Here is a 57,033-nt window from a genome sequence, read left to right as displayed (position 1 = left end):
GAGGGAGTTTAAGTGCTTCACCGTGTTACAGCATTCTTGCTTAAACTTTCTGGAGCGCATAACAAAGTGCCTCAGCGTCCGCATCCAGCATTACTTCGGTAAAACCTTCCACTAAAACGTGGTCGCTCGTCCTTGAAAAGTCCTCGATAGAGGTTTTTTTTTTAATTGTCCATTTTAGAGCGAATCAGCCAACCAGCCCCGTATACGCCAGCATCATTTCCCAGCATGGCCGGAAGGATTTCCGTGGATTCTACGACATAGGAAAAAGGGATAAAGCGGGCAAAGGAGGCGCGTATGCGTGAAAACAGAATCTCCCCCGCTGCTGCGACTCCGCCGCCAATGACGAATTTGGCAGGATTGAGGACAATCGCTAAATGGGAGATCGCGAGCCCCAAATAAAAGCCGACTTGATCGACGATGGCGAGTGCTGCCTGGTCACCAGCATTGGCTGCATACAGCACATCCTTGGCCTTGATATTACCAGTGACAGCAAGAACTTTAGCCAACATCGGGCTGGTTCCGTTGGCAACTGCCAGCCGCCCCTCGCGAATGATTGCGGTGGCGGACGTATACGTCTCGAGGCACCCGGTTTTTCCACAGTTGCAGTCAGGGCCACTGCCTGGCGTCATGGTGATGTGGCCGATCTCCCCGCCGACACCGTTGATCCCGGAAATGACGTTTCCATGGAGAATGACGCCGCCCCCCACACCCGTTCCGACAGTAATCAGAACCAGATCCTGTGCGCCCTGCCCAGCGCCGCGCCACATTTCACCGAGTGCTGCTATATTCGCATCATTGTCTACGGCGACAGGCAGTCCTGTCAGTTCGCTTAGTTTTTCTATTAATGGGACGGGTTTTTTCCAATGCAGATTTACTGCTTGCAAGACGACTCCGCTTTTCGCATCAATGGGACCTGGAACACCTACGCCGATGCCCAGGACTTGTTCACGGGTGTAGTCATGCTTTTGGAGCAGCTGGTTCATCATAGAGGTGATTTTTTGCAAAATGCCGTCTTCACCCAAGGCGACAGGCGTAGGTTCCTGTGTTTTGGCCATCATCTCGCCACCCGGGGTAATCAGCGCCATCTTGATCGCTGTTCCCCCAACGTCAACACCTACGATGATTTGATCCACAACCGTCCCTCCGATCGTCTTCATTCCCATCTTTTTCTATCTTATCACGCTACCTACAGCATAGCGATTCCCAAAAATGGCTATAAAGGATATGATGGAAGAGAGTACACCCGTGAGCGAGGGAAGGAAGAAGGGATCTGCCTTGAAACGAGCCAGATTAATCTACAATCCAAGCTCCGGCCGGGAGATTGTGCGTCGGAGATTGCCGGATATTCTTGAGTTGATGGAATCGGCCGGATATGAGACGTCTTGCTATGCAACCAGAGGGGAAGATGACGCTACCGAGGAAGCAGCGCGCGCTGTTGCCCGCGGGTTTGATGTCATCGTGGCGGCAGGTGGAGATGGAACGATTTATGAAGTGGTGAACGGGATGGCGGAGCTAAAAGCGCGCCCGTCTCTAGGAATAATCCCCTGCGGAACAAGCAATGATTTTGCCCGTGCTGTCGGTATACCCAAGTCAATCAGTCGTGCTACCGAGATTATTACAAACGGGAAGAAGCGTCGTGTAGACTTGGGGCGGATCAACAACAGGTATTTCATCAATATAGCCGGGGGCGGCTCATTGACTAATCTTACTTATGAGGTCCCGAGTAAGCTGAAAACGCTGATCGGACAAATGGCGTATTACGTCAAAGGATTGGAAAAATTGCCTTCGCTGCATCCGATCCGTGTCCGTCTGGAAAACCGCAAAGAGGTGCTTTTAGACGAAGAAATCATGATCTTTTTGATTGCCAACAGCCACTCGGTAGGCGGCTTCGACAAGCTGGCCCCGGATGCCAACCTGTCCGACGGCAAGCTGGACGTGATCGTAGTGAAAAAGACCAACATCGCGGAGTTTATTCGCTTGGCGACGCAGGCGGTGCGTGGGGAGCATTTGAAAGACCCGAATATCTTGTATTTCCAAGCGGACTACATCAAGGCCACCTCACCTGGAGGCGAGACTGTTCAGCTCAATCTGGACGGTGAGCTGGGCGGACAGTTGCCTTGTGTAGTAGAAGCGCTGCCCGGGCATATCGAGTTGTTCGTGCCGTAGGAAGGTAGTAAAATGAATAGAAGTAGCCGTGGGGATGCTGATGGGCATCCCTTACGTTCATGTTGTACGGAAGTAAAGTTGCAGGATAAAAGGAGCAAAGAATGGTGGCAAAAACAACAAAGAAGCGGCGCGGACCGCACCCGGCAGCAAAAGCGGAGCTGAATGTACCAGTACGTGTCGGACAAACCGTGGAAGTGGAGATTACCGGACTGAATCACGAGGGAGCTGGTGTTGGCCGGGTTGAAGGATATACGCTCTTCGTGAATGGAGCACTCGCAGGTGAGCGGGTTCTTGCTCGAGTCGACCATGTGAAAAAGAACTTCGGCTTTGCTAAGCTGTCCGAGGTAGTTGAGGAGAGCGCGCATCGCTTTTTGCCACCCTGTCCACTGTACGACCGGTGCGGCGGTTGTTCCTTGCAGCATCTCGCCTATGAAGAGCAGCTGCGGCACAAGCAGCAGATCGTACGGGATAACCTGAGGCGTATCGGCGGCTTTTTGGTGGAGGGAGAAGGGGCGATTACAGTCCACCCGACACTCGGGATGAGCGAGCCATGGCGGTATCGCAACAAGGCGCAGGTGCCGATCGGTGAGGAAAACGGAGCCTTGGTCGGCGGCTTCTACGCGGAGAAATCGCACTCCATCATTGATATGGCAGAGTGCCTGATACAGCATCAGGCGAGTGACGAGGCTGTAGCGGTTGTGAAGCAGGCGGCGACCAAGCTGAACATCGCGGCGTATGATGAAGAGCGTGGCACTGGGCTGCTGCGTCATGTCGTTGTCAAGGTAGGCGTGAAAACAGGCGAGGTCATGGTCGTGCTCGTGACGACCGAAGAGATGATTCCACAGCGCGATCAGCTCGTGGAAGCAATCCGTTCCCGGGTAGCGGGTGTGACCAGCATCGTGCAGAACATCAACCCGGACAAGACCAACGTCATTTTCGGGAAAAAGACGGTAACGCTATGGGGCAGCGATGTCATTTACGATTATATCGGACCGATTAAATTCGCGATTTCGGCACGTTCGTTCTATCAGGTGAATCCTGCTCAGACGGAAGTGCTGTATAACAAGACGCTGGAGTATGTAGGGGCGACCGGCACGGAAACGGTCATCGATGCGTACTGCGGAATCGGGACGATCTCGCTCTTTTTGGCGCAAAAGTCCAAGCATGTGTACGGGGTGGAGATTGTGCCTGAGGCGATTGCCGATGCGAATCGTAATGCCGAGTTGAACGGAGTAAAGAACGCAACGTTTGAGACGGGGCCTGCCGAGGTGGTCATTCCGGCGTGGAAAGAGCAAGGAATTCGCCCGGATGTAATCGTGGTCGATCCGCCGCGCAAGGGCTGCGATGAGGCGTTGTTGACGACGATTTTGGAGATGAAGCCGGAGCGGGTGGTTTATGTGTCCTGTAATCCATCGACGCTGGCGAGGGATTTGAAGGTGTTGGCGGGGATGTATGAGGTGAAGGAAGTGCAGCCGGTGGATATGTTCCCGCATACGGGGCATGTGGAGTGTGTGGCGTTGATGGTGAGGAATTGTAGCCAAGGAATAAACCTTTGATATTCATAATAAACACCTGACAAAATCAATATAAACATTTGATTTCAGCCCGGGGAAAAGATCGAGGTAAAATGGAAAATCCAGCAACCTCAACTCTTTTCCCTGTTTTTGTATCAAGCCTTTATTCTCACGAAAATAATGTTTTGGTTGAAAAAATGGAGTCAAAAATGGAGAAAAAGCGGGAGTCGAACCAGGACTTTATTTTGACGGCCAACGGCAGAATGCGGGGTGAGACGGGGTAAAATGTCAGAGGTTTATTTTGTCTGTACATAGTTAGGACGAAAAAAGAGGAAAAATCATTTCTCTTTTTCTTTTAAGTGGTTAGGATTTTGAGGGTGATAACGAAAAGATATCATATTCATGGACTATCAAGAGGCGGAAGACAAAATACATTCTGATCACCTGTTTTTCACAATGACTGGGTGAATAATTGAGTTTTATCCAACCCCAGTTTTACGTTTCTAAAACAAAAGCATAATTTAAAAGAGAGGGTGGTACGATGAGCAGTAGATTGAATCAAGCCGACCTATGGCTTATTGAGGAGATTACCTTCGAACTACAAAAAGAATTTAATATCTCTATCGAGAAAGCCAAGGATTGCATTCGAAATTCTAATCTAATGCCAATGTTGTATTCGAATCCGGTATTTGTTCATCATGAAGACCCTACCTCTTGGGTTCGAATCATTGCAAATCAAAATAAGTTGAAGAAGCTTATTGTCTAATAAGTTTTGGAATCTGTAGGACCGGGCATTTCGCCCTGGTCTTTTTGTTACTCTGAATTAAGCCTCCGTACAATTGATTGTTCTCTTACTCCTTTTCCCATTCCCTTTAAGCATCTTCAAACACCAAATAGGTAGTGAACCAATTAATTTCTACATAAAATCTATTGCATCGATAATAAGGCAAATAACGCTATTCACGTATACCAAAATCAAGAGCCAATTGCAAAATGTGAAATTGTCCATCCGCAGAACAATTGGACGACAACTTATTCTTTGTATGAATGGCACGGGCACAGAGAATCTTATGAGTCTTGCCATACGAATTCAAATGGAGAAGAGAGCTGTCGGACTGTCACCTATTGTGTAACGGATTGGGACAACGAGTGGGAAGAAACGAAATCTCACTATGAGCGTTACGAAATTAAGAATGTATTCTTCCGAAGCAAACTCACCGATGATACACAAGGTGGATGGGTAGATATACTGAAACAACCAGGTAAAGTGAAGGCTGGATATGGCTTTGAAATAAAATTTGTTGTTCAGTATACAACGAATAGTTACTCAGCTGCTCCGAAACCATGGAGATCTGGATGTAGTGGTAAAACAGTGAGTCCAGGATGGAGTTCAGTAGAAACGCCTCAAAGCATCACAGTGACAATGCCTTACTCTGATCAAAGCGGTAAACCGGTAGTCTATAATTTGACACCAACTTCCACATCGGGAACATGGGATAATAAGACTGAGGTGTATGAAATGCCAATGCGAAATGCGTTCAACATGAAATCCACGAGAGAAATTTTCGTGAATGAATGGGCAAGAGACGCAAAATATAGCATTCGCATAGATACCTTCCCATTCTATGGTTCATATGACAAACCACCGACTGACGATATCCTTTATGATAGTAGGCAAATTGTCCTGCAGATTCTCGGAGCCAATAGCGATGACATAAAAAGTCATGTGACCCAATGATTTATTGATACATGTAATAAAGGGATTAGGCGTAAAATGCTCCTAATCCTTTTTTTATGCTAAGCAGCAAGAACATTTGTATTGTTGCCTTGAAAACTCTATCATCTTATTTCCAACTGTCTGTTTTTCCGTTATCAGAACATCAATACCAAACTATAATATGGCAAACATAAATGAAAAGGCGAATGAAAGATTCAAATTTGTAGCAAGGCAGGGTTTTGTTCAGGAAATAAAAATTAAGAAGGGAATTGATATCATGATCAAGAAGATGGTTTCTTATTTTATAGGTTTGTTGATTCTTTCCTTTTTGTTGGGAGGCGCTATATCTTTTGCTTTGGATTATGTGCCATATTTAATTCTGTTTATTTTGTCGATTTCTCCGATTTATGGAGCGTTTAGAATTCAAAGAAATTGGTCAAAAGGAATGTTTTCTCTTTTTAAGGTCTTCCGTTTACGTAAAGTGTCGCTAACTTTATTATTGATCGGTAGTATCGTAATTTTGATGGTCTACAAGGTCATTCTTATAACTCTTGCAGTTAGTTTGTTGATTAGCTTGGGGGGAGCGTCAGTAATCTATCTGCTATGGGAAAGCAACCGATTTATACTTAAAAGATGGAAATCAATACAGATTGTATCATTCTTTCAGGCATTTAAAAGTGCTTGGTGAAACGAAAAAAGACAGCTGAGAAAGCTGTCTTTTTTGCATGGTTACGATACGTAGTTATCTAATACTTGATCCATTATTTCAATCGAAATCGACCATTTGCGATTCATTATATCCATAATCTCTACTGCAGAAAGTTCAAGTTGATTAGCCTGTTCGACTGGAAGATTAAACTCGTAAGCAAATTTCATTGTTGCTTCTTCCTTGTGCGCTTCGATTTCAAGCCAATTCATGAACTTTGCTCACATGAGAAGAGATTAGCTTCCTCTTTGATACCGTAAATCGTACTTCCAATTAGTTCGCCACCCAAGCTGTAAATTTCAAATTCCATGTCGCACTTATCAAAGTTTACGGGGTGGAGAAAGAAAAAATTGTTATTGTACATTACTAACTTAGCCATAGTTTCAGCCTCCTGAATTTACTTGGTTAAACGACAAGCGTCCACCTTATCTCTACATCTGCTGATATCATAGGCAATTGCCGACGACTACATAACAGATTCTTCTATTTTTATTCAAACACTTGTTCTTATTTTATGGAATTTGAGCATCGGATTCAAGAAATTTGTTCTATTTTGGAAAAAAATTCCAATGTGGTTATTAAGTAAACTCCATTGAATAGATAGAACTAATAAAGCGGCAGTTTTTCCACTGTGTGATAAACAAAAAAAGACTCACGCCACTATCTAACTCATCAATAAGATATGTGATATTCTTGTCTGCGTTTTGGAGTAACTTCTTGAAAAGCTTTTCTACACATACACGGCTGTAAAGCATCGTTATGGTAGATTGACCTTCATTCTGGAAAAGCAAGTTCTACAATTTGTTGTTTTGTTGAATCACAAGTGTTTATTGATCATCGCTGAATGGACTCCAATCTTTTTTTTACAATTTTGTATCCATATTTGGGTCAGCGATTTCCTTACAACCCAGTACCGAATTTTCACCTCTTCGATCCAATTAATGATTCATCTGTTTCAACAATGATGAATCAAACACCGTTTTAATCATAAGTTCCATTTCAGGGTTGAGATTATTAGAGATATCAAACATTTCGAACTCTAAGAGACTATAATACCAAAAAAAGTATTTTTAGTAAATTATTGCATTTGCCAAAATCTTCTATTAAGATTGAATCGTAAAACAAAATCTTGATTGGAGGTTGGATGATGAAAAGGTTGTATGCCCTGTTGTTTAGCATTTGCATGTTGGTAGTTTTCAGTGTTCCTCTTGGCGCTTCCGCAGCAGTCGAAGAAAATACCCCTGTGGTCAACGAAAGAATTGTGAACATCTTGAAGAAGAACAATATTGGTTACACAGTGGAAAAAGGCAATGTGAAGTTAGTGAACACATCACCTGAAGCTATTTCTAAAGTCAATCAGTTACTTGCTTCAGAATTTAATCCAAGCCTTCTGAAAGCCGCTGCTTCGTATCCTACTGCATATGTACACATGAAAGCGCATGATATTCAAAAAAACAAAAAATTTACAGCAGCACTAAAAACAGCCTTAGGAGCAGCCGTTATTGAATGGGCAAAAAATGGTGGACTACCAGACCCACGGAAAATTAGTGTAGCGGCTGTTGGTGGATTCGGTGTCTATTACTTTGTGCAAACTGATACAGAAAACTTGTATTTCTCGATTAAATACTACTACAGAGAATTGTCTGCTGGTAAGTTCGATATGAACGGAAACTTCGTTGGTGACTATGAAATCAAGAAGGAAATCAGAGTGACTAAAAACTCTGATTATACTGGTGGCAATATTGGATTAGATGTGAGAAAATCATCTATATTAGATCCTTTCTTTTAAGGTGAGGTGGGACAATTAGAGTTTTTGGATACTTACTTACTTTCGTGCTTAACTTCATTCTTGCATACTTTATATACGATCAATCCGGCTATGTTAAACCTTTCATTCAGTCTGTTTTCATAGTGGTTTTGATTGTAGTGATGGATTTAATTTCGAAAAACAAAAAGAAAGATCTAAAGTAAAGACACAATAACTAAACAGCCTTAGTCAGTTAAGTAGTTCTGACTAAGGCTGTTTAAGTAAATATGTCCTCTAATAATGTTGTAAATCCGCTTTTTTGCTTCTGGTTTCAATTAGTAAATTATTTTGCCGATCCTCTTAGTGTACGAGATTTTAAGTTTCGTTAAATGCCCCTTAATCAACGTTCCATTTTTTTAATATGCACTGAGGAACGCTAAGGTAAAAATGGCTATCAGTAAATGATTCATATTTACCAGAGTTCAAAAATTGGGGGCGGATAAAGAGCTGCATAGATAATACTATGAAGGTTGTTGGGGGAATGACGGGATGAGGCTTTATTTTCATGAGGGGGATCATTAAAGTGAACAGAGGAATCTCCTTTCTAATCCCCAATGAATATGGAAGATTTATCAGTGATATCTTGGAGTTAATGGACTGTAAATTGTACGATTGGCTGATCGGCAGTGGCCACATATTGAATGTGGTTAATGATCAGTTAGTAGACGAAGAACTTTTTTATGGGAGTGAAGCGATCGTGAGCGGGTCGGAATTGAGTTCCCGAATAAATTGTAACTTGTACTACACAATCTTTGCTGATCTAAAAGGATTTCCAAAAGGTAAAAGGATTTCTATCATTGAGACATATGAGGACTATTTTCAGAGCGATTGTGAAATTGTATTGCTTATAACCGACTCAATTTATGTCTCCGTTTACTCCAAGGACTTATTACTTTTAGATCTCCTTCATTCTAATGCGATAAGCAAAGGATTCCAGTCTGTGAGATATATAACGGATGAAAATGACACACGAACTGAAATGGTTGCATGGTGATATAGTGATAGGAGTGTTTGTGTGCAAATCGATGAATATCTGGACAGCAATTTTTCTAATCTAAAGTTAAGACCACCTCTCTTTTACAACTGGAAGTTTGGAATCCGTTTCGAATTGCGCGACCCGAATGAAGAAGATACGAAAATCTATATGGAACGTGTCTATTTTCGTGCAATAACACTTTTTCAGGAGCTTCATTCAACAAATGATGAGATCATAATAGTGGCAAACGTTCATCACGCTGGTGAAGAAAACATATTTAGAAGACGGAAAGTAAAGATATTTCAGCACTACATTAAAGCGAAAGATGTATTACGTAAGTTGCAACATCAAGTCATTCCCTATATTTTTGAAGATGTTTACGATATTAATGATTTTGAAACGCATAGATATGCCTTGAACTGTAAAGTTTCTGATGTGAAATACATTCACTTGATTAGAGCAATTTGTAATCAAGACATGGGGATCAAGCCTAAAATTATTCATGATGTATTCTTTGTTAACCTATCGAAAAATACAATTTTTCACATTTATGATGATCGTGGTTGTGATGTACTTGCTTCATCTAAAGAATCTATTAGATTTTTGTACGAACGATATAATGATTGGATTTTAGATTATGACAAAGAGGCAATTGACATGGTATTTCAATAGTTTGCTAAAGGAATTGTCCTACCAAAAAATCGAGTGACAATAGCTAATAATCAAGCAGTTTATCCAAGAGCGATTATTTTCTTGAATAATCCTGGAGAAAAAAATCCGTTAGCGGTTTAAACTCCCATCTATTGACTATGCACCTAATCTTTTTCAAGCTCTTCAATTGCTTTCAAAGATTGCATATCGTAATACTCTTCACCGCATTCCATACACTTTGCCCCATCAACCTTGACACTAATGATGAATTGAGATTTTACTGGAATATCCAGTTCGGCAGGAGGAACATTCGTACAGCCGCACATAACATATTGTTTTATATCCATCAAAACAGGCCACTCGCGAGTTTGCTTCAGATTTATCGTTGGTTGAGAGCAAAATAAATTTTGGATTTTCCATAATCACTTCATTTCCAGTGAAAATGGGAGCAGGAGACTTCCAGAGATGACGAAAGAGGCTTATAAGATATTAGATCCTGTCTGTGAAAAGCATGGAGTTGATTTTTCAATCGTGGAATCGCATAAATGCGAGGCTTATTGTGGTGATATTTTGGAAGCAGATGCAGATCTCTTTGTGAATGGGTGGTTTTATTGCTACTCTTGCAAGGAAAATGGTTATTGCATCCGCGATCGCTGTAGCTCGCCAAACAAAAAGGGTAGCAGCTTAAAAAATGGGATCATGAAAATTTTGCAGGTCTGCCCATTTTTACAAAACTTCTGTAGTCCCATAAGATTTACAGTAGCTACCAGGGTATCTCTTTTGCTGGTTGAGGAAAAACGGAATTATGCAAAATGCTCATAATACGAAAACGGATACCCCATGATTGAGGTATCCGTTTTTGTAATCAATCCTTCTTGGCCACGTTGTATAGTCGAAGCATGGTCACAATCGCCTGCTCTGTTGTGTACGGATCGTTAGGGGCAAATTGACCCTCGCCCATACCATTCATGACGCGGCTACCCGTTTTTTCATCCCTCATGGCGGAAATTACGGAGATCGCGGCCTTTCCTTCCGCCATTATTGTGGATATATCGGCAAAATTCAAAACATCGGCATTGGGAGAGATGTTAAGCAATGCCGCCAGCCGTGACAGCATAATTGCAGCTTCCTGCCGGGTAATGTCGGCGAAAGGGTCGAAAATGCCATTGCCACGCCCTTTGATAATGCCCAACTGATAAGCCCTGAGTATTTCTATGCTATTGGTATCCGAAAACGTGTCTCTGTCATCCACAACAGGCGGCGCGTCCGGCCCTCTCATTGCGATGTATAGGTTCAATGCCAGTTCGCAGAATTGCTGACGTGTGATGTTCCAAGTGTAGTTGACAGACATGGAAGACTGCGGCCCCACGACCAACCCGAGTTCAACGGCGCGAGCGGCCTCGGGTCGTGCCCAGACACTGGGACGCAGGCTATTCGTGTCGTAGCAGTCATACGGCAGGGTCTGGCCGCGTACGCCAATGACGCGCCATTGCCAGTTCCCGGCTGCATTTCTGGTAAGCGCCTCGAAACGGCCGTATCCGAGATAATTGATCTGGTCGAACCGGGGTGGGATTACAAACGCCCCTGTGCGGTCGATGACGCCGTATTTCCCGTTGCCGGAAGGGCTTTTCATGTACCGGCTAAAGCTGTCGGTCGCCCTCCAAGTCATGCCCTTCGTCTGCACGACTGCCATATTGTCAAAGAAGGTGATGGATTTTGGCCACAGCGCCTCAACGGAAAAATCCAATATCATCTTCAAGTTACTATCGTAAAGTCCCAATTGGTAAATTGTCATAGACTCCAAGTCCTGATGACCTGGGTGGTAATCCTCGAGTTGCACCGTTTTTTCCCTGACAACAGTAATATATCCCTCTCTGTCAATTCCTGTAATATAGCTACCTTCGGGGAGCAGGCGCGCGTACTTCTTGTTTTCGGACGCGTATGCGTTCTTTACATCTACTTGCACAGACGGCAGGTCGCGCAATTGGTAGCAGTTGAAAAACGCATCTTTCTCGATGCTTACAACACTCTTCGGGATAACGATGTCTTCAAAGCTGGAGTAGGTGAAAGCGTTGTTGCCGATTCGCTTCACACTGTTTGGGATTTCCACACTTTCGATTCCCAGTGGCGTTGCCCGCATCTCCATCCATCCACTGGGATAGAACGCAAAGTCACCGATTTCGATTACTCCATCGGGGATGACAACGTGTAGTCCGGAGCCGCGGTATTCCTCCAATACGCCGTTGCGGATCAAAAAATCGTCCTGATTGGCAAACGATGCCGCAAATGCGCCGCCATACGGGCCCAGCAAGAAGAGCGCCAACAGTAGAGCAAGTAGTTTTTTCATGGTTGTACCCTCTCAATATAGGGGATTGCGACAATTTGAGGCAATCCCCCCTAATTTTATGACAGATGCCGGCCATGATGCGCTTTCCGCCATCCATATCCTACATGTCCGTAATGGCGCAGACGGCGATCTTCGCCTCTTCCATCATGCCTCTTTGTCTGTGAAATGCAGCGGCGGCTTCCTGCAGGGTAATGTTCGTGAAAGGATCGAAATTCCGCAATCCACAGCCTTTTGTTATTGAGGTTGATTTTCCCATTCAGAGTATTTACTTCGAATATGCCGCTCTGCTGTCAATGCTGATTGCTTTTGTGTTGCTGTCATAGCCCACATGGAAATCGAACACCTGCGCCAGCTCACGCAGCTTAAAATAGTTGTTGCCGTCGATGGTATAAGCCGTAAACTCTACTTCCTTACCGTCCATTAGAATCTTGGATTTGTTCAACACAGGTGTTTTATTTCCACTGCCTTTCGTTTTCATTTCCGAACCGTCGGGCGTGTATGCCTTGTTTCTCGTCAGGCTTATCATCTTGATCGTACCGTCCCACGCGGCGTCAAACTGCACACGAGTGCCGTTGAGCACATAGGCCACGTCGCGCAGCTTGAAGTAGTTTTCCTGATTGATCGTGTAAGCATCAAACGAGACACTGGCACCATTGACATAGGCTGTGGATGCGGTGGGCATGGCGACAAGCGGCGGAACCACGGCTACGGTAAATGCACCCGGTTCCCCGGGAACTGAAGTCAGGTTGATCTTTGAAAGGTCTATATAAAGGGCAGGCCTGACGCTTACCGAAAAGAAATCTTCAGGATCGACGAAGTTAATGCTACCATCGTCAGAAAAAGAAAGGCCTTGTGTCTTTGTCGAATCCCGTAGCATGTAACCTGGAAGATTTTGTGTGTTATCTACGCTGTTTTTGGAGAAATATGCGCGCACTTCCTCTTGAGAAAGCAGAAAAATCTTGTCTGCGGTATCTCGGCTAATCTTTGTTCTAACGATTGTTTGTTGAATGACACTCCTTTCTATCTCGGAAAAACCAAATGTCATTAAACTATAGGCTGAGTAGTCTTTCCCACTGGCATTCTCGCTAGGACCATACCCGTTGAGCCAGCTTCTTACAGTACTCTCCGCCCAATCCAACTTGCCTTGTTGTACGGGAAATGAAGCCCGCTGTAAACCCTTTTCAGCAAGAAGAAGTGCCGCCTTATCGCTAACTGATAATACGCGCCACTTTACAGGAGAAAGCCCATAATAATCAGGCCCCGGTCTGCCATCCCGCCTTAAATAATAGGTTTCTCCGACCTTTGCGAATGTAAAAATCTCCTCCGGCGTCCCATATATACCAACGTCCATGTGAACCGCGTCCGTAATCCCAATCGGGTAGGATTTAAATGGCAGGGGCGAAAAAAAGTAATTTCCAAAATACAGGGTGTTACCAGTCGAAAGGCGGACATTTTCTCCGGCGGCGTTACCGACAGCACCGCTGTTTAGGAGAATCAAACATAGGACGAACATCATACCGACTGTTTTTGTAAATGGTCTCATGGCTCTCCCCCCTTTAAAACCAATGTGCGTTATATTTATGTTAAGATGGAAGCGTCTTGATGAAAGCGCCACCACCTTAACATAATTAGTCAGATGATACAATGATGCAACTAGACAAAACTGATTTCGAAATTCCCATGGTTACCGCTCGGCAGAGCCACATCAACCGTAGCTGTAGTGGACGAACCCAAATAGATACCAAAAAATTCTGAGATTGGTTTATAACTATAATCCCAGCTTCCATTATTAAGCCTAAAAACTATGGACGCATGGGTTCGAGTACCAGCGGGGACTGGAACCGGTGTAATTCGCATTGTTTTACCGTTAGCACCTGAGATCTTGAATGTAAATGTAGGGGCAAATCTTATGTAACATTTCATAATTATCTCAGAATGATATTTAAGGAATTTTTAAGCCGTAAAAGCGTATTCACAATTTGAAGTACGGTAACTAAGCGTTAGAAGATTAATAAATTTCGTGGAGGTGTAGGTATGCAGTTTAAATTTAAAAAAATAGTTTCTGGTCTTGTCTGTGCGGTTTTATCGTTATCAGTTACATGTGTGCAAGCTCAAACCTCTTCTTATACGCAGATAGTAAACTTCTCGTATGATAGAATCAGGGAGGTTTCTACAAATGCTTTTGTTGGAGAAATTCACGGAAAATACGGAGTTACATCTTTTGATACGAAAATCATTATACCTTACAATTTCGTAGAAATACACGTCTCCTACGATAAGAAAAACAATACATACTGGTATGTCGTAAGAGATGACAACAATAAAGTCGGCGTCTATTCATCAGAGGGTAATGTGGTGCTGCCTTGCAAATATGACGGAATAACGGTAACGGGCAGCATGGCCCGTGTTGGTTTATATGAAAACAAAGCAGGGAAAACGGTTATGTTAGCGGGCGTGTATGATTTAAACAAAAAAGCATTGATAGTTCCCATACAATACGATTCCGAAATTCAGTACGATGAAGATGCAAATATAATAATCGCCTCACACATGGATGCCCATGATGATTTCCAGATAAGCGCTTTTAAAGAAGATGGCACACTTCTGATGGATACTGCCGCCATAAAAGCTGGGGCGATCCCTGTTCGATATGTCGGAAAGGGTTTATTCATTGCGCAGGATAAAAAGAAAAATACCTATGGGGTACTAGATATAAAATTAAAACCGATCATTCCTCCTGTTTACACGGAAATTGTTTCGCTAGCTAATGGAAGTTTTGCCGTACGCAAAAATAATCTTTGGGGACTTTATGCAAGTAATGGTACTTTGAAATTGCCGATTGAATTTAATTCTTTTGAAGCCCACGGTACATATGGCAAGGCTGGAATTCAGAACAAAAATGTATTCGTGAAATTGCATGGTACAGACAAGGCTTTTTATGATGAAAAGGGAGTGTTCATTGCGTACGCTGACGATTTAATCCTGCATTCGGGCAATATTTCATTGTTGCTGAAAAATGGGAAAATTGGCGGCGTTTCGAATGGCGCTAAAGTGCTACCTTATGAGTACGAATACGTTGTATCCTCTGATCTTTCCGGAAATTTCATCATACTGTACAACGTAAAAGGCAAGTCCTACAAAGATTTTACCGTGTTGAACAACAAGGGAGAAGTTATCATACCTAAAGCCCAATGCGGTTTTGTATCGTTGTTATACTCCGACCTTGATGTCTTGGGGTGCTACAAAGGCGGCAACATTGAGGCGAGAACAACAGTGTCAGGCATACAGCTTACGGACTACTCCGACAGCATAGTGGCGTTATATACACTACAGGGACAAAAAATAAACATACCTAACCCTCTGAAAAGAACTGTCGTATATCCATCGGTCGAAAATGGCTATACCATTTTGTCCCCATTGAAAGAAAAGACTGTGACAGTCATTGCATTAGACGGAAAGACCTTAATCCCTCGGGGCACGATAGACAGCTTGCGACCTCTTGAAAAAATAAGCGAAGTCAATCAACCTCCCGGATACTTTATAGCCGAAAAGAATGGGAAAGAAGGTATTGTCCGGATTGACAAACTTCCAAGTAAACCTTTGCCTGGGCAATAAAAGAAGTGTCGGCTGCCATTGAAAATGAACTTGTTCCAAACGAGCTTAATATCGCTTACAATGCTCCATGTACCTGGGAGGATTTTCAATGGGATTGAGAAAACCCTTATACATCAAGGCTTTATCCCACCTCGACATACAGCAACCAAATAGGCAATGTTCCGCATACGGGGCATGTGGAGTGTGTGGCGTTGTTGGTGATGAATGATACAGTTGCACGATACCCTTAAATATCAAGGACATTTGATTAGGACAGCTCATCGAGGTGATTGGGACAGTTGTCTTATCCATCAAAACAAAAAACCCGAGCGATTGCATATAAGAGAAAAATACACGGCAATTTACTGCCATATATAGAACACCAAATAAACCCTTTGGAAGGCATAATAAACATCTGACAAAATTAAAATAAACATTTGATTTCAGCCAGGGGAAAAAATCGAGGTAAACTGGAAAATCCAGCAGCCTCAACTCTTTTCCCCTATTTGTGTATCAAGCCTTTATTTTAACGGGGAACGGAAAAATGCGGGGGAGTGGCGGAGACGCTGGCAACTCTATTCTTGTTCTCGCGTCTTGTGTTTTAATGAGAGAAGAATTTTTAGTCGAGCATTACGGAAGAGGGATAACATGAAGCGTCTAACGATCGGCTTGTTTGCCCATGTGGATGCGGGCAAGACGACTTTCGCAGAACAGCTGCTATACCATACGAACAGCATCCGGTCGCGAGGCAGGGTGGATCATCAAGATGCCTTTCTGGACAACCACGACATCGAGCGAGCAAGGGGTATTACAGTATTCGCCGATCAGGCGGTTATGCACTATAATGGCGACGTTTATTATTTGATCGACACGCCTGGACACGTCGATTTTTCCTCCGAGATGGAGCGGGCGATTGGGGTAATGGACTACGCTATCGTGATTGTCAGTGCGGTAGAAGGCGTCCAAGGTCATACCGAGACAGTCTGGCAGCTGCTGCGTAAACATCGGATTCCGACGTTCTTCTTCATCAACAAAACGGATCGAACTGGCGCGGATGCAGACAGAACGATGGAGGAGATTCGGCTTCAGTTGACCGGGGATGTCTGTTCCATCAAGGGCAACTTCGCCGATGGTATCGTCGGTGAAGAGTTACGGGAGATGATGGCGGAGCGGGATGAGTCTTTGCTAGAAGCGTTCCTGGAGGAGAAGGATGATCAGATTTTTTGGCTGGGTGCCTTGCAGGAGAATATACGAGAGGGGCGTCTCTTTCCCTGCGCCTATGGCTCGGCGCTGCAGGATGAGGGCGTTGTTGAATTCCTGAATCAACTGCACCTGTTGACGACAGCGTCTTATGACGAAACGGCTCCGTTCGGGGGCCGCATTTATAAAATTCGGTACGCCGCAAACGAGTTGAGGCTAACGTTCGTCAAAGCGCTGAGCGGCACGCTGAAGGTCCGGGAGCTGCTCAGCTATGAGAGCGGCGGAATTCGATACGAAGAGAAGATTACACAGATCTTATTGTTTAACGGCAGCAAAACGCAGTCAGTTGAACAGGTGGCAGCCGGCGATATGTTCGCAGTCGCCGGCTTGTCTGAGGCCGAGGCTGGGCAAGGGGTGGGGCAATACGCAGACAAGTTTGCTTACGAGACCGAGCCGACGCTACAGTCGAAAGTACAATTCGACGGTTCGCTTCACGTGCAGCAAGTGCTCGGCGCATTTCGCATTCTGAATGCGGAGGATCCGTCTCTGAATGTGGTTTGGGAAGAGAATCTGCAGGAGATTCACATTCGCGTCATGGGTCTGATCCAGTTAGAAGTGCTGGAGCAGCTAGTGAAGGAGCGCTTCGGTTTCGTTGTCTCTTTCGGCCAACCGGAAATCTTGTATAAAGAAACGATACAGTCCGCTGTGACGGGATATGGACACTTCGAACCACTCAGGCATTATGCGGAAGTGCACCTCCTACTTGAACCGGGGGAGCGAGGCAGCGGAATCCACTTCGCTAGCTTATGTCATCCTGATGACCTAGGTTTTAACTTTCAGAATCTGATCCGGTCTCATCTCTACGAGCGGGAGCATCATGGGCTATTGACAGGCATGCCGGTCACCGATATGAAGATCACGCTGCTAAAAGGTGGTGCGCATAAAGAACATACCCATGGGGGCGACTTCCGTGAGGCCGCCTTCCGCGCGCTGCGGCAGGGGCTGGAGAAAGCGGATAACATGCTGTTGGAACCCTACTATGACTTCAAAATCAAGGTGGGAATCGAGCAGATCGGGAGGGTGCTGTCTGATATTCAGCGCTTCTCAGGCACATTTGAGCCACCGCAGACGTCGGATACCCATGCGGTCATTACTGGAAGGGTGCCCGTGTCGACATTCATGAACTACAGCACCGAGTTCGCTTCCTTCACACATGGACGAGGCAGCATCCGCTGCGTGTTTGGCGGCTACGACCGCTGCCATAATGCGGAGGAAGTGATCGAAAGGAAAGGTTACATCAAGGAAGCAGATCCTCTCTATACCTCTTCCTCGATCTTTTGTACCAAGGGGGCTGGCTATTCGGTGCCGTGGGACGAGGCGGAAGCCAAGATGCATCTGCTCTGAGCGGAACCAGAGGTGTTTATTTATTACGGAAAGAAAAGCTGACGTCGGTACTCAACTGGCGTCAGCTTCTTCCATTTTCGCTGTGGACGACCTTCGTTGTAAAATTGGATATATTCCTCGATTCGCCTTTGTGCCTCGTCTAGATTTCGGTATCAAAAGGGTAGAGCCCCTCCGTTTTGAGATGGCCGAGTTGGATGCATATGCTAAAGGAACATGTAACAAATTCAAAAAAGCCAATTAAGCTGACGCCCGTGAGAAGCAGAACGCCGTAGTAAGGCAAAGCAAGTCTGGCCATGTCCGGCAGTTTTTATCTGATCGCCTGTGCCATCGTCTCTTCAATCATATACGCCGAAGAGAAATTTATTGATTCACTGTTCAAATAATAAGCGCTGTCGTCTTATATACAAAATAAAATAACCGTCCGTCTGCTATGATGGGAGTAACAACAAAAAGCGGTTCAGACTGTATTGTTCACGGTCTTTGGCCGCTTTTTTTTATTCAACTATCGTATTCCGTAAGTGAATCTTTCAGTTTTGATAAATGTAAGCCTTTGTTATAATAACCTTCCATTATTCCCCTTGGAACCAAGCTTCCGCCCGTTGCCCAAACAATATGTGTACTATTTTCCAACCTTTCATCTAATGCGTTAACGGATAAATACTCCTGACCGACTCTTGTATTATGTAGTTTGACGGTTCCTAGCATTCCAGCTAATGCAGAAGGTTCAAGGTCAATATTTTCGTTGTTACTTAGAGCATGTAGCAAAATATATAATTCATCATCATTAATTGTAAAAATTCCACTCAATAAGCTCTCAATTACTTTACCTACAAATCGAGAAGGTCTCCCTACTGCAAGGCCGTCTGCGTCTGTTTTGTTATCTATCCCAAAATCCTGAACAGATACTTGATCATGTAACTCAGTTAACAACCCAAGCATCATGCATGGAGAGTGGGTTGGTTCGGCAAAGAAGCAGTGTACATGTTCCCTGTAAATCAATTTTAAGCCAAAAGCAACGCCTCCCGGACCACCACCAACACCGCACGGAAGATATACAAATAAAGGGTGGTCTTTATCTACAATAACGCCTGCGTCATCTAATTGAATTTTTAATCGATTAGCTGCTACAGCGTACCCTAAAAATAGGTGCTTTGAATTTTCGTCATCAATAAAGTAACAGTCTGGATCTGTATCTGCTTGTTTTCTTCCCTCCTCAACTGCTTTACTATAGTCAGAACTATGTTCGATTACAGTAACGCCTTTGGTTCTGAGCAAATCCTTTTTCCAATGTTTTGCGTCTGCTGACATATGAACAGTAACTTTAAATCCCATTTTTGCACTCATTACACCAATACTTAGTCCAAGATTACCCGTAGATCCTACAGCGATCGAATATTGCGAAAAAAAATCCTTGAACTGCTTAGAATCTAAAATGGAGTAATCATCCTGAGCTGTTAACAGTTTATGCTTAAACAAAAGATCCTCTGCATGCTTGAGAACTTCATAAATCCCACCTCTTGCTTTAATCGATCCCGATATAGGGAGGTGGCTATCGCATTTCAACCATAGTTTCCCAGAAAGTGCTTGATGATACTTTTTTTCAAGATAACGATGCATGTGGGGAATAGGTACGAAAGGAGATTCGATTATACCGTTCATGCTTTGGGTTTCTTCAAATACCTTAGCAAGATAAGGTGCAAATCGTTTCCATCTTTCCTCAGCATCATTCACATCTTTTTCATCGATGGAAAGCGTATCAATGCTTGATGCCTTATACTTGGCATTTGTCCAAAAAACTTCTTTTAATGACACTACATCTTGTAATATCGGATACTCTAGTTGCCATTGTAAAATTGATTTCCCTGCTACTATATGATCCGTTGACATCGCTAACTTCCTCTCTTCTTTGAATGTGCCCTGGAGTACGCTTACATACAATTCTACAAAAAGATAGTACATTACATGATTTCCTTTATGTTAAAATGTATTTAATAAAAGTCAATACAATTTATTTAAATTGCAACTGAAATGTAACTGGAGGAGCAGCGTATTTATTATGAACGACATTAATGTAGGGCAAAAAATACAAGAATACAGGAAGAAGAAAGGATTAAACATTCGCCAACTAGCAGAGTTGGTAGTAGTGACTCCTTCGTTGCTAAGTCAAATTGAACGAGGGATAGCAAACCCTTCTATTCATACACTAAAGTTAATTGCTAAAGTATTAGAGGTTCCGGTTTTTAATTTTTTTCTGGGGCAGGAAAGCACAAAAAATTTGATTGTGCGATCCAATCATCGAAAGAAAATGACTCTTCCGGAAAGTGGACATATTTCATATGAACTTTTATCCCCTGATCTAAACGGGGCTATCGAGTATGCTTTAATGAAATTGACACCTGGATCTCAATCTTCTGAGGCATTGATGGAACATTCAGGAGAGGAAGCAGCTTTTATTCTAGAAGGGGAAGTAAAGCTGTATCTAAATGATGAAATTCATATTTTGAGTACGGGAGATAGTGTAAGAATACCGCCTCATATGAAACACAAGTGGAAAAATACGTTTGATCAGAACGTAGTTGTTATATTTGCAGTTACACCACCTTCATTCTAACCGATGAGATTACAGCGGATGAAGTTGGGGCAGAGTTGGATATTCCTCATATCACTTTGTCACAGGGAGCATCGTTTCGGAGTACATAAGAGGGCGGAGATTGGAACACAGAGAGTATGACGACGGCGACCTTCTTTATATACATAGGTTGAATAAAGCCGAGGAGTGGTGGGTAGGCCGGTTTCCCCACAGACTAGACTTGTTCGTTCCGGATAGTGACGAGCTTTATTTTTTTGATACGTCTTCCAGAGATGAACAGGGTGAATTCCCCATTATTTGTTATGATCTCATGAATGGATTGATCGACACGTATGCTTCGACGTTTGCGGAGTTTTTAGAACGGTTGATCGACGAGCGTTCTTAAATAAGAATACATCCTTGAATCGTAGCTTGAAAGTAAGCTGAATCGTACCACAAATAGTGGGAAAGCGGAGAATTGAATTGAACGCTGGATGTGACTAGGAGGGAGTGCTAAAGTTAGTTGAGAAAAGTTAAGGTTAGTTTACGGCCCATTGTAAGTAAGATAAATATGCCCACTGTTTTGAAAACAACTGTACTTCCGGGTGATTCAATTGAAAGTTTATTTGTTGCAACCCAGGTAGGAGAGATCTTTTACATACGAGACGGAGTGATAAGAACTTTTTTCGATATTAGCCCGCGAATCATAAAACTAGGTGTCTCTAGTGGTGGATATGATGAACGGGGGTTGCTAGGGCTAGCGTTTCATCCCAATTTTTATTATAACGGTCTTTTCTATCTTCATTTTTCAGTAGCTGGAACACAAGGTCCAGGTGCCCTTCCAGGTGCTTTTGAATCTTTTAAGCCGAATCCGTGCGATCCTAGAACCTTAAACCTAAAGTGGATAAATAGAGAAATTCAATACGATCATATTGATACAGTTGAAGAATGGATTCTACAATCGAATGGTCAACTTCAAAAACGACGGACATTACTTAACGTAAGAAGACCATTTTTAAATCATAATGGTGTCAATAGCTTAAACTTTTCACCTGAAACAGGAAAACTTGTTTTAACAACCGGAGATGGTGGATCAGGCTACGATCCATTTCATTTAAGTCAGGATGATATGGAAATCGCCGGCAAAATTATTGAAATGGATGTCGTTACGAATACATTTATTTATAATCCACCCGTAGTCACACGTTTTGATGAACTTCCCGTACCTATTCAGGAGACGCTTACGGTAATTGCCAAAGGGGTTCGCAATATTCCAGGAATTTCATTTCAATGGTTCAGTAATCAGTATGTCAAATATGTGGGGATTGTTGGACAGGATTTGGTAGAGTCGATTTTTTCATTCGTTCATCATAAACCAATACCGGTTACCCAGCTTGTTCAAGCTTCTGTAATGAATTCCGAACCTGACCAAGAAGGATTCATTAACTTTGGCTGGCGAGGGTGGGAAGGCGCTTTTCCTACTTCGATAATTAAGGGCTGCTCTGCAAATCCAACTTTGGATGAGAAAACAATTGCTTATTACGATGAAGCGGTAAAAACTTCAGTAAGGCGTCTTCTGCCTTTAACGAGTTATTTTCATAAAGATCCAAGGCCCGATAAATTTGGTGGAACTGCACTTACAGGAGTCCAGCCCTATATGGGGAATGAAATCCCCGATTTAACGGGAAGCGTTGTGTTTACCGACCTTGCCAGGGATGAAGGATCTCACCCTCCAGTTAGAGGGGTTTTAGCTTACACCAGGGTACAAGCAGATTGTAAACTAAATGATTTTAGTGTTATTGAAACCGATTATAATTTTGGATCTCGATCAGCTTATTATGTTAGTTTGGGAACGAATCTGGATCAAACCAGACTATATTTAGGAGTTTATGGATCTATGAAGGTGGCTGATTTTAACCAAGGTACCGTTTTTGAAGTTGTTCCATAATTCATAACTAACATGCCATGCAATAGCGATAATATAGCAAGGAGATTTTGAACATTAGCGAAGCGGACGGTAGCGATCGGGGAGCGGCGAAATAAGAATAGTGTTTACATTAATTGGATTTCCAGGAGCTGTCACGCCGTGACAAGCTCCTTCTTATTTTTCGCCGATAGCCCCGTTAACCTGAGCCGTACCACAAGTAACGGCGAAATGTTCACTGAAAATAATGTTTTAGACTCATAAAATACAAAGTGGCAGCCTAAGTGGGGGGCTCTCCACGATTATTTTGTATGGGGCACGGTGAAAAAGATCGGCAAAGCGTTGTCCCGGCTTATCGAGGAACCAGTGATGACGGCCGGATATATCAATGAGGAAATATTCGAGTTGTCGATTTTCGAGAATGGAGACATTCAAGCCGAAAGAATCTTTTGTGAACAATGGATGAGGAATGAATATGGACTCAAAGAAGAGCGTCTTAATGATGACTACCTGCGAGAAGCGTTGGATATCCGTACGGAGGATCTTGACGACTTCATAAGGATTACAAATCCGGAACAAGCCGTAGATCAGCTGTCGGAACTCGTAAGAATGTCTATATGGAGCATATCACAACCGATTTTTTCTACGGTTAATCCCCCTGCCACAGAGGAAGAAATAACCCTCTTGGAAAGCACATTAAATCCCCCTTTTGATTTTCCTGTCTATTTATTTTTTGATAATTTATTCAAAAATGAATAATTCATGTGATACACTGATTTCATTAAACGATTAGGAATATTACCATTTTAATTATTTAAGAATGAATAATTAGGCGTTTTATTGTTTTCACTCTAATGCCCCTGGAGGTGTACAAATGTCAGTTCAAGACGTGTGGAATAAAAATGAAGCCATTCTTCAATCTCTCATAGAAGACATTATTGTGACGAACGCCCAAGGCATTGTACAAAGCGTAAGTGCGGCGACTGAAGAGGTTTATGGTGTCTGTGCAGACAAAATGGTCGGAAGATCTGTTTACGAACTTGAAGAGGAAGGATTGTTTACACCGCTTGCAACTTCACTGGTTCTTGAGAAAAAGGAGAAGGTAACCTTTATACAAACGACCGGGGAAGGGAAAAAGCTGTTGATCACCGGTATACCGGTCTACGGCCAAGGAGAACTGATTCATATTGTTAGTTACTCCCATGATGTCACGGAACTGATTGAAATGAAAAAGTATTTAGCTCAAATGGAAGATGAAATGGCGCGTGCCAAATCCGAACTGGAAATGCTTCGTGATCAACATCTTGATCATGAAGGATTCATTGCGAATAGCAGTGGGATGAAAACTATCATCCGTACGGCGTTCCAGGTAGCAAAAGTAGATGTGAATGTTCTGTTGCTAGGTGAAACCGGTGTCGGGAAATCGCATGTAGCGAAACTGATTCACAAAAACAGTCCTCGAAAGAATGGTCCGTTTATTGAGGTGAACTGTGGTGCTATTCCTGAAAATCTTTTTGAAGCGGAGTTTTTTGGGTATGAGGAAGGTTCCTTTACCGGTGCAAAAAAAGGTGGGAAGCTAGGGCTGGCTGAACTTGCAGATGGAGGGACTCTTTTTCTGGATGAGTTAGGGGCACTTTCGCTTTCCAACCAAGTTAAGGTTCTTAAGTTGATTCAGGAGAAAAAGTTCTATAGAGTTGGCGGGACAAAATTAAGGAAAGTGGATTTCAGACTGATTGGCGCAACGAATGAAAACCTGGAAGAGGCGGTAGAAAGGAAAACATTTCGCGAGGATTTATACTTTCGTTTGAACGTGGTCCCGATTACGATTCCTCCGTTACGAAAACGCCAGGAAGACCTCATTCCACTCATTAAACATTTTGTCGGGGAATTTTCGTCGAAATATCAGCTTAAACGTATCCTTGATGAATCGGTCATCCAACAACTGCTGGCTCAGGATTGGAAGGGAAATGTGAGGGAACTCATCAATCTTATTGAGCGGTTGGTTGTGACTTCACCGTCCAGCATCGTGACAATGGATCATCTACCTGAGTCCTATCGGCGCGATTCTTATGTGTCGCTTCTCAACGATTCAGAGGAATCATTGTCGGAAATCCTCGAGCAAGTTGAAAAATACGTCTTAACAAAGTCAAAAAAGAAGCACAAAACCACTGTGAAAATGGCACAATCCTTAGGCATCAGCCAACCCTCCGTTGTTCGAAAGCTAAAAAAGTACGGAATCGAATAATGTTGGTATGAGAATTGCTTTATTGTTTTGTATAAAAGGATTAGGAGGCAAAATAGATGAGAACAAGAAAGATGTGGGAAATGACATGGGCGGAGGTGAATCATGCAATAAAAGACGATATGGGAATTATGCTTCCTGTAGGTTCTGTGGAACAACACGGTCTACATTTACCTTTATCAACAGATTTTCTAATTCCTACTGAGTTGTGTCTTGAAATGGCAGATCAAGTGAATATGATCGTTGCACCTCCAATTACCTATGGAACACATTCACGGCCGTTAAGTGGCGGCGGGCAGACCTTTGTTGGGACCACTTCAATTAGAGCAATCACTTTCATCAATCAGGTAGAAGACATCATAAGGGAATTTATAAGACAAGGCTTTAAAAAGATCGTATTGTTCAATTGGCATATGGAAAATTCGCATTTTTTATATGAAGCTGCTTTTACTGCTACAGACAGAGGCACCAACAAAGATGTAAAGGTGTTAGTTATGGAGACTCCTTTCAGTAGCTTTGACGAGGATACAATGAATTTTCTATATCCTGACGGCTTCCCAGGTTGGGGCCTTGAACATGCGGCAATGTTTGAAACCTCAATTATGATGCATATTGCTCCTGAGTTAGTTCAATTTGATTTGGCAGTAGACGATGGTCCTGCAGAAAATCCATTTTATGACGTTATTCCTATAGACGAAAGATTCGTAGCCAAGAGCGGAAGCTTGTGGAAAGCATCATTGGCTACAAAAGAAAAAGGTGAAAGGATTTGGAGGGAATTATTAAAAGAATTGGTTCCTATAGTGAAAAACGAATTTCGGTAGTGTCAAAAATTTACCACCGCAATCGCTCATGACAAACCCGCCAATGGTTTAGTTTATGGATATCAAGGGCGAAGGGATGTTCAGTTTGGTTTGTCATGAGCTCGCTTCGCCGACTGCTGATTCAGGGCTAAGCTAAACAAAATAGTTTTGATAATTCGTAATTTTCTTCAGGGAGGATGACATGAGTAAAAATGATAAGACGATGAGCGCTCAAGAGCGACTAGAACAATTAGGTTACAAACAAGAACTGAACAGAAGCCTTTCCGTAACAGGTAATGTTACGATGACAACTGCAAACGCATCGCCTATAATGGCCATCTTTGTATTAGCGATTGCTCCTTTGGTTGTCACAGGTACAGCCACGGCCGGAGCAGCGTTATTTCAAGGTATTTTAGTGCTTCTAATTGGACTTACCTTAGCAGAATTAGGTTCTATTTATCCAGTATCAGGAGGGACCTATTCTATTATCAGATATGTCTTGCCTAAACCACTATCTTATATGGGAATAGCATCTTTTGTATTGATCTCACTTATATTTCCCCCGTCTACAGCGCTTGGTGTTGCAACGTATATGCAACTGCTATTTCCACAATTACCTCAAACAGCTTTTGCAACCAGCTGTATTGCAGCAGTTTGTCTAATTTTCGCATTAATAGTCGGTCTCTCAAGTATTGCAACTAGTGATAAAATGACAAAAATTTTAATGGCAATGCAAGCTGTTCTAATTGCTGTTCTATTTTATACATTTTTAACAAATCCACAGAGAGATGTTACAGAGGTGGTGTTTTCACCACAGGTTCTTAATGAATTAGGTACAGCATTAATACCAGGATCAATCTCTGTAATGCTTGCATCTATAGGAATGCTATTTGGAGTAATAGGAGGATATGACTCAGCTCTTGGTTTTTCAGAAGAGACGAAGGGAAGCTGCAGAAACATTGCAAAGGCTGTCATCATTTCAACAGTAGTGACAGTTATCTTTATGGTTACCCCCATCATTCTCTCCATGATGGCTGCACCAGATCTTTTAGCATATCTGCAGGCAAAATCACCATTGCTTTATACTGTTCAATCCTATCTTGGCAGCACGGGAACTATGCTTGTAAATATCGGTGTATTAATTGCAACATTTAATGCGACGGTAATGCTCATCGTTTGGCAGGCACGTATCTTGTACACAGGAGCAAGAGACAGGACTTTTCCTGATTTTATTGCAAAACAGATGATGAAAGTGTCTGGAAAAACACAGGTACCTTGGGTGGCAACGGCATTTATTTGTATAGCATCCATTATTTTAGTATTTGCCTCTAGTTTAGTAGCACTTGTAACATTTGGAGCGATTTTGTTTTCAGTGATGTTCCTGCTAGTAGCAGTTGGGTCAATTATCAGCAGAATAAAAGAACCGAATATAGAAAGACCTTTTAAAATGCCATTGTTTCCTCTCATTCCAATTGTGGTAATAATTGGGTTAACAATTGCGATATTTGCTCAACCACTTCATGATATTCTTACAGCCGCTGGGTTTTACGGGCTAGCATTACTTTACTATTTTGTATATATCAGACCAAGAGATAAACGAGAGAACCAATCGTAAAACCGCAAAACTAATCAAATGAAGTGAAAGGAATTGTTATATCAATGAAAAAGCTAGAAGGAAGAGTAGCAGTTGTAACCGGTGGAGAAACAGGTATAGGCAAAGGTATTTGTCTTCGATTTGCAAAAGAAGGTGCAAATATTGCATTTACGTATTACAACAGTGAAGAAAAGGCTAAAGCTACCTTGGAAGAAATAGAAGCTTTAGGAGTAAAAGCGATTGCTGTAAAAGTTGATGTTAGAAATGAAGAAGAGATTATTCAAATGCGAGATATAGTTGTGAATGAGTTTGGGAGAATAAATATATTAGTAAATAACGCAGGAATATATCTTGCCGAAGTACCAGTTGTGGATATGCCAGTAGAAGATTGGGATAACACCATTAATACAGATCTTAGAGGGGTTTTTCTGATGGTTAAGCATTTTGGAAAACTTATCGAAAAAGAGCCTACTAGAGGAAAAATCATTAACATTTCTTCTGAACTATCTCTTATAGGAAGAGCAGGCGGAGCGCATTATTGTGCAGCAAAATCTGCCGTCAATGGATTCACGAAAAGTATAGCTTTAGAATTCGCTCCGGAGATTTTGGTTAATGCAATTGCCCCAGGACCTGTGGAGACTGATATGATTATGGCGTATGATGATCCAGAGTGGATTGAGAATGAAAAAAATCAAATCCCGCTGAAAAGATTTGGAACAGTGGGAGAGATTGCAGCATTGGCAGCATTTTTAGCTTCAGATGAAGGGGATTTTTTCTGTGGGCAATTAATAAGTCCAAACGGTGGAGCAGTATTCCATTAAGGGGTACCGCTAGCAAAACGCGGATTTACAACGTTAAGGAGTTTCGATCATAGAATTAGGGTCTGTCAAGAATTTCGTGTAAACTCAATCAACCGATATATGAAAAGGTTTCATCCCCCTAACAGGGACATCTTTTTCAGAGCCAACAAAGTCAAGGGCGTACGGCGAAGCGAACCCTTGACACGTTGGTGGAGAAAAAGATAATCCTTTCGAGGATGAAGCCTTTCATTTGTTAGCGGATGTACGGCTGTACTCAATCCTCAAAGAAAACAGATAGCTGCAAGAGAATCTAGCCCCCAGGAGGGTTAGTCACCCCCTCCTACTCGATTCGCATTATTAAAAGGAGATTCTGCTAAAGCTATCTTCTGAAGGTTTGTATGTGCTATTCTTCCCAAACGCTCATAGGGTCCCATTTTTTGATCCGACTTCCGTATTTTTCGGCCAAAAAAACGCGCATGTCTTCCAGATTCTTGGGTATCTCGTTCCAATTTGCAACAGTTGGCAAGCCTCTTTTGCTTTTTAACAGGATATCCACAGTCATAAACAATCGTTCTGGTTGAATCCAATGAAGAAAACGGGAAATATCCATTTTCTTTGTCAGGGACAAGGGATCGATCTCGTCATCGTAATGCTTATGAAACTCACTGATAAGGTTCATGAGATAATCTCTTTGTTCCTGCACGAAAGCCAAGCTGCAGATAGCACCATGCCCTGGGATGACAACTTCGGGTTTGATTTCATTGATAATACGATCAAGCACTTTGACCCAGTTGAGGGTGCCCTCTTCACTGTATGCCGTACAACCGTTAAACACGATATCTCCGGCAAAAAGAATCTTTTCTTTAGGCATCCACAACAGCAAATCACTGTCAGAATGAGCCGGAGCAACGTTGTATATAACCACCTCGGTTTCGCCAAGTCGGATGTTGATATCATCTTTAATCTCAATATTTGGTGATATCCATTCCACACCCTCCAAATCGAATCCTTCAAACTCTGCAGCAAAAAAGCGCTCGCCTGGGGTCGAGTCAGAGGAATCCTTTCCTCTTTTTATTACCCCGTCCATCCAAGTGATGTTTTCGGTCAGGCGCTCTCTTTCTGCTTCTTTATGCATAATAATGCAGGCATCTTTAAAGACCTTGTTTCCCCAAGTGTGGTCGCTATTATAGTGTGAGTTCACCACATATGCAGGAGAGCCACCGTTGCTTACTTCCTTGAACACCTCCCGCATTTCCTTCGCATGGAATAGATCGAAGAACGTGTCAAATACAAGGCCCTTGCCCTTGTTTATGAACCCGGCATTAGACCAGCTGATTCCACGATACGGTGATACACCGGCAAAAACATCATCTGCTACTTCAAAAAATTTAACACGAGGTTTTTGTATAATGCGGCCGTATTTCATAGCAATTCTCCCTTGCAAATAATTATTTTGTATGTGTTTGAACGCAATTATCAGGCTTTTTGGAAATAAACAGGGAATATTAGAAGCTATAATTGAAAAGCATTCTTATATCCCGCAATTTGAGAAGCTGTTAAAAGAGGAAGCTAAGGATAAACCAGAGATAGATTTACTGAACGTATGTAAACATTACCAATTATTTTTCCAAAAGAATACGGACATCATTCTTATTGGTATCCGTGACAGTGGGCTTTTTCCTGAATTGGACAGGAAACTGGCTGAGCTGCCTACTAAGCTTCATTCCCTGTTGGTTGAATATTTTGAGCGCCTTCAAATGAAAAAAATCATACCCGAACAAGACGCACACTTAACAGCAATGTCCTTTCTCTCAATGTGCTACGGCTTCCAGATGGGGCATCTCATACATAATCAGACTCAACTCGTAACAGAGGAGAAGTTCTACAAATACAGTGTCGAGTTGTTTGTTAAAGGGCTTATGCCTAAGTCATAAGCTTGGTTGTATTATGTCGTTTTAGCGATACAAGGAACAGAGTATGGTTCCCGCGCAGGGAACCATGGCTTGTTCGCTTTTTTCAGGAGAGTCCTACAGTAGTGATTGAGTGTGCACACTACCCTCTTACCCTAAGATGACTGGACCACCCGATTACGCAGGACACCGATCTTTTCAATTTCCAGTTCCACGACATCGCCAGCATTCAGTTTGCGGTCATGTTCAAGACCGCAACCGCGCAATACGGTGCCCGAGCCTATAATCTCTCCAGGATACAGTGTCTGAGACCGGCTCAAATGGGCAATGGCATCCTCAAACTTATGATGCATGGTGTCCGTGTTCCCACGTGTCAATTCTTCGCCATTGACACGAGCGATCATCATCAAATTGTAGGGATCTCCAATCTCGTCAGCGGTTACGATGCAGGGGCCGAAACCATTCGAACCGTCAAAGTCCTTGCCTTTTCCGAGACCTGCGCCTGCAGCCATTACAAGCATCTGTTCGTCCCGAGCACTCCAGTCATTAAAGATGGTATAGCCAAAGATGTAATCGGTTGCACAATCGCGAGAAATGTTCTTGCCCCGTTTTCCAATCACTGCAGAAAACTCCAATTCAAAGTCCAGCCACTCGGTGTAATTTGGAATCTCGATATCTTCTTCTGGTCCACTAATGGTTGTTCGGGAAGAATTGTAGTACATGACCTTTTCGTAATAAATGCTGGGGACGCGAAAACGGTCTAAAGTCAAGAGTTCCTCCAAGGACACATCAGGGTTCTGCTCCGCCTCTTTTTGGGCGCTCAATTTTTTAACGTTCTCTAAGTGCTCGATAATGAGAGCACAATCCCGTAGGGACACCGGGGTGGGCAGGGGAGCTAGTAGCCGGATTTCATCTCTGTTCCGGATGGATGAATTGGGAGCGTTGGAGACAACTTCACGCGCGAGCTCCAGTCCCGTCGCACCACTCTCGATTAGAGTCAGCATACTGGACAGGTTATTGGCCTTTTCCATTTTGAGGGCCATTGCCCCCTCCAATAGGTCAACGGCTTGGTTACCTTCCTCGATTAACGCGCCAATCCGCTGGGAACCACGATATTCAAAGGTAATGAGTTTCATCTGACCGCCTCCGCTTCGACTAAACTTGTCAGAAATCAAAATTCGTTGCTGCAACCATATATTCTTATAGACAGAGAAAAATTGGGTCACTGACTGCGGTTTGTAATTCTGATTATTCTAAATAACTTTCAGGATGTCAATGATTTTTGTGAGGGAATTTGATTATACTTAAGTCAGTGACTTTATTTTGTTTTTTAATTGACAAATATACTTCCTAGAGAATATATTAATTCCAAGCATTTATCGGAAAAAGGCGAAAATTTATATTACTTCTTCAGTAATCATAAAAAGGTGATTAAAAAACTGAATTTTCGGATTTAATTTCGCAGATTCTCCATAGGGCCTCCCTATCTCAGACCTGAAGGAATAGTAAAAGGATCTGACTGATTCTTTCAAAAGGACGGAGAAGTCTTGAAACAGAAAAAAAGGAAAGGATGATGAGTTTTGCTAGAGACTACAGTTGGACAGTTGTTCGATAAAGCGGTCCGTCAATACCCGGACAAGGTGGCTATAAAAGACCTGCAAAGAAGTATTACATATGCGGAATTAGAAAAAGAGGTTAACGGTTTTGCAAACGCTTTAATCCAACTTGGGATTTGCCATGGCGACAGAGTTGCCATCTGGCTTTACAACAGCATTGAGTATGTTGTGGCGGATTTTGCCATAGCTAAAATCGGTGCTGTCAGGGTTCCTTTAAATCAATTTCTGAGTGTGAATGAAGTACAATATCGGATGCAAGATTCCGGTACGAAAGCAATTATCAGCAGTCCGGAATGGATATCATCTGTACAAACCATCGTGAAGAATTTGCCTTACGATGTCCTTGTTATCAACACAGGAAAGGAACCTGTCGACCAGGAGTCAATGATGCATCAGTTGATCGAAAATAGTTCCTTTGAAAATCCTGCGATATCCATTGGAATGGAAGATCTTGTGGCCATTATGTACACCGGAGGGACAACTGGGCGTTCAAAAGGGGTTATGCACACCCATAAATCCACCATCGCCTTAATGTACAGTCAAATCGTCGAGCAAGAACTGGAACGAGGGGTAGTGCTGTTACATGTAGCCCCGCTTGCCCATGCAACCGGATTTTTCATCCTGTCGGGTTTCCTCCGAGGTGGAACTCATATTCTGCTCCAAAGCTACAGTCCCCGTTCATTTTGTGAGACGGTTGAACGTGAAAAAGTGAGTTTTGTCTTTCTCGTTCCCACAATGATCTATCATTTACTCGATTTCCCGGAGCGAACGAAATACGATTTAAGCACCCTTAAAACCATACAGTATGGGGCGTCACCGATGGCGCCGACACGAATTAAGCAGGCATTGGAAGAGTTCGGACCTATATTGATGCAGAGTTATTCCCAGATGGAGGTGGCCAATCAAACTACAGTATTAACGAAAAAGGATCATCAAACCGCACAAGGTGAAGAGAATCGGTTGGCATCCTGCGGACGAGAGGTTATTCTTTCACAAGTTCGGATTGTCAATGTAATCGGGGAAGATGTGGGCCATGGAGAAGTAGGAGAGATTATGACGCGTGGTCCGCATATGATGAAAGGATATTGGCAGCTGGAAGAAGAGACAGCCAAGGTTATTAAAGACGGCTGGCTTCACACGGGTGACATGGCATATCGGGATGAGCACGGATATATATATTTGGTGGACCGCAAAAAGGATATGGTCATTTCTGGCGGATTTAATGTTTATAGTACTGTAGTGGAAAGTGTTTTGTTCCAGCATCCTGCGGTAAAACAGGCAGCGGTGATAGGTGTCCCAGATGATCATTGGGGGGAAGCGATCAAAGCAATTGTCGTTGTTCATCCAGAAACCGGGATAAATGAAGAAGAAATAATTGCTTTCTGTAAATCGAGATTAGCTAAATATGAAGTGCCCAAGACAATCCATTTTGTAGATTCGATTCCTGTAACCGCTTACGGGAAGGTTGATAAAAAAGCGTTACGTGCACCTTATTGGTCCGATCAAGGACGGCAAGTAAACTAATAAACAAGGGAGAGACGATTATGCAGAAGGTGGTAGTGTTAGGAGTAGGAATGACTAAATTCGGCAAACATTCGGACAAGAGCTTGAAGGATCTGGGAAAAGAAGCGTTAACGCATGCCGTTCAAGATGCCAACATTGAACTCTCGCAGATCGAAGCGGCTTATGTTGGCAATGCGGGTGCGGGATTGATTACGGGTCAGGAATGCATTAGAGGGCAAGTGATACTCAGCTCGGCGGGATTGAGCGGAATCCCGATCATTAATACCGAAAATGCCTGTGCTAGCGGATCAACGGCCTTTCATTTGGCTTGGATGGCGGTTGCCTCCGGTTTATATGATATCGTTCTAGCTTTAGGAGCCGAAAAGATGTTTCATCCTGAAAAAAACCGCGTGTTTTCCGTGTTGGAAAGCAGTACAGATATCGAACAGTTGTCAAGTTTTCCCGGGTATGGGGAACACAAAGAGGGACAGAGCATTTTCATGGATTTATATGCGTGGACAATAAAAAATTATATGACAAAGTATGACATAGATGAGAGGGTCTTAGCAAAAATTGCGGTAAAAAATAGTTACAACGGCAGTTTAAATCCATATGCACAATATCAGAAAGCGCAAAGCTTGGAGGAAGTTCTAGAATCAAGAATCATTAGTGACCCGCTGCGCCTGAAGATGTGTTCACCGATCAGTGATGGTGCTGCAGCAGCGATTATTTGTAGTGAAAAAGCAGCCCGTTTGTATACAAACAAACCAGTTTATGTCGCGGCTTCCGTACTTACATCCGGTAGTCAAAAACAAGAGGAAATGCAAACCGTAGAGAGAGCTTCGAGAAAAGCCTTTGAGCTTGCAAATATTGGCCCCAAAGATTTGCGAGTGGTAGAAGTTCACGACGCTGCCGCATCGGGAGAATTACTGATGTACGATCAGTTAGGGCTTTGTTCCCCCGGTGAAGGTGCGAGGTTAATCGAATCGGGGGCCACTAAGATCGGCGGGAAAATCCCGGTCAATCCGAGCGGTGGCTTAATTTCCCGCGGACATCCAATCGGGGCTACAGGAATCGCGCAAATCGCTGAGATCACTTGGCAGCTTCGCGGGCAGGCAGGCGCTCGTCAGATTCCAAATCAACCCAAAGTGGGATTGACAGAAAACGCAGGTGGCTATCTTAACGGAGACAATGGTGCGACGTGTATTCATATCTTTAAGCTCTAACACCATTAATGCTTCGTTGCAGCGTCCATTAGAGTGACAGACTAAATGACCCGTCTCTGTTTTAAAGAGACGGGTTTTGCATTTAAAGGACAAATGCAAATAAATATCATTTTGTCCTGTGCAACCGATAGCTAATAACGGTCAGCAGCGATGCAACTAATGCCAACACACCGCCTACCCATCCGGTATGAAGCAAACCAATATTGGTCGCAACCAGTCCTCCAATTGCTGCTCCAACAGCAATGCCCAAATTAACAGATACGGGAAATAAGGAAGCGGCGAATATTTTGGCTGAAGGAGAGTACTCGCCAGCTAAATCCATTAAATACAGTTGGAATGTTACGTTAAATAAGTAAACGGTAAGACCGATAAATAAAATACTTATCAATCCTGAAATGGCAGAATGTAAGGTGAAATACATTGAGGAAAGAATTACGGCTTGTATAACGAAAACATACCTTAATTTCCCCAATCCGTTGCGAATAGCTATTTTACCCGCAAACAAGGTACTAAATATAGAGGCGACTCCATATAACAGCAAAATAAGGCTTGTATATCTGACTGGGATCATGAGTACATCTTCCAATATAGGCGCTATGTATGTGTAAACTGCATAAGTGGCCGCAATGCTTAGTGTTGGGACAAAAAAAGCTAAAATAATTCGGGGATGTGTCAATAAACTGAATTGGCTTATTAAAGAGGTTTTGGCACCCTTCAGGTTTCTCGGAAGTGTAATCGCCAACATGACCAAGGAAATGATGCCTAAAAAAGCTGTGAACCAAAAAGCCATGTTCCAACCGCCTGCTTGCCCAATCAAGGTTCCAATCGGAACACCTAGAACACTTGCGATAGTAAAGCCGGCAAATACGAGTGAAACGACAGTGCCTCTCTTCTCGGCAGGCATCGTCTCACTTGCAACTGTCATAGCTATAGTCAGAGTTACACCGCATACAACAGCGGTAACCACCCTTGCTCCCATAAGCAAAGGATAAACAGAAGCAAACGCACTAATTATATTACCTGCAATAAAAATCAGGATGCATACTAGCATCAGCGGATAGGTGGGATAGCGGCTGACCAAAGCGGTCACGATAGGTGTGCCAATGGCAACCGCTACGGCAAACCCTGATACAAGCGTCCCTGCCGTCGAGATCGTTATTTCCAAATCAGATGCAACCTCGGACAACAACCCAACAATAACAAATTCGCTTGTACCGGTGACGAAGGTCAGTAAAACTAAAGAAAAAACCAAGAGCTTCTGCTGTATACTCAAGGACACTCCAATTGAATTTGCATTACCCATGACTCTATTTCCTCCTGTTTGTGATTCATCTGTAGACGAATCTGTTCGTATCGCCTTGTGGATGCTATTATGAATTAAAAGTGTTAATAAAAGAAGTACACACTTTTTAGTCATATAGTCACCAAAAAGTAATAATTGCACAAACAAAGGGGTGTTGAGGGAATGAGAACGTACTACTGTACGCTTGAAGTTGCGATGAGTATTATTGGCGGCAAATGGAAATCACTAATTGTTTATCATTTAACAAAAGGGCCCAGGCGAACAAGTGAGTTAAAGCGAATGATTCAGGGGATTACACAGAAAATGCTAATCCAACAATTAAGAGAACTTGAAGAAGACGGAATCGTTATCCGAAAAGTATACAATCAAGTCCCGCCGAAAGTTGAATATTCAGTTACAGAACTAGGGATGACAATGGCACCGATCTTAAGTGCACTGTGTGAATGGGGAGAGAATTATTTAGAGGAAACCTTCGACAAAGGTGAATATCAAATTTTGAATTAAGATTAATAGAAGGGCGATTAGTTTCCTTTTACTTGCTCGGTGACAATAAACGTAGCAAGGTTCCTGATTCGTGAAACATGGCGCCATTCCGGGTATACAACGAATGGATAAATATCCTTCTTAACCAAATAGAAATCCAGAGGACCTTGCAACGGATCACCTTTAGACTTCCTTTGAGATCCCTTTGGCAGCTCTATCGATAGGGAGAAAGAGCCGTTATAGTAATGCCAGTCTTGTGAGAGTCAGGCGCGCGCTAAGGATTTGTTTATTCATGTTATCCTCCTTTGGAGACAGTAGCATTAGTCGACAGGGGTTCGTAATGGGGAGAAAATCAAAATTAATACGGCAGATGATTGGTTCTGCTTGGGAAGTAAAATTATGGTAGCATATAGGGGATTGGTAATTTACCGTAATGTGAGAGGAGTATTGATATGGGAGCCTGGGGATACAAAGCATTGGAAAGCGATGAAGGTTTGGATGTGGTTGATTTTTTACAGGACTATATCCAAAATCATTTGGACTCCGATCATTTAAAGCTGTCTGAAGTTGTTACTGCGATGAAAAATCGTGGCTTTTTTGGAGAGTCCTTTGATGAAATTGATTTTTTCTACGATACCAGTGCTATGGCGCTTGCAGAGCTCTATTTCATGTATCTTGATACCGGAAAATTTTATGATGCTGAAAACGAATTTGGAAAAGTACGCTCATTTACTGCGGATGAAGAATCTTTGAAGTTTATTTTAAGATACGTAACGGACATCAGAGATGAAGTTACGGATGCTGATAGTATAAGAGAAATTGTTGAATTATGGCGTGATTCAAAAAGTTGGAGTGAATGGAAAGACAATCTGGAATTTCTTATTCATAGAGTGGAAAAAGAAATCACCAACTTCAAGTGACCCCCAATCGTTAGGTGCAATTGGGACGAAGTTCAGCCTTCTAGCGGACATAGATTCACCTATTTATTCATAACGAAACGCGGCCAATGGAATGATTCCGATTGGCCTTTTGTGATAAGGTTCTTTGCTTGTTCCGATAAAGGAAAATGTCGTAATCTCTACTGTTTCTACATCAGACAAGAAGATAGAATCGAGAGGTGAAGAGAGGTATATTCATATCCATTTGATAAGATTAGACTTTGTCTGTGATGTGTCTTCTTGCTAGGTGAATGCCTGAAAAGAATTATGTTTTAATAAATGTAAGCCAACCTTTTTATCTACTTGAATACCAATATAATCTAGATAATAGTGATATGATGAGGTAAAGATAAGAACTACTTAAACTTAAAGGTGAATGGGAGTTGAACGCTTCTATTGAAGCGGCAAGAGCGAGAGAACACGGCAAGGGCTTTGCCGTAGTGGCGAGTGAGATCAGGAAGCTGTCGGGGCAAAGCCGCAGCGCCGCGGAAGAAATACAGGCCATTATGACTACCATTCATCAGGAAAATGAAATGAATTTTGCCGAAGTAAAGCGAGGGCAAGAAGTGACCGGCAGTCCGCCTTGCATGTCGAGGAGTTCGCGGCCGACTTCGAACACGTTCGGCAGATGATCCGTCAAATGCTAGATTATATTCTGGCTATGAATCAAATGATGATGACGATTAGTCGATCACTGCAGGAGCAGTTTTCTTCAGTCATGACACGTGATTAAAGACATAGAAAAGGGGAAAAGGAATGGAGCACATTCATGGATCGCATGATACGCCACTCGTTGTATTTTCATATGTTGTTGCCGTTGTGGCATCATACACCGTTCTTGACTTGGTCGGAAGGATAAGTGAATCCAAAGGGAATAATCGATGGTTATGGCTTTTGTTCGGCGCGTTTGCAATGGGCATGGGGATCTGGTCGATGCACTTCGTCGGGATGCTCGCTTTTTCATTACCTGTTCCAGTTGCTTATAACCTGATTACGGTTTTGCTGTCAGTCGTAGTGGCCATCATTGCATCCTTTATTGCCCTAAATATTGTCGGTCGTAATCAGCTAACATTGCGTCAATTGCTTGGCGCCGGGATGCTGCTTGCCATTGGCATTGTTTCTATGCACTACATTGGAATGGCAGCCATGCTAATTGATATCTCTTATGATCCTTTCTATTTTTTCCTCTCCATTGTGATCGCGATAATCGCAGCCGTCACAGCATTATGGTTAGCGTTCTATTTTCGCAAAGGAGGAGAACGTGGAGAAAAATGGAAAAAACTGGGTAGTGGGTTCGTTATGGGTGCCGCAATCGTTGGCATGCATTATACGGGGATGATGGCCGCCCAATTTCATTCGGGAGAAAAATCGACGTTATCCTCGGGGATGGTACTGGATCAGAAATGGCTCGGCTATTTCATTTCAGGAGGTACTTTATTTACACTGGGTTTGTGTTTACTCGGGATTTTCATTTCCAAAAGGTTCTCTTATAAAGATTCGGAAATTCAAGAGAAAACAAATGAGATCTATTTGATGAACCAGGAGCTGCGGCAGTTAAACGAAAATTTGGAAGAGCTGGTAAGGGAACGCACCGCACAGCTCGAACAAGCTCATGACGAAGCAATCAAGGCGAATATGATCAAAAGCCAGTTTCTGGCCAATATGAGCCATGAATTGAGAACACCGCTTAATGCCATCATCGGGTACAGTGAAATGCTGGTTGAAGAAGCCGAGGAACTTGGTGAACCGACTTTTGTGGAAGATCTGGGGAAAATAAGAAATGCGGGCAAGCATTTATTATCGCTTATTAACGATATATTAGATATTTCGAAGATTGAGGCAGGCAAAATGGAAATTCACCTCGAGCCATTCGATGTGACGAGTCTCATTCGCGACGTGATTACGACCGTTAAACCGCTTATGGATAGTAATGGGAATCAGTTGGAAACGCACTCAGTAGAAGGAGAAATGACAACGGATGTAACCAAGCTGAGACAAATCTTGATTAATCTGCTCAGCAATGCGAGCAAATTTACCAAAGACGGCATCATTACTTTAGATGTGTATCAAGAAATCCGTGATAATAGGGCAGGCTATTGCTTTCGCGTCAAAGACACAGGTATTGGAATGACACCCGAACAAGTTGAGAAACTGTTCCAGCCCTTCACACAAGCCGATTCCTCAACTACGCGCAAATATGGGGGAACCGGTCTCGGGCTGGCAATCAGCCATAGCTTCTGCAGCATGATGGGCGGATCTACCGATGTCGAAAGCGAAATAGGAATAGGAAGTACCTTCACGTGCTGGCTCCCGACTTCTGCCGCTGAAGAAGATCCAGAAATGGAGGAATCTGCGGACATACAGGATCATGTGGAAGATAACAGTCAGGTAAGCATTCTACTCATAGACGACGAGCCGTTTAACCATCAATTGATGAAACGTTATCTCGCCAAAGAAGGATGGACATTGGCCTTTGCCACAAGCGGTCAGGAAGGACTTCAGTTGGCCAAAAAACTGCGCCCAAAAGTTATCTGCCTGGATATCCTTATGCCACGGATGGACGGGTGGAGCGTTTTGTCGGTAATCAAGAACGATCCAGAGCTGCAGGATACCCCTGTCGTAATCTGGTCGATGACGAACGACGAGCATCTGGGTTATTCGCTTGGTGCTTCCGAATTCCTAACAAAACCGGTCAATCGGGAACGGCTGATTAACGTAATGGACAAGTATGTCTCGAATCATTTCGATCACAATGTCTTGGTGATTGAAGATGATGCGGCAACAAGTGAATTGATGACCCGACTGTTGCAAAAAGAAGGATATGCCGTTACACAGGCAAGAAATGGCCGGCTCGCTTTGGATTGTATGTCAAGTAAAGCGCCTGACTTGATCTTGCTTGACCTCATGATGCCAGAGATGGACGGTTTTCAGTTCATCGCAGAGCTGCGTAATAAGAAAGCATGGAGTGAGATACCGATTGTGGTTGTGACGGCAAAATCAATCACAGCGGCAGATCGGTTGAAATTAAATGGCTATGTGAAAGGTGTCATTCAAAAAGGTTCGTTTGACCATAAATCATTGTTGGTTGAAATTCGTCGATTTGTTGCAACAGATCAGAAGAGTTAAAGACATTGCAGTTGGCATAGGAAGGAGACGATTCGAATTGCATACTATTCTTCTTGTCGAAGATAACGAGATGAATCGAGACATGCTATCTCGACGATTGACTCGCAAAGGGTTTCGGGTAATCACGGCTGTAGACGGTAAACAAAGCATTGATTTAGCTATACAGCAACGTCCGGATTTGATATTGATGGATTTGAGTTTACCTGTTATGGATGGATGGGAGGCAACTCGACTGCTGAAGCACGCTGTTGAAACGAAGGAAATTCCGGTTATTGCATTAACAGCTCATGCGATGGCAGGAGATGAAGAGGAGGCATACCGTGCGGGATGTGATGATTTCGATACCAAGCCAATTGTAATGGAACGGTTGCTTGAAAAGATTCATGGGGCTTTAAGAAAAGGATAAAGAGGCTTTGAAATAAAAAAAGGAGAAGATCGATGGACGAGATCAAGCTGGCAAAAATATTAATTGTAGACGATCAGGAGTACAACATCAGTCTACTTGAGAGAATTCTGGGCCGCGCGGGATTCACGCGGTTGTATAGTACAATGGATCCTCTCCAAATCGAACATTTGCTCATGGAAGTTGACCCGGATATAGTACTGCTCGATCTACATATGCCAGGGATGGATGGGCTACAAGCTCTGAAGCTGATCCGCGAGCAGACCAAGACGGATGGTTATTTGCCTGTATTGATGCTTACCGCAGATCACACATCCGAGGCTAAGCAGCAGGGACTGCAGGCAGGGGCGAATGATTTTTTGACGAAGCCCTTTGATCGAACAGAAGTTGTTCTCCGCATTAACAATTTATTGAAAACCCGGTACCTTCATAATCAGCTTCAACAGTACAACAACACATTGGAAGAGAGAGTGCGCCAACGAACGGAAGACCTTCAAAAGGCTAAACTTGAAATATTGCAGCTTCTCGGGCGAGCGTCAGAATATCGCGATGATATGACAGGACGGCATACGCAAAGGGTAGGTCGATTATCGGGGTTGATTGCAGAGCGGTTGGGACTTGCCGAGCAGGAGGTGGATATGATCCGAATGGCGGCTCCTCTACACGATATCGGTAAAATCGGCGTTCCTGACGATATATTACTGAAGCCGGGGCGATTCGAGCCTCATGAGTTCGAACGTATGAAGTCCCATACGAAGATTGGCTCTAACATTTTGGAGGGAAGCTCCTTTGCGCTCTTGAAACTAGCTGGAATCATCGCCCAATCGCATCATGAAAAATGGGATGGCTCCGGTTATCCTCAAGGACTGAAAGGAGAAGCGATTCCTTTGGCAGCGCGTATTGTGGCTCTTGCTGATTTCTACGACGCTTTGACCCATGAGCGTCCTTACAAAAGGGCATGGACTCCGGAAGAAACGCTTGCAGAGGTGGAGAAGCAGCGTGGGAAGCATTTTGATCCTCAGATTGTTGATGCATTCATTCAATTGATTCGCGAATCTGCGATTTCATTAACGGATGAGGACAGTGCTTAATGGAACTATGCTGCTGTATCTTCTTCTTAATTGGATCATGGTATAGCAGCGATCGTGACCGATGTGGCGCCGAGTGTACGTTGACAGATCCTTTCTATACAATCATGAACGAGGTGTAAGCATGTCAGCATACATCATACCGATACAAACCGCATTTATAGCGTTCATCCTGCTCGGTTTTTTTCTTGTCATCCCTTGGCTGATCTACAGTTATCGGAAATATGGCTATGTAAGTCCGTGGGCTTCCGTCGTCGCTTACTCATTAATGTACTATATGTTGTCGGCTTTATTTCTGGTTCTCCTGCCCCTTCCGGCAACTAGGGATACGTGTGCCTATCAATCACCTGATACAGTTTACTATTCACTTGTACCCTTCACCTTTGTGAAAGATACATTTGATAGTAGCTCTATCGTTTGGTCCAATCCTGCTACATACATTCAGGTATTTAATCAACCAGCATTTTGGCAAGCGGCATTTAACTTCCTCTTACTCCTCCCCTTTGGCGTATATCTCAGATACTTTTTGCAAGAGAAACGATACTGGAAGAGGGCATTTGGGTTAGGTTTTGCTCTATCCCTTTTTTATGAGGTAACCCAAGTAACGGGAATTTACGGGATATACAATTGTCCGTATCGCATATTTGACGTGGACGATCTGATATTGAACAGCACGGGAGCGCTTGTTGGTTTTTTAATTGGACCGGTAATCCTGGCTTTGTTTCCTTCTAAAAAGACGCTTTTAGCCAAAAAGGAAAAAATACAGCAAAGTCATTTGGTATCTCCGCTGTCGCAGCTCTTGGCTGTATGGGTAGATTTCCTTTTGATTAAGGGAAGTTGGTTCCTTACCGTTGGGCTCATAACCTCAAATGAAATGATAGAAATGGTCTATACGACCGTTGGCTTTATGGCCGTTTACTTTGCACTCCCTATCTTATGGGGCGGCAAAACGGTTGGATCGAATGTATTGCGCTTCAAGCTTACAGGACTTGGAGGAGGTGTACCTTCGTGGCAGTCCCTCTTGAAAAGGTCCTTTGCCCTGTATTTGCCTTGGGGGGTATCAACGTCTCTCTCTATTTTTAATCGTATGGAGCTAGATATGAACTCGCCCTTCTATCCGATTCATGTGTGGGTGACGGTGGCGATCTTCGCATTTTTTGGCATCATGGTCGCTGCCTTATGTATCCATGCACTGATTGTTATCATGAAAAAAGGGGAACGTACCTTCTATTTCGATTATGCAGCAGATATAATCCCAAGGAAAAAGTAAATATCCTTTGTACAGCAAATCTCATTTCCGAGGTTTGCTGTTTTCTTTTTTTTTAAGGTTTAGTTAAGGTTCAGATTAAAACGGTGTAAGGTGCAGGGGGCTATAATCATCTGTGTAGCTGGGAGCGGACCAGAGAAAGTGAAGGAAAAGTTGCAATAAAGAAAAGGAGTAGAAGCAAATGAACACATCCATCCCTCAAAAAGAGCGGATCGTTGCATTAGATATGATTCGAGGTCTTGCGTTGTTCGGCATCCTGTTTATTAATGTAAAAGGCTATATTGTCCTGACGGAAGGAACAGAAATCCCAGTTTATAAGGGGATCAATGAAGTGATCGACACCCTTATCCTCATGTTCGTGGAAAAGAAGTTTTTCTCGATTTTCTCATTCCTGTTTGGAGTTGGATTCTATATTTTCGCCTCGCGGGCTGAAAAGCGGGGAGATAAGCCGTTGAGGAGATTTTCCCGGCGCCTTTTGGCTCTCTTTGTCATCGGGATTGTTCATGTGCTGTTCTTTTGGGGGACCATCCTGCCTGCTTACGCTCTGATCGGTTTTCTCCTGCTTCCCTTTTACCGAGCGAAAGTTGCGACCATCAGTAAGTGGCTTGCTGGATTGACCAGCGTGTACCTGATTGCACTGATTTTGAAGCTTACAGGGGGCTTAAGCTCCTTATCCAGTGTGCTTGATGCGATTGCTGCCGATTCTACCTTGATCCTCCTTATGTTTTTGGCCGGATTCCTTGTCGCCAAAGCGGAATTGATCAGACGAGTCAGTGAATGGAAAAAGCAGATGCGGTGGGTCCTGATGGGAGCGTTGCCGATCGTTGCCGGCTTTTCGATCTGGATCTGGTTTGCAGCTCAAAGTGGAGCAGATGATACGAAGCTTATCGTCTCACTCGGCACAATTCCTGCAGTCCTGTTTTATGTAGCCTCCCTGTTGTTGCTGTTGGAGCATGAAAAGGTCCGGTCCTTTCTTACGCCTGTTTCCCGAGTCGGTCAGATGGCACTTACGAATTATGTCGCGCAAAGCTTTATCGGGTCGCTACTCCTCTCAATCATGGGGCTGGAAACAGTCTCTCCGGTAAATGTGGTCATCATTGCCTGCTTGATTTTTATCGTACAAATCATCTTCAGCAGCCTGTGGTTCAAATTTTTTAACATGGGGCCGCTGGAAAAAATGTGGCGCTTCATGACCTATGGCAAACAAACGGTGAAGTAGTCGAAATGAATGCGCAAAAAGACTTGGACAATGTCTTTTGCGCATTTTTCTATAAAGGACAATGGGCCGAGCTTGATAAATGGCAGAGGGTCATGCATACTCTCACATAAAAAGGGTTTGTAGCATTGGAGGAGGCAGGAAGGAATGCCTAGCAAAAAGGTTTTAATTATTGACGATGAAGAAGATATTTTGAAGCTGATCAAAACGGTCCTCACCAAAGAAGGAATCGAGAATGTCATAACGGCTGCGACTGCAAAAGAAGGATGGATGCAATTTCAAGCCAAGAAGCCAGACCTGGTTTTATTAGACATTATGCTGCCGGATGGAGAAGGCTATGAGGTTTGTAAGCAAATGAGGAGCGTCTCCAAAATACCGATCTTATTCGTATCAGCTAAAACGGAAGAGATCGATAAAATTTTGGGGTTTGCCATAGGTGGAGACGACTTTATTACAAAGCCGTTCAGCCCCAAAGAGCTTGCGTATCGTGTAAAAGCCCAGTTACGGAGAGCAGATTATGCGGCAGCCGAGCCCATGGAAGATCCGATAATAAAGGCGGGTCCCTTTGAGTTGAATCCCCAAAAAGCAGAGTTCTATAAGAACGGCAATCTCATTGACTTGAAGCCAAAAGAGCTCGGATTAATGAAGTTTTTCCTTGCGAATGTCAATAAAGTGATCAGTAAGGAGCGGCTGTACGACACGGTCTGGGGTGAGGACTTTACGGGCATTGATAATACCGTCATGGTGCACATTCGAAGATTACGGGAAAAAATTGAAGACCAGCCTTCTTCGCCGAAGCATTTGATCACCATAAAAGGCTTGGGATACAAATTGACGGTAGAGGATCAATAATCAATGAAATGGAAAGTAACCGGAAGATATTTGCTGTCGGTTGTTTTAGTCGTCGTGCTAGTTATTTTCATCAATCTATTTTTTTCGTTGGCTTTGGTAATAGCTCAGTCGGGATTCGACTTACCGATATTCCTCAAAAAGGAAACACCGCCTGAACAATTCACCAGGGAGTTCCAGAATCAGATAACGATTGCAAATGACGGCGTAATGATTACGGAAGAAGGAAAAAGCGAGCTTCTGAAAAAGAAGGCGTGGATCCAAATTTTAGACGAAAATGGCAAGGAGATCATGGGCTACCTGGTGCCAGAAGGGGTAAAGAAAAAATATTCGCCAACAGATACGATTCAAATGTACAAGTATCAAGAAGTGAATGGGGATACGACGGTTTTTATAGGGGAAAAGGAAGGCAAAGACCGACATTACAGTTATTTCATCGGGATTGAAGACCCCGATTTAAATAGATACGTGATATCCTATGATAATCAGGTTTTTTTCCAAATCTCTAAGGTTGGAACTTTTATTTTCATTATCGATATTTTCATTGCTTTGTGGATCGGATATATGTTTAGCAAGCGACTTACACAACCGCTCCATTCCCTCATTGATGGGATTAAAAACTTGGCAAACAACCAATTCCATGTCCATTACGAGCCGCAAGGAATTTATCAGCAAGTATTCGATCATTTAAATCAGTTATCCCATCAGCTGAGAGCAAACGAGAAGGAACGAAAGAAATTGGATCAATTAAAAGAGGAATGGATCGCAAACATTTCCCATGATATGAAAACACCGCTTGCTTCCATCCAAGGTTACTCGGAAATGATTAAAGACCCGGATTACCATTTTACCTTAGATGAAATCAGGGAATACGCGGCGATCATTGAGCAAAAGTCGCTATATATAAAAGAAGTCATTGAAGACCTGAATTTAACGACACGCTTAAAAAATAAAGAACTGTCCATCGATAAGAAGACCGTTAACATTGTGACTCTGCTGCGAAGCATCGTGATCGACATATTGAATGATCCAAAGTACGCCAAGCGACATATTGAATTCCTTGTAAAGCAAGAGAATATACCCGTAGAGGTTGATGAAATTTTGATGCGGAGAGCGATCAATAATTTGATCTACAATGCGGTCGTTCATAATGATAACGATGTAAAAATCGTTGTGAGTGCTGAAAAGAGGAAGCGAGTGCATATTACCATAAAAGATAATGGAAAAGGGATTAAAAAAGAAGAACTGAACAGAATTTTTGTCCGTTATTATCGAGGAACCAACACGGGAGATGCACATAAAGGCTCTGGGCTTGGAATGGCCATAGCGAGTGATATTATTCAGGCACATGATGGAGAGATTACCATTCACAGTGAAGAGGCAGATGGGACCACAATTGAGATGCAGTTGTAATCTCCCGGGGCTATGCGTAGTGCAAATTGGGGACAGAAGCCATTTCTGTCTCCTTTTGCTTGAGAAAATCGTTATAGAAAATTCACCAAAATTTAGTACGGGCCAATCGTTCCATTTTTTTAGATTATGTTAAGATTCAAGTGTTACTATGGTCACAAGGAAGTTTCCTTTACTTGCCCATAAATGCTGTTTCTTTTCTACAGGGGAATGAGGCATAGGTACCATTTGGGTACGATGTGGATGGTGAGATACCTCACCGGCTCTTATGAAGACGATGGGTGAATAGGAGGTACAGCTATTACAACATCTGTATTTCAGATTTTTGGAGAGAAAAAAGGGAGTGGAAGATTACGTGGGAAACCAAACACGGCTTTTGCTAGTTGGTGAAGATTCTTTCAGCTTGAAATTTCTTGCGACATGCCTAGAGAAAAGTTACATAACCGTAAAAAGAGATTCAAGCTCTCAAAGTGTCGATATCCTGGAGCAGCTAAGAGATGCAGATATAGAATGTGTAATGATTCTCGTAGGGTCATCAGTGAAAGACGCACTCACGCTTGTCAGAGAGATAAAGACAAGCTGCGAAAATAAATATGTGCCTCTTTTGATTGCAGGCACTACTATTTCGTTAGAAACAAAGTTAGAGCTCTTGAAACATGCGGACGAATGGATTGAGTTGCCGATTGAGCCTGCGGAATTGATGCTGCGCGTACAAAAACATCTGGACACGAGAAGAAAAGTCCTTCGTCATATTCTTGTAGATCCACTGACCGGAGCTTATAACGAAAGATTCTTGCTGCATGAAATCGAGCGGCAATTAAATGATGTAAAGCGATCCCTAGAGCCATTTACTATGGTACATATAAAGATCGATGAGCTTCATGAGATAACAAAGCCGAATCAATTTACAGCGAGGGATGCAGTTATAAAAGGATTGATTGACCATATCCAGCGCAGTGTCCGGCCAATGGATGTCTTGTGTCGTTATAAAGATGAAGAATGCATCCTGATCCTGCCCAAGACCTACAGAGAAGATGCGATCAAATTGATGAACCGCTTAATCGACCGATTTTCGCAAATTCAGTTTCAAATACCAGACGGAGAAGTGCAGGCCACTTTTTCCTGCGTGGTATTAGAGTTTTCGGATGCAATCCATTCTCCAGATACATGTCTTTCGATGATGCAGTTCCCTGAAGGAGAACAAGGGGAAAAGAGGGTTATCGATCGTACTGAGGAGCTGTCTCAAGCTCATCAAAAACTGCTCATTGCAGTGATTGATGATGACCGTTTCATACGGGAAATGTTGAAAGACCAGCTTGAAGACATCGGGGATGAAATGATGGATATCGAGATCAGGGCTTATTCAAACGGTGAAGAATTTTTCGAGGATCCTTGGCATCGTCAGAATCAGCGTTATCTGCTGATTATTGATAGAATCATGCCCAAGATGGATGGGCTGGAGCTCCTGCAAAAAATCAGAACAGAGTACGACAGAAAGCGGTACATTTGTTTGATGTTGACGAGCAAGGACTCCATATCGGATATAGCATTTGCTATCCAAAAAGGGGCAAATGATTATGTGGTCAAACCGTTTGGGTTGAAAGAACTCCGCGCTCGAATCAGGCGGCTAATCAGGGGGTCAAGATGATTGATCTTGTTTTAATCGAACTTCTGGCAGGGGCATTCTTTATCGTGCTGATGGTGATCTATGTGTACCTTGTTTGGAGAAAGTACTTGAATCATGTCATTCATAAGAGGAAAGTGGAATGGCTTTCGAATCATGATCAGGAGATCAAAGCGTATTTGTTGACAGGGAAGAGCTGCGAGACATTCATTCCTGTGAAACGATACCAATTCGAAGCGCTTGAGGATTTCTTCAGTGAGTATTTGTCTAATTTTAAGCTTGAATCAGAAGAAGATACCATTGTTGTATTTGCGGAGTCCTATTTTGCTCCTGTTTATAAAAAGCGACTCTGGAAAGGGAATTGGAGTACACGAATGAATACGTTGTATTTTATCGATCTCTTTCGGATAAAAAGTTTGCAAGATGATTTGCTAAGGCACTTAAAGAGGAGGAAATGTTCTCCTGAGGAAACGCATCTGATCTATAATGTGCTGGCTACGTTTGAATTCGATCAATTTCAGGATTTGTTAAAAGAAAGCAAGGAAATGCCTCCATTTCTTTTAATTCAGGTCATGAGCCGACTCATTGATCAGATCAACGTGGAACATTATCTGGAAATATTTCAGGAACTTCCCCTTTATTGGAAGAAGGGTTTCCTTGATGTTGTGAGAGAAAAAAATCTTCGCTCAGAGAAGATTCAACATCTTTTGGAAAGCTTGGTCCAGGATGATTCTACAGACAAAGAGCTTCGCATTCGAGCGATTAAGACGATCGGTTCTCTTGGATGCCTGACTTCACCGGAGATGATTCTGCGGATGATCGAGAAAAAGGAAGAGGACAATTATTGGCATACCCCTGAGGCAGCAGTAGAGAAGATGATGGTAGCCAGACTGATGGGCAACATCAAAAATGACTGCTTCATTCCTTACTTAGAGCGTTTCATTAGTGACAGCTCATATAACGTGAGAGTAGAAGCAGCCAAATCGATCCGGAAATTTAAGCATGGCAAAGAAAGGCTACAGGAAATTGCAGCGTCACATGCTGATTTGTACGCAAGAGAAATTGCCATGGAGTGGATGGCGAGGGGAACGGTTTATGAATAATGTCTACCAGTTTTTCGTCTCTTTTTTTATAGTCGTGAATCAAATTATTTTTATTTATATGATTGCGATCTGTCTCTTTTACATGATCTTATTTCTGCTGGCCTTCAGTCGGTTGAAAAAGGAACGCGGTCTACATCAAATAGAACCTTACAAACAAATGAAGGGTTCTGCCTTTACCCCACCGTTATCCATCATTGTCCCTGCCTACAATGAAGAAGCTGGGATCATTGGTAGCGTGCTGTCACTCGTAACCGGCAGCGGGAGGCTTGATTATCCAGAGTTTGAAGTTATTGTTGTGAATGACGGCTCAACCGACACCACACTGGAAAAAGTCTTAGCCAGATTCAAGATGGTTCCCATCAAAAATAAGGTGTTGCAGAAACGAAACGGAATCCAGACCCAATTCGTAAAGGGTGTCTATCAATCGGAGCTATATCCAACTCTATTTTTGATTGATAAGGTGAACGGAGGAAAAGCAGACGCTTTAAACGCAGGGATTAATCTGGCAAAGTATCCTTACTTCGCTTCAATTGATGGAGACACTGTGTTGGAACCTGATTCTTTCCTCAAAGTCATGAAGCCTATCATTGATAATGCCGAACAAGAAGTCCTCGCATCAGGAGGAAATGTCCTATTAGCGAATGGCAGTATCATCGTCAAAGGACAGATGGAAGAGAAGCGGTTATCTCGCAACCCTATTGTGTTGATCCAAATCATAGAATATATGCGGGCATTTTTAATGGGGAGAATGGGCCTGAGTCATGAAAATTTGCTTCTGATTATCTCAGGCGCTTTTGGTGTGTTTAAAACCTCCAGGGTTATTCAAGTAGGAGGTTATCGGGCCGATACGGTCGGAGAAGATATGGAGCTTGTGGTCCGCCTGCATCGAATGAATCTCGACAAGAAATGGGGAGCGAAAATCGTCTATGTGGCAGATCCGGTTTGTTACACAGAAGCACCGGAAGATTTGGCTTCGCTGCGAACGCAACGGATCAGATGGCATCGTGGGCTATTTGAAAGTCTCCGAATTCATAAAAAAATGTTGTTCAACCCCAAATATGGCAGGATCGGAACGTTGGCTATGCCTTATTTCTTTTTCGTTGAGTTTTTGGGGCCGCTCATCGAGTTTTTTGGATACGTGGCATTGATAATTGGATTGATTCTCGGCAAAGTGTTTTTCGCCTACTCATTGGCGCTTGTCCTGTTAATGGTCATCTATGGATCATTTTTATCGATGGGCGCTGTACTGCTGGAAGAGTGGCGGTTAGGTAAGCATCAAAAAGTCTCCGAACTAAACCGATTATTTTTCTTTGCCCTAACAGAAGTGTTCTGGTATCGACCGATTATGACGTTCTGGAGAGTCCAGGCACTGTTCTCAATTATGCGCGGTAAAAATAAAGGGTGGGGCACAATGAAACGGAAAGGTGTATCCGCATAAGAGGATTGGGTGAAGGATATGAAAAGTAAAATAATACAAATAAGTATTGTAGTGGCGTTTATCATTGCCATACCGTTTATCGTTTGGCAGCTAAGTCCGACGAATTCGCTTTCGGTGTGGATTTTGGACAAGACTGTCCCGAATAAGGATTATCGGGAGCATAAAGGTCTCATGTGGGCGCTGAACCACTTCAAGATTCTCAATAAAACGACTGGCAGCAGCTTTGCTAGTGACCAAGACTACTTCGGTTTTTTTCCAGGAGAAGCTGGGAAATATCAAGTGAAGGATTTGCCGGAAGCAACAAGTCAGAATCAGCCGCAGCTAATTTACCTGGCAGATACGTATGGAGTATACAGCGATGATTTTCAAGCGAACAACGCCCAGGGCACACGCTCCACACTCATATACGGTGGCTTAACGGATCAAGATGTATCGCGGATCCAGCATAACCTGAAAAAGGGAACTACATTGATCGCTGAGTTTAATACTATGGCTTCTCCTACTTCGCCCGCAACACGCAAGCAGATGGAAGCTATCTTATCGGTTGAGTGGAAGAAGTGGATGGGACGCTACTTCGTGGATTTGACTCCGGGTGTGGAAGTTCCTGTCTGGATGGTGAATAACTACGAAAAAGAAACAGGCAGCAAATGGGACTTTACAGGCCCCGGAATCGCTTTGGTATCTGATGCAGATCAGGTAGTGATTCTGGAACAAGAAAAAGATTTTGGGAAAGGGATCGTTGAGCTTTCATTTGCCCCTCCTTATGACAAAGAAATGAATGTCGATTCTCCAATCCCTTATTATTACTGGTTTGAATTCATGCAGCCCAAAGAGGGTGCTGAAGTATTAGCCAACTATTCCCTGGATGTTATGCCCGAAGGCAAGAAAAAGCTGGAAAAGATTGGCTTAACAGAGGATTTTCCTGCGATCATTCGGCATAAAAATACCAAATATACGTCGTACTATTTTGCCGGTGATTTTGCCGATAGCAACAAGGTTCCAGAGTGGTATAAAATCTGGGGACTCGATTTGTGGAAAAAGTGGGCTGTTTCAGATTTCAAAGGAGATTCCGATGCATTTTATTGGCGAGGGTATCTGCCGCTGATGAAGAAGATTTTGCAGGATGTGGTAAGTACTCCAATAACAGCCGACGAAGTTGATGAACAAGTACAAGTCCCGATCTTTGAAGCGAATGGCGTCAAACAAGTGGCAAAAGTAGAAAATGGACAAATTGCGCTGTATGACGGAAAAACATGGAATCCGCGCTTTTGGGCAGGAATTAACCTGGGGGCTACGACTCCTGGTCACGATCCAGGTGAACTTAGCCCATCAAAGTGGGATTACTTGCGTTGGTTTAAGCAAATGCAGGAGATGAATATTAGCGTCATCCGGATCTATACTATTTTACCACCTTATTTCTATGAAGCATTGGCTGAGTATAACCGTGACAAGGAAACACCTCTCTATTTCTTCCAAGGCATTTGGTCTCCGGAAGAGGAATTGATTGGAGAGGATGAAGCAGGAAATGACGCTTACCAAGAGTCCATTACGTCTGCTTTCCAAAAGGAAATTCGGGATGCAGTGAATGCTGTACATGGGAACATTACCATTCCGGCGGTGCGAGGTCATGCCAGTGGTGAATATCGAACGGATGCATCTGCTTATTTGCTGGGATGGATTACGGGTACGGAGTGGTATCCGTATGCTGTAAAAGTAACGAATGACAAGCACGTCGGGATGCCCCCTTATCAGGGTACCTATTTTTCTGCGAAGCAGCAGGCGGCCCCATTTGAAAGTTGGTTAGCGTCCATGCTGGACGTTTTGGCAAAAGAGGAGATGAAATACGGATGGCAGCATCCTGTTTCCTTTACCAACTGGTTAACCACCGATCCACTCAAACACCCGAACGAACCGCTTGAACAAGAAGATCTGGTACCCGTTGACCCGATGAATATCGGGCCTACCCAAGAATGGGCTGCCGGCTATTTTGCCGCCTATCACGTGTATCCGTACTATCCAGATTTTTTACGCTATGAACCGAAATATCAGGTGTATCGGGATGCGTCCGGCAAGATTAATCCGTATGCTGGATATTTACATGATTTACGTTTGCATCATCAAGGCATTCCTTTGATTGTTGCCGAGTTTGGTGTACCGAGCTCACGTGGTATGGCTCATTATGGACCAATGGGCAAAAATCAGGGGATGCACACGGAAAAAGAGCAAGGCGAGATGAATGCGGATATGATCCGGAGCATGGCTGATGAAAACTTAAATGGAGCCCTTCTTTTCGCTTGGCAGGATGAATGGTTCAAGTTCACTTGGAATACACTTGATTTGGAGTTGCCCCGCGACCGAAGGGCAATGTGGCGAAATCGGTTGACCAACGAGGAGAACTTTGGCGTCATTGCGGTTGAACCGGGTTCCAGCCCAGACGATATGATGATGGTAGACGGCAAGACAACCGATTGGGAGAAACGTACGGATAAAATAGAGCAAGACTATCCGGAGTTCAAACTGTCCGTTACCCATGATGAGTCGTACTTGTATTTGCTTCTTCAGAAAAAACAGGGCGTCTGGGATTTTGTCAATGACAAGCTGTCCATCGGTTTTGACACCATTTTGGGTGGCAGTCAGATTGCAGATAAAGCACCGGGCATTCACTTCCCGACAGGAATCGAATTCCTGTTGCAAATGGCCGGGGAGAAAAACTCCCGTATTTTTGTGAACAGTGCCTACGACCAGCATTCCTGGTTCTTCTCAGTGGACAAGAAATTGATACCGGGCGATCCACGCTATAAACATGAAGAGCTAGGGCTATTTCTGCCGTGGAAGCTGGCTTTGAACAGAGGATTGTACCTGCCGGAAACCAATCAGAGGGTTCCGTTTGAAGAGCTAGAGGTAGGTGTGATGAAACCGGGTATTTCTGATCCAAATGATCCTGCTTTTAATACGCTTGCCGATTGGTATGCAAAAGAGAATGATTTGGAGATTCGAATTCCTTGGATGCTGATTGGATTTACTGACCCGAGTTCACACCAGGTCTGGGATTATCCATACAAAGCAGGAGAAATCAAACCTGTAACCACCGACGGAATTAAAATTCAGCCAGTCATTCAACAGATGGGATCGACAGTTTCGCCGTCCATTGAACCTGTTTTTTATAAATGGGAGAAATGGAATCAACCAACCTATCATGAACGGAAAAAACAGAGCTTTGACATACTCCGTGATGTTTACGCAGAATTTATGCCACGCAAATAGAAGTAGCAAGAAACACAAGCCTCTCGTATGCAGGCTTGTGTTTTTTTGCTGAAAACATCACGCCACTAATCCACATGTGCCCTCCATTCCTTTCGTTTCGCCATCCCTTTTGTTTGAAAGTGCGAAAAGAAATAGCATCCCGAAATCACAATACTGCTCCCAATCCCTTGCATCCACGTCAATTGCTCGCCGATGAACAGAAAAGCCAAGATGGACGTGAAGATTGGATTGAAATTAAGAAAAATTCCCGAGGTGGTAGCGCCTAACTTTTGGACGCCAATATTCCAGAGCACCATACATACCACGGTTGAGATGACGCCTGTATACAAAATGGAGCCGATGAACGATGCGTTGATGTTCGTAACCGTAAAATCAGCGAGGTTAAAAGGGAGAAGAACGATTAGCCCAAAGATCGCCGAATATAAAATAGACATCATGGGCGTAGTCTTCGTCATCGCCCATTTGCTGCAGATCGAATAGATTCCCCACACACAGACGGCGGCCAGCATCCATAAATCACCCGAATTAAATTGAAAGGAAAGCAGGAAGTCGGCATTTCCCTTTGAGAGGACAAGAATGACGCCAACGAGCAAAAAAGCCATCGAAAATATTTGCAATAGATTGATTTTCTCTTTTAAAAAGAGAAATGAAAACACGGAAATCGAAACCATATTTAAGGTGGAAATTAATCCGGCATTTGTCGCGGTTGTCCTCTCCAATGCTAAAAATTGAAACAGATTAAACAGAACAACACCCGTGATCCCCATCAAAAATAAGGGGAGAATGGCATCGCGTGCGGGCACTAGCTTTTTTTCTTTCCACCATACCAGCGGCAGCAGGCACAAGACGGCAATCATCCAGCGCAGGCTCGTCAAGGTCAGCGGAGAAGCGTGGTCTACAAGCGATTTTCCAAAGACAAAATTTCCTCCCCATAACAAACTGGTTAAAAGTAAAAGCAACATATAATGATTCCGCATACCATTTGGCCCCTTTTTTCACCGAATCATTAATGAACATAACATTTTTATTGATTAATCAAAATATCATTTTGTATAATTTAAAAAAATGAGAATAACAGAAAGTGAAAATTATTATTTGGAGAATTTCATTCGGTTTTTTGATTGAAATCGTCCTTCTCTTCGAATAATTGAAAAGGGGAAAATCGCGTGGAATCTTTCGTAAGTAAAATCTTAGATGAGGTTGATCTTCAAATTTTAAATATCATGCAAAAAGAAGCGCAGGTAAGCAATGCTGAGCTGGCACGGCGCGTGAATTTGTCGCCGCCTGCAACACATGCGAGGGTAAAACGATTGGAGAGTGAGGGGTATATTAATCGGCAAGTCGCCATCTTGAATCAGGAGAAGCTCGGGTTCGATTTATTATGCTTTGTTTTTATAAGTACAAATATTCACCAAGCTGAGCAGCTGGAAATATTGGAGAGCGCATTACGAGCGATGCCAGAGGTGCTAGAGTGTCATTGTTTAACAGGAGAGTATGACTATCTGTTAAAGGTAGCCATCAGGGATCGGAGGGAATTGGACAGCTTTATTCGAAAGTTAAACAGGCTTGGAATATCCCGTCTGCAAACGAACCTGTCGCTGCGAGAAATTAAATATTCAACAGTCTTGCCTATTTGGGAAGGAAAAAAGCCATAGAATGACCACTCTAGGCTGCAAGCTGGCGTCGGAACTTACTCGGCACCAGCTTTTTTGGTGTGATTGACCTCTTTCTGTTATGCAGAAAGTAATAGTTATGCACCAATTCATAACAAAAGCTAGTAAAACCAATCAATTTCCCTGCAAAATAGGCTGTTTTTAAAACGGCACAACATTTGCAATTTTGAAAATAAAAAGCAGTAAAATACAAAGGAGGTGCTTTCATAAGGATTCCTGCTGTTCCAACTGGCCCTACCGGTCTGACCTGATTCGAAAGAAAATCTTCAACCAGGTGCCAGGCTTCCTTCTGAGCGAGAACTAACCAAAATATTAGGCGTGAGCAGATCATCCGTAAGGGAAGCTTTGCAAGCGCTTTCCGAAAAAGAAATGATTGTGAAAAAAGCTGGGAAAGGAGTTTTGTGAAGCAGAACCTGGTCTCAGAAGGAACTGAATTTTCCCGTTCGCTAGCGATGTCTATGGATATTACCAATTGTCCAGCGACACTATCACGAGATGTTAAGGGACTTTCAAGATGGCAGTGTAGAGTTTTCCACTGATCGGAGGATGATGGTATGAAATCTGATGTAGTAATCAACCCTGAATCGTCGCAAGCCGAATCTTCACAAGCAGAACCGGCGTTTAAAAGAGTTCTTACGCTTCCATCACTTGTCTTCTACGGTTTAGCTTTTTTGGTCCCGACGACGTTATTTGATATGTACGGAATTGTTTCCAATATCACCCATGGCATGCTCTCCTTCACCCATGCGCTGACAGCGTTGGCCATCTTGTTTACCGCATACAGCTATGGCCGCATGGTTGCTGCTTTTCCGATTTCAGGCTCAGCTTATACGTATGCGCAGCAAGCGATCAATCCTTACGTTGGATTTTTGACGGGCTGGACCGTGATGATGGATTATTTGCTGATTCCCATGCTGTCTTATGTGATTGCGGCAAATTACATGGTAGCGCTTTTTCCTGATATGTCGAAATGGGTTTGGATCTTGGGACTGACGATTTTTGTTACAACGGTGAGTTATTTGGGGATTAGCCTAACGGCAAAGGTAAACAATGCGATTGTGATTACCCAGCTCTCGATTATTGCGATTGTGGTCATCTTTTTGGTGAAATACATAGCTGGTGGAGGGGGAATCGGAACTTTCATTCACTGGGAAACCTTTTTTAATGCCAGCGAGATAGCGAAGCCGGACGTGGGGTGGAATGTGATTTTTACTGGTGCTTCTATCCTCGTCATGTCCTATTTTGGATTTGATGCCGTAACGACCGTTGCCGAAGAAGCAATAAACCCCAGGGTGAATGTCGCGAAGGCTGCCATGATTATTTGTGCAGGTGCAGGAATCGTCTTTACTTTTTCCTCTTATCTGATGCTGCTGGCTTGGCCGACGGGCTGGAGTGAATTTACGGACGCAGCGACAGGCTCGCTTGACCTGTTTAAAAAAATAGGGATAGGGGTCTTAGCCCATGCCCATCAAGCGAAGGAAATTACTACCTCCTCAAAACGAAAACACGCTATTCTTTCGGTAGACTGACTAACGAAAGGATAGCGTTTTATGATGAATCTTGGTATTTCAAACGATCTTCA

49 protein-coding genes and 1 pseudogene are annotated in these 57,033 nt (G+C 43.2%); 38 read left to right on the top strand and 12 right to left on the bottom strand.

Annotated elements, in window-relative coordinates; genetic code table 11:
- Window positions 1–161: 161 nt before the first annotated feature.
- The gene (locus ACIFQN_RS29185; protein WP_429836550.1) at window positions 162–1,133 is read right to left on the bottom strand and encodes an ROK family glucokinase; all 972 of its coding nucleotides are present in this window, start codon (window positions 1,131–1,133) and stop codon (window positions 162–164) included.
- Between the two features lie 142 nt (window positions 1,134–1,275).
- Between ACIFQN_RS29185 and ACIFQN_RS29180 the strand changes: the two genes are divergently transcribed.
- The 4 genes from ACIFQN_RS29180 to ACIFQN_RS29165 all read left to right on the top strand — a co-directional run bounded on the left by ACIFQN_RS29180 (window position 1,276) and on the right by ACIFQN_RS29165 (window position 6,085).
- On the top strand, window positions 1,276–2,166 hold the full coding sequence (locus tag ACIFQN_RS29180) for a diacylglycerol kinase (RefSeq protein WP_429836549.1): 891 nt from the start codon (window positions 1,276–1,278) through the stop codon (window positions 2,164–2,166).
- A gap of 104 nt (window positions 2,167–2,270) precedes the next feature.
- Entirely contained in the window at window positions 2,271–3,722 is a 1,452-nt protein-coding gene (rlmD, locus tag ACIFQN_RS29175; RefSeq protein WP_429836554.1) for a 23S rRNA (uracil(1939)-C(5))-methyltransferase RlmD, read from the top strand.
- 997 nt (window positions 3,723–4,719) lie between these two features.
- Window positions 4,720–5,418: a hypothetical protein gene (locus tag ACIFQN_RS29170; protein ID WP_429836548.1), complete on the top strand. Its 699-nt coding sequence runs from the start codon at window positions 4,720–4,722 to the stop codon at window positions 5,416–5,418.
- A 256-nt stretch (window positions 5,419–5,674) separates the two neighbouring features.
- Window positions 5,675–6,085: a hypothetical protein gene (locus ACIFQN_RS29165; protein ID WP_429836547.1), complete on the top strand. Its 411-nt coding sequence runs from the start codon at window positions 5,675–5,677 to the stop codon at window positions 6,083–6,085.
- Window positions 6,086–6,126: 41 nt separating this feature from the next.
- Here ACIFQN_RS29165 and ACIFQN_RS29160 read toward each other — a convergent pair whose 3' ends face one another.
- Together ACIFQN_RS29160 and ACIFQN_RS29155 are read right to left on the bottom strand one after the other, a co-directional pair.
- Window positions 6,127–6,315 carry a hypothetical protein gene (locus ACIFQN_RS29160; RefSeq protein WP_429836546.1) on the bottom strand — a complete coding sequence of 63 codons (189 nt, stop codon included), beginning with the start codon at window positions 6,313–6,315 and terminating at the stop codon, window positions 6,127–6,129.
- Complete coding sequence (locus tag ACIFQN_RS29155) at window positions 6,312–6,482, bottom strand: hypothetical protein (RefSeq protein ID WP_429836545.1); 171 nt, start codon at window positions 6,480–6,482, stop codon at window positions 6,312–6,314. The genes ACIFQN_RS29160 and ACIFQN_RS29155 overlap by 4 nt, the downstream gene beginning before the upstream one ends.
- 765 nt (window positions 6,483–7,247) lie before the next feature.
- On the opposite strand from ACIFQN_RS29155, the gene ACIFQN_RS29150 reads away from it, so the two are divergent.
- The 3 genes from ACIFQN_RS29150 (at window position 7,248) to ACIFQN_RS29140 (ending at window position 9,558) form a co-directional block, all read left to right on the top strand.
- Entirely contained in the window at window positions 7,248–7,892 is a 645-nt protein-coding gene (locus ACIFQN_RS29150) for a hypothetical protein (protein WP_429836544.1), read from the top strand.
- A gap of 541 nt (window positions 7,893–8,433) precedes the next feature.
- Entirely contained in the window at window positions 8,434–8,904 is a 471-nt protein-coding gene (locus tag ACIFQN_RS29145; RefSeq protein WP_429836543.1) for a DUF2691 family protein, read from the top strand.
- 21 nt (window positions 8,905–8,925) lie between these two features.
- Entirely contained in the window at window positions 8,926–9,558 is a 633-nt protein-coding gene (locus ACIFQN_RS29140; RefSeq protein ID WP_429836542.1) for a DUF3885 domain-containing protein, read from the top strand.
- 143 nt (window positions 9,559–9,701) lie between these two features.
- Here the strand turns inward: ACIFQN_RS29140 and ACIFQN_RS29135 are convergent, their stop codons facing one another.
- Window positions 9,702–9,884: a hypothetical protein gene (locus tag ACIFQN_RS29135; RefSeq protein WP_429836541.1), complete on the bottom strand. Its 183-nt coding sequence runs from the start codon at window positions 9,882–9,884 to the stop codon at window positions 9,702–9,704.
- 118 nt (window positions 9,885–10,002) lie between these two features.
- On the opposite strand from ACIFQN_RS29135, the gene ACIFQN_RS29130 reads away from it, so the two are divergent.
- Window positions 10,003–10,359 (top strand): hypothetical protein, encoded by a 357-nt coding sequence (locus ACIFQN_RS29130; protein ID WP_429836540.1) that lies wholly within the window; start codon window positions 10,003–10,005, stop codon window positions 10,357–10,359.
- A 43-nt stretch (window positions 10,360–10,402) separates the two neighbouring features.
- On the opposite strand, the gene ACIFQN_RS29125 is transcribed toward ACIFQN_RS29130, so the two are convergent.
- Entirely contained in the window at window positions 10,403–11,884 is a 1,482-nt protein-coding gene (locus ACIFQN_RS29125) for a leucine-rich repeat protein (RefSeq protein WP_429836539.1), read from the bottom strand.
- Window positions 11,885–12,149: 265 nt separating this feature from the next.
- A complete protein-coding gene (locus ACIFQN_RS29120) occupies window positions 12,150–13,427 on the bottom strand; it encodes a DUF6273 domain-containing protein (protein ID WP_429836538.1) in 1,278 nt (425 codons plus the stop codon).
- 491 nt (window positions 13,428–13,918) lie between these two features.
- Between ACIFQN_RS29120 and ACIFQN_RS29115 the strand changes: the two genes are divergently transcribed.
- The gene (locus ACIFQN_RS29115) at window positions 13,919–15,499 is read left to right on the top strand and encodes a WG repeat-containing protein (protein WP_429836537.1); all 1,581 of its coding nucleotides are present in this window, start codon (window positions 13,919–13,921) and stop codon (window positions 15,497–15,499) included.
- Window positions 15,500–16,126: 627 nt separating this feature from the next.
- Entirely contained in the window at window positions 16,127–18,082 is a 1,956-nt protein-coding gene (locus ACIFQN_RS29110) for a GTP-binding protein (protein WP_429836553.1), read from the top strand.
- Between the two features lie 23 nt (window positions 18,083–18,105).
- On the opposite strand, the gene ACIFQN_RS29105 is transcribed toward ACIFQN_RS29110, so the two are convergent.
- Both ACIFQN_RS29105 and ACIFQN_RS29100 read right to left on the bottom strand, forming a co-directional pair.
- Complete coding sequence (locus tag ACIFQN_RS29105; RefSeq protein WP_429836551.1) at window positions 18,106–18,192, bottom strand: IS3 family transposase; 87 nt, start codon at window positions 18,190–18,192, stop codon at window positions 18,106–18,108.
- Window positions 18,193–18,580: 388 nt separating this feature from the next.
- Window positions 18,581–19,969, bottom strand: coding sequence for a D-serine ammonia-lyase (locus ACIFQN_RS29100; protein ID WP_429836536.1), 1,389 nt, complete (start codon window positions 19,967–19,969; stop codon window positions 18,581–18,583).
- A 169-nt stretch (window positions 19,970–20,138) separates the two neighbouring features.
- Between ACIFQN_RS29100 and ACIFQN_RS29095 the strand changes: the two genes are divergently transcribed.
- From ACIFQN_RS29095 to ACIFQN_RS29060, 8 genes are all read left to right on the top strand, one after another.
- Window positions 20,139–20,693 (top strand): cupin domain-containing protein, encoded by a 555-nt coding sequence (locus tag ACIFQN_RS29095; RefSeq protein ID WP_429836535.1) that lies wholly within the window; start codon window positions 20,139–20,141, stop codon window positions 20,691–20,693.
- A 100-nt stretch (window positions 20,694–20,793) separates the two neighbouring features.
- Window positions 20,794–21,057, top strand: coding sequence for a hypothetical protein (locus tag ACIFQN_RS29090; RefSeq protein WP_429836534.1), 264 nt, complete (start codon window positions 20,794–20,796; stop codon window positions 21,055–21,057).
- 117 nt (window positions 21,058–21,174) lie between these two features.
- Window positions 21,175–22,599 (top strand): PQQ-dependent sugar dehydrogenase, encoded by a 1,425-nt coding sequence (locus ACIFQN_RS29085; protein WP_429836533.1) that lies wholly within the window; start codon window positions 21,175–21,177, stop codon window positions 22,597–22,599.
- Window positions 22,600–22,896: 297 nt separating this feature from the next.
- Window positions 22,897–23,334 (top strand): hypothetical protein, encoded by a 438-nt coding sequence (locus ACIFQN_RS29080; RefSeq protein WP_429836532.1) that lies wholly within the window; start codon window positions 22,897–22,899, stop codon window positions 23,332–23,334.
- A gap of 115 nt (window positions 23,335–23,449) precedes the next feature.
- Window positions 23,450–24,820, top strand: coding sequence for a sigma-54 interaction domain-containing protein (locus tag ACIFQN_RS29075; RefSeq protein ID WP_429836531.1), 1,371 nt, complete (start codon window positions 23,450–23,452; stop codon window positions 24,818–24,820).
- A gap of 56 nt (window positions 24,821–24,876) precedes the next feature.
- Window positions 24,877–25,638: a creatininase gene (locus tag ACIFQN_RS29070; RefSeq protein ID WP_429836530.1), complete on the top strand. Its 762-nt coding sequence runs from the start codon at window positions 24,877–24,879 to the stop codon at window positions 25,636–25,638.
- Window positions 25,639–25,819: 181 nt separating this feature from the next.
- Window positions 25,820–27,232, top strand: a complete 1,413-nt coding sequence (locus ACIFQN_RS29065; protein ID WP_429836529.1) for an APC family permease — start codon at window positions 25,820–25,822, stop codon at window positions 27,230–27,232.
- A gap of 44 nt (window positions 27,233–27,276) precedes the next feature.
- A complete protein-coding gene (locus tag ACIFQN_RS29060; RefSeq protein WP_429836528.1) occupies window positions 27,277–28,032 on the top strand; it encodes an SDR family NAD(P)-dependent oxidoreductase in 756 nt (251 codons plus the stop codon).
- A gap of 382 nt (window positions 28,033–28,414) precedes the next feature.
- Here the strand turns inward: ACIFQN_RS29060 and ACIFQN_RS29055 are convergent, their stop codons facing one another.
- On the bottom strand, window positions 28,415–29,437 hold the full coding sequence (locus ACIFQN_RS29055; protein WP_429836527.1) for an MBL fold metallo-hydrolase: 1,023 nt from the start codon (window positions 29,435–29,437) through the stop codon (window positions 28,415–28,417).
- Window positions 29,438–29,474: 37 nt separating this feature from the next.
- Here ACIFQN_RS29055 and ACIFQN_RS29050 point away from each other — a divergent pair, with 37 nt between their 5' ends.
- Window positions 29,475–29,945, top strand: a complete 471-nt coding sequence (locus ACIFQN_RS29050; protein ID WP_429836526.1) for a TetR/AcrR family transcriptional regulator — start codon at window positions 29,475–29,477, stop codon at window positions 29,943–29,945.
- 131 nt (window positions 29,946–30,076) lie between these two features.
- On the opposite strand, the gene ACIFQN_RS29045 is transcribed toward ACIFQN_RS29050, so the two are convergent.
- Window positions 30,077–31,057, bottom strand: coding sequence for a fumarylacetoacetate hydrolase family protein (locus ACIFQN_RS29045; RefSeq protein WP_429836525.1), 981 nt, complete (start codon window positions 31,055–31,057; stop codon window positions 30,077–30,079).
- A 444-nt stretch (window positions 31,058–31,501) separates the two neighbouring features.
- Here ACIFQN_RS29045 and ACIFQN_RS29040 point away from each other — a divergent pair, with 444 nt between their 5' ends.
- Together ACIFQN_RS29040 and ACIFQN_RS29035 are read left to right on the top strand one after the other, a co-directional pair.
- Window positions 31,502–33,061, top strand: a complete 1,560-nt coding sequence (locus ACIFQN_RS29040; RefSeq protein WP_429836524.1) for an acyl-CoA synthetase — start codon at window positions 31,502–31,504, stop codon at window positions 33,059–33,061.
- Between the two features lie 20 nt (window positions 33,062–33,081).
- Window positions 33,082–34,266, top strand: a complete 1,185-nt coding sequence (locus tag ACIFQN_RS29035; protein ID WP_429836523.1) for a thiolase family protein — start codon at window positions 33,082–33,084, stop codon at window positions 34,264–34,266.
- A gap of 106 nt (window positions 34,267–34,372) precedes the next feature.
- Here the strand turns inward: ACIFQN_RS29035 and ACIFQN_RS29030 are convergent, their stop codons facing one another.
- The gene (locus ACIFQN_RS29030) at window positions 34,373–35,569 is read right to left on the bottom strand and encodes an MFS transporter (protein WP_429836522.1); all 1,197 of its coding nucleotides are present in this window, start codon (window positions 35,567–35,569) and stop codon (window positions 34,373–34,375) included.
- 162 nt (window positions 35,570–35,731) lie between these two features.
- On the opposite strand from ACIFQN_RS29030, the gene ACIFQN_RS29025 reads away from it, so the two are divergent.
- The 14 genes from ACIFQN_RS29025 (at window position 35,732) to ACIFQN_RS28960 (ending at window position 53,778) form a co-directional block, all read left to right on the top strand.
- Window positions 35,732–36,073, top strand: coding sequence for a winged helix-turn-helix transcriptional regulator (locus tag ACIFQN_RS29025; RefSeq protein WP_429836521.1), 342 nt, complete (start codon window positions 35,732–35,734; stop codon window positions 36,071–36,073).
- 431 nt (window positions 36,074–36,504) lie between these two features.
- Window positions 36,505–36,972: a DUF4259 domain-containing protein gene (locus tag ACIFQN_RS29020; RefSeq protein ID WP_429836520.1), complete on the top strand. Its 468-nt coding sequence runs from the start codon at window positions 36,505–36,507 to the stop codon at window positions 36,970–36,972.
- Window positions 36,973–37,373: 401 nt separating this feature from the next.
- Window positions 37,374–37,622 (top strand): methyl-accepting chemotaxis protein, encoded by a 249-nt coding sequence (locus ACIFQN_RS29015; protein WP_429836519.1) that lies wholly within the window; start codon window positions 37,374–37,376, stop codon window positions 37,620–37,622.
- A 124-nt stretch (window positions 37,623–37,746) separates the two neighbouring features.
- A complete protein-coding gene (locus tag ACIFQN_RS29010; RefSeq protein ID WP_429836518.1) occupies window positions 37,747–40,116 on the top strand; it encodes a response regulator in 2,370 nt (789 codons plus the stop codon).
- A gap of 37 nt (window positions 40,117–40,153) precedes the next feature.
- Window positions 40,154–40,522 carry a response regulator gene (locus ACIFQN_RS29005; protein ID WP_429836517.1) on the top strand — a complete coding sequence of 123 codons (369 nt, stop codon included), beginning with the start codon at window positions 40,154–40,156 and terminating at the stop codon, window positions 40,520–40,522.
- A gap of 32 nt (window positions 40,523–40,554) precedes the next feature.
- A complete protein-coding gene (locus ACIFQN_RS29000; RefSeq protein ID WP_429836516.1) occupies window positions 40,555–41,610 on the top strand; it encodes an HD domain-containing phosphohydrolase in 1,056 nt (351 codons plus the stop codon).
- Window positions 41,611–41,731: 121 nt separating this feature from the next.
- The gene (locus tag ACIFQN_RS28995; protein ID WP_429836515.1) at window positions 41,732–42,877 is read left to right on the top strand and encodes a VanZ family protein; all 1,146 of its coding nucleotides are present in this window, start codon (window positions 41,732–41,734) and stop codon (window positions 42,875–42,877) included.
- A 178-nt stretch (window positions 42,878–43,055) separates the two neighbouring features.
- Window positions 43,056–44,093, top strand: coding sequence for a DUF418 domain-containing protein (locus tag ACIFQN_RS28990; protein ID WP_429836514.1), 1,038 nt, complete (start codon window positions 43,056–43,058; stop codon window positions 44,091–44,093).
- Window positions 44,094–44,237: 144 nt separating this feature from the next.
- Complete coding sequence (locus ACIFQN_RS28985) at window positions 44,238–44,942, top strand: response regulator transcription factor (protein WP_429836513.1); 705 nt, start codon at window positions 44,238–44,240, stop codon at window positions 44,940–44,942.
- A gap of 3 nt (window positions 44,943–44,945) precedes the next feature.
- On the top strand, window positions 44,946–46,352 hold the full coding sequence (locus ACIFQN_RS28980; RefSeq protein ID WP_429836512.1) for a sensor histidine kinase: 1,407 nt from the start codon (window positions 44,946–44,948) through the stop codon (window positions 46,350–46,352).
- Between the two features lie 352 nt (window positions 46,353–46,704).
- Window positions 46,705–47,997 carry a response regulator gene (locus tag ACIFQN_RS28975; RefSeq protein WP_429836511.1) on the top strand — a complete coding sequence of 431 codons (1,293 nt, stop codon included), beginning with the start codon at window positions 46,705–46,707 and terminating at the stop codon, window positions 47,995–47,997.
- Window positions 47,994–49,076 (top strand): HEAT repeat domain-containing protein, encoded by a 1,083-nt coding sequence (locus ACIFQN_RS28970; protein ID WP_429836510.1) that lies wholly within the window; start codon window positions 47,994–47,996, stop codon window positions 49,074–49,076. Before ACIFQN_RS28975 ends, ACIFQN_RS28970 begins: the two co-directional genes overlap by 4 nt.
- Entirely contained in the window at window positions 49,069–50,514 is a 1,446-nt protein-coding gene (locus ACIFQN_RS28965) for a glycosyltransferase family 2 protein (RefSeq protein WP_429836509.1), read from the top strand. The genes ACIFQN_RS28970 and ACIFQN_RS28965 overlap by 8 nt, the downstream gene beginning before the upstream one ends.
- An 18-nt stretch (window positions 50,515–50,532) precedes the next feature.
- Window positions 50,533–53,778, top strand: a complete 3,246-nt coding sequence (locus ACIFQN_RS28960) for a hypothetical protein (RefSeq protein ID WP_429836508.1) — start codon at window positions 50,533–50,535, stop codon at window positions 53,776–53,778.
- A gap of 65 nt (window positions 53,779–53,843) precedes the next feature.
- Here the strand turns inward: ACIFQN_RS28960 and ACIFQN_RS28955 are convergent, their stop codons facing one another.
- A complete protein-coding gene (locus ACIFQN_RS28955) occupies window positions 53,844–54,755 on the bottom strand; it encodes a DMT family transporter (RefSeq protein WP_429836507.1) in 912 nt (303 codons plus the stop codon).
- 189 nt (window positions 54,756–54,944) lie between these two features.
- Here ACIFQN_RS28955 and ACIFQN_RS28950 point away from each other — a divergent pair, with 189 nt between their 5' ends.
- The 3 genes and pseudogenes from ACIFQN_RS28950 (at window position 54,945) to ACIFQN_RS28940 (ending at window position 56,980) form a co-directional block, all read left to right on the top strand.
- Window positions 54,945–55,433, top strand: coding sequence for an Lrp/AsnC family transcriptional regulator (locus tag ACIFQN_RS28950; RefSeq protein ID WP_429836506.1), 489 nt, complete (start codon window positions 54,945–54,947; stop codon window positions 55,431–55,433).
- Window positions 55,434–55,721: 288 nt separating this feature from the next.
- Window positions 55,722–55,856: pseudogene (locus ACIFQN_RS28945) on the top strand (FadR/GntR family transcriptional regulator); the annotation flags it as partial.
- 149 nt (window positions 55,857–56,005) lie between these two features.
- On the top strand, window positions 56,006–56,980 hold the full coding sequence (locus ACIFQN_RS28940; RefSeq protein ID WP_429836505.1) for an APC family permease: 975 nt from the start codon (window positions 56,006–56,008) through the stop codon (window positions 56,978–56,980).
- Window positions 56,981–57,033: the final 53 nt, after the last annotated feature.

The organism is Brevibacillus sp. NRS-1366 (assembly GCF_050467985.1).
This window is presented reverse-complemented; position numbering and strand designations above follow the sequence as displayed.

What these genes read in the sequence shown, in the direction of transcription:
- ACIFQN_RS29165 (WP_429836547.1), top strand. Translation starts at nt 5,675, where the DNA reads ATGATCAAGAAGATGGTTTCTTATTTTATAGGTTTGTTGATTCTTTCC.
- ACIFQN_RS29160 (WP_429836546.1), bottom strand. Translation starts at nt 6,315, where the DNA reads ATGAATTGGCTTGAAATCGAAGCGCACAAGGAAGAAGCAACAATGAAA.
- ACIFQN_RS29155 (WP_429836545.1), bottom strand. Translation starts at nt 6,482, where the DNA reads ATGGCTAAGTTAGTAATGTACAATAACAATTTTTTCTTTCTCCACCCC.
- ACIFQN_RS29150 (WP_429836544.1), top strand. Translation starts at nt 7,248, where the DNA reads ATGATGAAAAGGTTGTATGCCCTGTTGTTTAGCATTTGCATGTTGGTA.
- ACIFQN_RS29135 (WP_429836541.1), bottom strand. Translation starts at nt 9,884, where the DNA reads ATGGATATAAAACAATATGTTATGTGCGGCTGTACGAATGTTCCTCCT.
- ACIFQN_RS29130 (WP_429836540.1), top strand. Translation starts at nt 10,003, where the DNA reads ATGACGAAAGAGGCTTATAAGATATTAGATCCTGTCTGTGAAAAGCAT.
- ACIFQN_RS29125 (WP_429836539.1), bottom strand. Translation starts at nt 11,884, where the DNA reads ATGAAAAAACTACTTGCTCTACTGTTGGCGCTCTTCTTGCTGGGCCCG.
- ACIFQN_RS29120 (WP_429836538.1), bottom strand. Translation starts at nt 13,427, where the DNA reads ATGAGACCATTTACAAAAACAGTCGGTATGATGTTCGTCCTATGTTTG.
- ACIFQN_RS29115 (WP_429836537.1), top strand. Translation starts at nt 13,919, where the DNA reads ATGCAGTTTAAATTTAAAAAAATAGTTTCTGGTCTTGTCTGTGCGGTT.
- ACIFQN_RS29110 (WP_429836553.1), top strand. Translation starts at nt 16,127, where the DNA reads ATGAAGCGTCTAACGATCGGCTTGTTTGCCCATGTGGATGCGGGCAAG.
- ACIFQN_RS29100 (WP_429836536.1), bottom strand. Translation starts at nt 19,969, where the DNA reads ATGTCAACGGATCATATAGTAGCAGGGAAATCAATTTTACAATGGCAA.
- ACIFQN_RS29095 (WP_429836535.1), top strand. Translation starts at nt 20,139, where the DNA reads ATGAACGACATTAATGTAGGGCAAAAAATACAAGAATACAGGAAGAAG.
- ACIFQN_RS29075 (WP_429836531.1), top strand. Translation starts at nt 23,450, where the DNA reads ATGTCAGTTCAAGACGTGTGGAATAAAAATGAAGCCATTCTTCAATCT.
- ACIFQN_RS29070 (WP_429836530.1), top strand. Translation starts at nt 24,877, where the DNA reads ATGAGAACAAGAAAGATGTGGGAAATGACATGGGCGGAGGTGAATCAT.
- ACIFQN_RS29065 (WP_429836529.1), top strand. Translation starts at nt 25,820, where the DNA reads ATGAGTAAAAATGATAAGACGATGAGCGCTCAAGAGCGACTAGAACAA.
- ACIFQN_RS29060 (WP_429836528.1), top strand. Translation starts at nt 27,277, where the DNA reads ATGAAAAAGCTAGAAGGAAGAGTAGCAGTTGTAACCGGTGGAGAAACA.
- ACIFQN_RS29055 (WP_429836527.1), bottom strand. Translation starts at nt 29,437, where the DNA reads ATGAAATACGGCCGCATTATACAAAAACCTCGTGTTAAATTTTTTGAA.
- ACIFQN_RS29045 (WP_429836525.1), bottom strand. Translation starts at nt 31,057, where the DNA reads ATGAAACTCATTACCTTTGAATATCGTGGTTCCCAGCGGATTGGCGCG.
- ACIFQN_RS29035 (WP_429836523.1), top strand. Translation starts at nt 33,082, where the DNA reads ATGCAGAAGGTGGTAGTGTTAGGAGTAGGAATGACTAAATTCGGCAAA.
- ACIFQN_RS29030 (WP_429836522.1), bottom strand. Translation starts at nt 35,569, where the DNA reads ATGGGTAATGCAAATTCAATTGGAGTGTCCTTGAGTATACAGCAGAAG.
- ACIFQN_RS29025 (WP_429836521.1), top strand. Translation starts at nt 35,732, where the DNA reads ATGAGAACGTACTACTGTACGCTTGAAGTTGCGATGAGTATTATTGGC.
- ACIFQN_RS29020 (WP_429836520.1), top strand. Translation starts at nt 36,505, where the DNA reads ATGGGAGCCTGGGGATACAAAGCATTGGAAAGCGATGAAGGTTTGGAT.
- ACIFQN_RS29010 (WP_429836518.1), top strand. Translation starts at nt 37,747, where the DNA reads ATGGAGCACATTCATGGATCGCATGATACGCCACTCGTTGTATTTTCA.
- ACIFQN_RS29000 (WP_429836516.1), top strand. Translation starts at nt 40,555, where the DNA reads ATGGACGAGATCAAGCTGGCAAAAATATTAATTGTAGACGATCAGGAG.
- ACIFQN_RS28995 (WP_429836515.1), top strand. Translation starts at nt 41,732, where the DNA reads ATGTCAGCATACATCATACCGATACAAACCGCATTTATAGCGTTCATC.
- ACIFQN_RS28990 (WP_429836514.1), top strand. Translation starts at nt 43,056, where the DNA reads ATGAACACATCCATCCCTCAAAAAGAGCGGATCGTTGCATTAGATATG.
- ACIFQN_RS28985 (WP_429836513.1), top strand. Translation starts at nt 44,238, where the DNA reads ATGCCTAGCAAAAAGGTTTTAATTATTGACGATGAAGAAGATATTTTG.
- ACIFQN_RS28980 (WP_429836512.1), top strand. Translation starts at nt 44,946, where the DNA reads ATGAAATGGAAAGTAACCGGAAGATATTTGCTGTCGGTTGTTTTAGTC.
- ACIFQN_RS28970 (WP_429836510.1), top strand. Translation starts at nt 47,994, where the DNA reads ATGATTGATCTTGTTTTAATCGAACTTCTGGCAGGGGCATTCTTTATC.
- ACIFQN_RS28965 (WP_429836509.1), top strand. Translation starts at nt 49,069, where the DNA reads ATGAATAATGTCTACCAGTTTTTCGTCTCTTTTTTTATAGTCGTGAAT.
- ACIFQN_RS28960 (WP_429836508.1), top strand. Translation starts at nt 50,533, where the DNA reads ATGAAAAGTAAAATAATACAAATAAGTATTGTAGTGGCGTTTATCATT.
- ACIFQN_RS28955 (WP_429836507.1), bottom strand. Translation starts at nt 54,755, where the DNA reads ATGCGGAATCATTATATGTTGCTTTTACTTTTAACCAGTTTGTTATGG.
- ACIFQN_RS28940 (WP_429836505.1), top strand. Translation starts at nt 56,006, where the DNA reads ATGAAATCTGATGTAGTAATCAACCCTGAATCGTCGCAAGCCGAATCT.